This is a genomic window from Pirellulales bacterium (assembly GCA_035546535.1).
In the GTDB taxonomy this organism is placed as follows: Bacteria; Planctomycetota; Planctomycetia; order Pirellulales; family JACPPG01; genus JACPPG01.
In genome coordinates this window covers 1-47,439 of sequence record DASZWQ010000091.1, presented here as the reverse complement: position 1 = coordinate 47,439, position 47,439 = coordinate 1, and the positions used below count along the sequence as shown (strand labels likewise).

Here is a 47,439-nt window from a genome sequence, read left to right as displayed (position 1 = left end):
CTGTGGCTTACTGCGCCCAATTCGTTACCAACGCGCTGTTACGACCATTTCATGCCCAATTCGGTCGCGATTTGCACCCCTGCCTTTGCTCCGGCGACTTTGCTTTGCTCGTTCAACCTTGCCCAGATTCCCGGATGCACTTTTCGGTAGAGACAGGCGTGTCCTTGAATCTGGTCGTCCCGAATCAGTCTTGCCCAGGTTGCCGGATTCACTTTTCGGGAGGGACATGTACTGGAGCAACTATGCATTCAAAATAGCCGCCAGTATCTCGAGGAACCAGCCGGTTTTGCTCCGCTGCACTCGTGTCAAGGACTACGCGTTCTAGTGTTCTGAACTTCCGCAAAACATTTACGACACCCTTTGATATTTGCGTCGCTGTAATCGAGAGGGTTCGCAAACGTGGCATCGACGACAGTTGTTGAATTCCGGACGTTGTAACGTCTGTGTTATCGAGAAATAACTCTTCAAGTGCATTCAACATGGCAATAGTTGCCAGGCCAGCATCAGTTACATTCGTGCCAAAGATACTGAGCACCTTAATCCTCGGGTGTCTCGAAATCTCCGCAACTCCGTCATCGGTGATCTGATTAGCTCCAAGATAAAGCGCCGTAAGCGAGTTTAAGGCCAGCAGGTGAATTAGGTCGGCATCGCTAATCCCGAGATTATTCAGGCACAAGGAACGCAATTGTGTGAAATGCTTGACGTTCGCGAGTGATTCACAAGTTACTCGGGAGCCGCCCACGCTAATTGATGTTAGTTGCGTAGCGGGTTTGAGAACATGCCAAATCTCGCCGTCAACGTGCGATTCGTCAATTGAAATGTCTTGGACAGACCGAAGCCAAGTGGCTCCTTCAAACGATGATGATGTGGCGTGCGTTCGGCTGGCATCCAGCATTCTTAGTCCGCTGAGCCGCGCAAGGGATCGGATGCCGTCTGCACCGACTGGGTTTCCACTAATAACGAGAAATTGCAGCCAGCTCATATAACCTATATGCGCCAACGACCGGTCGGATACGTCTGATCCAGCAATCAAAAGCGAACGCAGCCAAGAAAAATTCGTCAGCGAATCCACAAAACGATCATCCAAAGCCACCCCATTGAGCGCTATTTCGGAAGGCTGTACCAGCGCCTGTCGGGCAGTGATATTTGGTAGCTGCAACAAATGCTGAATGATCCTGCGCTCGCAAGGGTCACCGTAGCTGTATCTTCCTCCCACCTCGACGATTGTCGAGAGTAATCTCGATCGCCTGCGTATTTCGGAACGTCCAAACATAGGGCTGTTCTAAATGTTCTGTGTTTCAAATGAACCCAGGACACTCTGTTGCGATAATGGCCGAATATGCTCGAGCAAGCACGCCATTTCCCGCTCGCAAGGCAGCATCACGCGTTCGTACAAGCATTTCGCACGCAAGATTTTTATTCGGAAACATACGCTGGATATTCATCCATGTCTTCCAGGCCCTTGCATCTGGCCCCATCGGCCCAATTGGAACGATTGGCGTCGCCTGCTGAGGTTGGGGCCGGCGATCGCAACCGCCGAGCGGATGCCAAAAGTAGTGGCAGTAATCGTCCCAACTCGGACATCCAAACCCGAGTACGTCAAGTCCACTTGGGTCGATCCCATTGACTGGATTGCCACCAACATATCTGTATAGGTTCCACTCATCGGTTTCGATCGGATCCTGACTCAGCCATCGCGCCAGATTCGGATTATAATATCGTTGCCGCACGTAGAGCAAACTCGAGTCCGTATAGTACCCCACCCCGCCTAGAAATTGGTACTGCTGGGTGAGTAGTTGCTTACCCGAGGTGACGTTCCCGTAAGCCCCGTAACTATAGTTTGCCAACGCGGCCCCCCCGACGGCGGTTACGAGCTGCGCCGAACCCAGCCGGTCAAGATGATAGTAGTAGCTGTTAGCGGGCGTCGTCTGTCGCAGGCTGACAAGGTTACCAAACGTTGTTGGCACACCCGTGTAGACGACCTGCAGCGCGTTGCTGCCATCAGTTTCTTCCAGCGGGCTCTGCACATCCCAGAGGAATTTCGTGGTCGTTCCCGCCTGCACCTTCGTTGCGCGCAGGCCGTCTGCATTATAGGTGCAGGTGACGAGACTGCCACTGCCGAGGTCGTAACGGCTCAGCCGGTTTTCGTTGTCCCACACGTGGGTCACGGCGGCAGTGGCGGTTTTCGCTCCTTTTTGATTCCCGGCCCCATCAAAGAGATAGGTCGTAACAACCCCGGTATTGTTTGCGTTCCGCAGTTGATTGGCGACGTCGTAGCTGTACGTCGTTACCAGGGCACCGGTGCGCAGCTGCGTCCGATTCCCGGCAGCGTCGTAGACGTGGGTCGTAGGACTTGCGCCCTGCGGATTCTCGCGAAGCAGTTGATAGACCGGGTCGTACGTCCAAGTCGTTGTCATCAACGCACTGTTCACCTCATTCGTCGAGGTTCCGGCCACCGCGTTTCCCACAGCGTCGTACCTGTAGCTATTGACGACAATGGTCGTAATGCTTGTGCCGAGTGCTGCCAGACGCGTAATTCGATTCGTCGCATCGTATGACGTACTGGTGCTCACCCCGTTGGCTTGCACCATCCGTGTGACACGACTCGCCGCATCATAGGACCACGTCGTTCGATCTCCTTCCGGGTTCAGCAAGCGAGTCAATCGATTCGCCGTGTCGTAGCTGTAGCTGAATCGCCCTCCGAACGGCTCGGTCATAACGCTGCGGCGCGAAGCCGCATCGTAGGAATAGGTGATGCGTTTGCCGGCCGGGTTGGTCACTACTGAGAGGCGATCGAGCTTGTCATAGCTGTACGTCGTATTGCCGGTGCTATCGCGTAATTGCGTGCGATTGCCGACGCCGTCATAGGCCATCGTTACCGGGGGATCCGCCGAATAACGGCGCCCTGTGGGGCGACTCGCGGCGTCGTAAGAATAGGTCGTACGGACAAGACGAGGATCAAGGCGAGATTTCGTGCGCCCAACAGCATCATAAGTGTAGGACGTGCGCCGCAGCAGCGGATCGATCTTCATCGTTAGACGACCAGCCTTATCATAGACCATCGTCGTGCGCTTCCCTCGGGCGTCGATCAGGCCCACCCATCGCGACGCGGCGTCAAAAACATTGGTCGTACGGTTGCGATTGGCATCGATGGTCGACTTGATCCGCTCATCGGCGTCATAGACGAATGTCGTCCGATGGCCATTTGCGTCGATCAGGCCGATTCTGTCTCCATCCTTGTTGTAGACAAAAGTCGTCGTATTTCCCAACGCGTCCTGTTGGGTCGCCGGAAGCTGCAGGGCGTTAACCGTGAACGTCGCTCGATGATTGAGCGGATCGATGATTGCGCTAAGATTGCCCGCCAGGTCATAAGTCGTGGAAGTGCGATTTCCGAGTGGATCGATGAGCGCACTGAGACGGTTCTCTTTGTCGAAGCGATTGCTGACCGTATTCCCAAGTGGATTGGTTACCGATATTTGATTCCCAACCGCGTCATAACCATAGGTCGTCCGTTGACCGAGCGGCTCGATGGCGACGACGAGCCGCTCCGCACTGTCGTAGGTGATTGTGGCGATTCTGCCCAAGGCGTCGATGTTTCTGCGAACATTCCCCGCCGCGTCGTAGGCATACGAAGTGCGATTGCCCAGTGGATCGATGAGAGCGATCAGGCAGCCATTATTGTCATACCGCCGCGAACTAGTCTCGTTGAGCGGATCGGTGGACGACGTCAATCGACCGTTTAAGTCATAGGTATAGCTGCTGCGATTCCCCAGCGGATCAATGCGTGCGGTAACACGGTTCATCAGGAAAAAACGGGGACAGGTCCAGTTTTCGGATCCGCGCGGTTTTCGGCGTGCCCGCATCCTTGCCACTTTTCCCCGAAATCGCAAATAACTGGGCCTGCCCACTCCCGTCCCCTCTGGGCCTGTCCCGGCTCCCCTCCTCGTTTCCTGCAGCTTCACATCGCTCTTAATCGGGGCGAGAGGATTTGAACCTCCGACCCCCTGCTCCCAAAGCAGGTGCGCTAGCCAGACTGCGCCACGCCCCGAATTTTTTGATATTTCGTGGCCCGGCCGGGTCGCACGAATCGCGACGCCGTTCGCGGCCACTGGCAAAATCGTACCTGACAACGGCCGTTCCGGCAAACGCGGTCTTTGCACGCTGCGATAATTGTCAAAGCTGCAAGTCTGTGTCGTTTGCTTCTATAGCCGGCCTCTTTGAGGCCGGGGCTTTCTGGTGTCACCTCCGGGGTCGCAGACCCCGGCTACAGAATAGAGCGAGTCCGCCGGCCCGGATCACTGGTCAGTCACGTCCCGCAACCCTTCGCATCGCGCGCCAGCGTTGCCGCCAGGTGCGCGCTGCTTTATTCTTAGCTTGGGCTCTTCGAGCCATGAACTGAACGACACTTTTTCGCCCGGCTTCGACCGGCAGGAGAATGAATGACTTTCGCTCGACCGACGCGGCAACAGCTCGCGTCCTGGCACGTGTTCGCTCTCTCGTTCGTCGCGAGGTTCGCGACTCTCAAAAGTGCTGCTGGATCGAAGGTCCGCGGCAATTCATTCAAGCGGCCGATGCCGCTTTCGACTGCGAAGCGGTCATTTGTTCGCCCATCCTGCTGAAGAGCCCCGCGGCCGGCGTGATGATGTACGAGCTGGTGCGCCGGTCGGCAGCCTGCGAAGCGTGCTAGCGTACCCCGCTCGTCGGTTTCCCCCATGACTAACCGACCAGTTTCCGTCGTCTTTAGATGCACGCGCCCCACACGCGCCGCGAACGATCTGGGCGCGGCGGGCAATTTCGGTTAATTACCTGCCTCGCGCGCCGGGCCTTGGCGCCGGCGAACAAACGCCCTTTCTGAAAGCAATCCCTATGGCGAAGTCGAAGCGCAAGACAGTGGCTCAGACCGTGGTCGATACGGCCGGCGTCGGACTGCCGCCGCCGGTGCGCAAGGCGGTCGGCAGCCGCTGGGGCGCGCGGCTCGTCGTCGTGCTGGTGCTGGCCTTGCTGGGGACGGGCATCGCCACGATCGACTGGGATGGTTGGCGGCCGCGTTTGAAGTTCGACAAACAGCGCCTGGAAGAAGTGGAAAAGGAAGTGCGCGACGAAGTGAAATTGGTTGCCGAGAAAATCGGCGACAAACCCAAAGAGCCGGAGCCGCCCCGCCCGCTGGAACGCCTGCAACAAGGGGTGAAAAAGATCGGCGCGCGAATCACGAAAGAGCAGTCGAAATAAGATTTCCTCGACCGGGCCGCGGGTGATGTCGCACTTACTCCTTGTTGCGATCGTCGCCTTCGCCGGAGTTCTACTCCTGGCATTCGGGTGGCACGAGGTGTTCCGCACTTTCCAAGGGCGTCCGTCCGCGGACGACCGCCGCAGGTGGCTGTTCTGCGTGCTGTTGGCCCTGATCGTGGCCGCAGCGCCCCTCTTTCCGGTAGTGATCGTCGCGGGCATGGAACGCTACGCACGCGTGCCGTTCGTCCCGTGGGTCCTTCCGCTCAAGCGGTAGCGCGGATCGCGCTTCGCAACCTCTGGCGAATCTCCACTCGAATGTGCTAACGACCGCCCGTTGCGTCAGAGCATGCCACTAAGAATAATGGCGCCCATTAACCGGGCACTCGTGGGGAATTCTCGCAGCAATGGTCGAACCGAACGTTTACCTCACCGCGCAGCAGCACATCCAGGACGAGCAACGACGTCATTACCCCCACGCCAGCGGCGAGTTTTCCTGGATGCTCTCGGGCATCACGCTGGCCACTAAGATCGTGGCGGCGCAGATTCGTCGGGCTGGACTGGTCGACGTCGTCGGTAGCGCCGGCACCTCGAACGTGCAGGGCGAGGTCGTGCAAAAGCTCGACTTGCTGGCCAATCAGGCGCTGCTCACGTGCCTGGGCAATCGTGGCAACGTCGGCGTTTTGGCCTCGGAGGAGAACGAAGACCCGGTCGTCGTGCTGCCCGACCCTCAGTACGGCAAGTACGTGGTGATCTTCGATCCGCTCGACGGTTCGAGCAATATCGACGTGAACGTCAGCGTCGGCACGATCTTTTCGATTTTTCGCCGCGAGCCGGATCCCGCCGGCCAGCGCGATCCACAGGCTGACGTGTTGCAGCCGGGCACGCGGCAAATTGCCGCCGGCTACGTGGTGTACGGCGCCTCGACGATGCTGGTCTACAGCACCGGTCACGGCGTACACGGGTTCACGCTTGATCCGTCGTACGGCGCCTACGTTCTGACGCACCCCAACATGACGATGCCGGAGAGCGGTCCCTACTATTCGGTGAACGACGCCAACCTCGCCAGCTTTCCGCCGGCTTATATCAGGTTTCTCTCCAAGCTGCGTGAAGGCGTCAACGGTCGCGCGTATTCGTCGCGCTATGTCGGTTCGCTGGTCGCCGATTTCCATCGCACGCTGCTCAAGGGGGGCATTTTTCTCTATCCGCCCACGAAGCGTCATCCGGGCGGGAAGCTACGGCTGATGTACGAGGCGAACCCGATCGCCTTTCTCGCCGAACAAGCCGGCGGCCTGGCCACCAACGGCACGGAGCGAATTCTGACAATCGAACCGAAGAGCCTGCACCAGCGCACGACGCTGGTCGTGGGCAGCCGGCAGGAAGTGATGCTCCTGGGCGAGATGCTCGGGAACGGGTAGGAACTTGCTTTACCTCGTGGAGATGTTGCGAGAGTATCCTCACAAAAACCGGGGTGACGCAAGGAGCGAGTTGTGGGGCAGCCGAAAGATAAAACAGCCAAGATGTTCTATCGTGCCGGAAAGCACCGGCTTTAAGACGCATGGGCTCTTCAGACGCTGGGGCGCGACCGGGGCGCCCTATATTTGGCCGGTTACGCGGTCGAATGCATGTTCAAATCGCTGCTGCTCGCCTCATTACCCGTTGAAAAACGGGCAACGATCCTCAGTGAACTCCGGGGAGGGAAGGCACATGACTACGGCTGGTTGAAGCAAGTATATAATATCGAATGCAAAGCATCGATTCCCGCGAATATCCAAAGGAGCTTTCGCGCCCTTAACTCCTGGACGACGGAAATGCGTTACGATGTGAGTCGACCAAAGCCGCGCGAAGTTCATGCGTTTATGTCGGCTGTTGCCGCCATCACGGATTGGTTAGACGGGAGGATTTCATGAGCATCAAGAGCCTGACTAAAACTAAGCCGGATGACACGGAAGAAGCCGTGCTGAAGGCCTTGCAGCAGTATGTTCTAGAGCACCCCGATGCCGAGGTCGTCACCTACCGACAGAACCCCGTATCGATTCGAATCAGGGTCATCGATCCCGTGTTTGCCAATCTAGACCGAGTTGGCCGACAGGAGATACTCGAAAAGGTGATCGAGAAACTACCTGACGATGTGCAGGAAGATATTACGCAGGTATTGTTGCTGACCCCGGAGGAAGCAGAAAAATCTTTTGCGAACTTTGAGTTCGACAATCCAATTCCATCGCAGCTTTAACGGAATCGGCATTCCTTCAGCTGCGGAAATCGCCGTGGCAGGCGTCGCAGGTCTTGTTCATCTGGCTCGTGGCGCTCTGTGCCCGTGACAGGTCCCCCTGCTTGGCCGCGGCCAGAATTTCCTGGCATTGCTGCTCAAGCGTGTCGACATACGCGCGATACGACGAATCGTCGGCGTATTCGTACCCCTCGGCCTTGATGACGCGCGCCAGCACGAGCAGCAGCTCCGCTTCGTGAATAATGGCGTCGCGATTTTTCGTGAAATCCCCTTTGCCGGCCGTCCAAGGGCCCAGCCGCTCGCGCAGCGAGCGCTCCATGCGCTTCATCAGCGGCGGGCGATTGGCCACGTCGGGCCAGGTGAAATCGCTGTTGGCGTTGCGCGCCTCGGGCGAATTGCCGCGAATCAAATCGGCCAGGTCCTGACTGCGTAGCTTGGCCTCGTTGTAGGAATTGTCGGTGCCGACTTTGCAGTTGAAGCCCGCCCGGCCGAACAGATCTCGCAAGTTCGGCGCATCCTTCTGCCAGCGCACCTGCCCGTCGTATTGACCGATGACGCCGAAGAGCACCGCCAGCAGCGTGAGCTCCTCGCGCGCGACCTTGTACGCGCCCCCTTTGAAACCGGTGGGCGTTTGCACCGCGGTCGCCAGCGGTTGCGTCTGGGCCTTGACCTCATCCTCGAGGGTCGAGGAAGAGATCACGCTCGACCACTTCTCGGCGGCCGCCGATCGTTCGCTGGTTGCGACCGAATCCGGCGAGCTCGTCGTGGGAGAGTCGGGCTTTGGCGCCGCCGCACCCGGCGCCGGGCCCGGTCCGAGCTTCTGCCGGGCGTCGGTGTAGAACGTTTCCAGGACAGCCCTATCCCAGGTGGGGGCGGGCGCTAGCTTCGCCGCGCGGCGCGTAGTTTTCGCGCGCGACGTTGTTTGGGCCGGCGCATACTCAATCATCGCAACCCATGCGACGATCGCCAGGCAAAGCATTTTGGGCAGCGTTCTCATGTTCCATCGATAAGGGGCGTTGGCGAATTGATCCCTTGATTATCGGCTGACGCATGGTGTGCAACAAGCGATAGCCCGGAGCGTGGCTGCAAAACCTGTAGCGGGAGTCGGTGACTCCGGAAACCGTGTATGAATGCCCCGGCCTCACAAAGGCCGGCTATAGAAGAGATTCGGTGTCGTACTGTCGGCCCCGCGCGCGAGTATAATTTGAAGTATGGGTCAGCCGCCGAGTTCTAATCGACGTGAATTCCTGCAAGGCCGTGCCGCGGCCGACGCGATCGGCGCGGCCATCGATCGATTCGTTCCCACCGGCGCAACCAGCCGCCCGGACGACGATGCAAACCATGCCGAGCAAGGCGAGCATTACCTGGTGCAGTTATCGCGGCCCGCGATGGCCTGCACGTTTGCCGTGTTTCTCAACGCCGGGCAATACGAACAAGGCTCAGAAGCCGCGCTTACCGCGCTCGACCGGATCGAAGAACTCGAAGGGCAGCTCACGGTCTATCGCGACACCAGCGACGTGATGCGGATCAACCGCGCGGCGGCCCTTGCCGACGTCGAGCTCGAGCCGGGGCTCTTTGATCTGCTGTCACTCGCCGCGAGAATTTCGCAGGCGACCGGCGGCGCGTTCGACATGACCGCGGGGCCACTGGTGAAGGTATGGGGCTTCTACAAGCGCGCGGGCGGCATTCCCCGTGAAGACGATTTGCGCGCCGCGCTAGCCAACGTCGGCAGCCACCATGTAACGCTCGACGCAGACCAACGCACGATTCGCCTCGAACGACCCGGCGTGGAGCTGAATCTCGGCGCGATCGGCAAGGGGTACGCCCTGGATCGGGCGGCCGAAGTGCTGATCGGCGAGGGCGTATACGACTTCTTACTGCACGGTGGGCAAAGCAGCGTGCTTGCACGCGGGTCGCACGCCGGCCGTCGTGATGGCTGGATCGTCGGGTTGGCCGATCCGGTGCGGCCCGAACGTCGCCTTGCAGAAATCCGCCTGCGCGATCGGGCCCTGGCGACCTCGGGCGCCAGCCACCAATTCTTTCGCAGCCAGGGAAAGCGGTACGGGCACATTCTCGATCCGCGCACCGGGTGGCCGGCCGAAGGGGTCTTCTCTTCGACCGTCGTGGCTCCTTCGGCGGCCGAAGCCGACGCCCTGTCAACGGCCTTCTACGCGATGGGCGTCACGGCGGCGGAAGAATACTGCAGCCAGCATCCTGAGATCGGCATGGTGTTGCTGCATCCCGGTCGGGGTGCAAGCTCGGTGGAAGTGGCCGTCGCGGGGCTGGGCGAGGACCAGTTTCGACAGATCACGTAATGGAAGTATTCGCCAACAAGCGGCGGCCAACACCCCGCCTTTGTAGTTTGTCCAATTTGCATATACTGGGGGGCGGGCCGCCCGCTACAATTCGACGTCCGGACGCGTACAGGCCGCCTCGCACGCACCACGGCCAGATTGTGCATGTTTGATATCCTCCAGCTCGAGCACGCCTCTTATCTGGGCATCATCGTGGTCCTGATCCTCACGGGGGCGGGTCTGCCAGTGCCCGAAGAAGTGCCGATCATCGCGGCGGGCGTCGCCTCTTTCTACGGCCAGATGAACCCTTGGCTGGCGCTCGCCTCGTGCTTTGTCGGCGCCCTGCTGGGCGATTGCGTCATGTACTCGATCGGCTACCACTTCGGCCACAACGTGTTGCGCGACCATCCGTGGTGTGCGCGATTCTTAAAGCCGGAGCGCGAGGCTCATATCGAGGAGATGATCAGCCAGCATGGATGGAAAGTCTTCCTCGCGGCGCGTTTCCTGGTGGGCCTGCGCTCGCCTGTTTATTTGACGGCCGGCATCCTGCGCGTGCCGTTCCGCCGATTCGTCCTGGTCGATTTGTTCTGCGCGGCGCTCGTGATCTGCACGTTTTTCGGGCTGAGCTACCTGTTCGCCGAACGAATCACGGGCTGGTTCCAACGGATCCGCAACGCCGAGGTCGCGATCACCGTGCTCGTCGCCGCGGCCGCGGTCGCGGTCGTGTTGTTTTTCTACGTGCGGCATCGCCGTCGCCTGGCTCGGATTCGCGTCCGGCGGCAATTGCGGTCGTTGCGCTTGGGAGCCGCCGAGGCGGTGTCCGAGCGAAAGAATGCCGGCTAGAGCCGTAGGCCCGGCGCCTGTAAGGCCCGTGGCAAGAGGAGTAGGCCTACCAATGACGCCCTCCGGCAAGCGATGCCTGCGTTGGCTCGACGCCGTGGTGGTGCTCCTCGCCTTGTTCTTTTCCGCGCCGTCTTCGCTCGCCGCCGAGCGCGAAATGCACCCCAGCCTGGCCGGCCAACTGCGCATGGTGCAGCTGCGCATCATGTCGGGCAGGATTACCGCCGGCGGGCCGGCGTCGGAACAAAGCCTGACGTCGAATTACATGGGGAATTCGCGGCGCGAGCAACTGACCATCGATCTTGGCGGTGGCCGGCCCAGCGTGAACTACGGACGTTTCGCGCCGGATGAACGCTTGAGTTACCAGATCGAGAATGGCAGCGAAGTTACGATCCAGCTCGTGCCCCGCTCGACAGGCGATCATGCAACGGTCGTGTTCCTCCAGCCCGCCGAGGGAGCATTACGGCTCAGGGTTGCTACCGGCGAACAGTCGCAGACTGTTTCTGCCCCTTCGCTGTGGCACCTGTTGATCATCGAGCCGGCGCTATGCCGCGAGCATTTGTTGCCTTTGTTGGAGATCATGCACCCGAACTGGCAACTGGCCCAGCAGGCGGTGGAGATCGAAAACGCGCTCTGCGCCGACCAGCCGGCCCGACCGGCGATCGATCATTCGAGCTGGGAAAAGAGCTTGCAACAGTTGACCAGCGACCGATTCGTCGAACGCGAGCGCGCCGAGCAGCAACTGCGGGGCTATGGCCCGGTCGTGTTGCCCTTCTTGCGCCGACAGGGTCGAAGCGAACTCGACCCGGAACAAGCCTTTCGCGTCCGCCGCGTCATCCGTAGTCTGGCCAAGGACGCCGACGAGGACAGGCCCGACCGGGTTCTCCCGTGGCTGACCGGGGATCCGCGCATCTGGTACGCACTGCTGGCGCGCGAAGACGAACACGTTCGCAGCGTAGCGGCCGGGCAGCTTGCGAAGTTGCTCGATGCGAAATTGGAGTTTGATCCCGCCGCCGAACCAGAGCTACGCCGGGCACAGAGAGAACGACTGCACGAACGATTCGGCGCGATCGTCGATCCGCCGCCGCCCGCGGAGAGTGACGCGGAAAGCGAGTAGCGGGGCCCGCTAGGCAGCAAAAAAGGGGACGCGAATGCGCCCCCTTTTTCATTGTGAAATCGCTTCCGTCCTGCGCCGCGTTAGTCCCACCACCAACTGCGATGCGGCACGCCCGTGGGCACCGAGCGTTCGCGTTCGCTGTTGAGGCGGCCGCGATTGTCGGACTGGATCTTGTCGCGCTTGACGACCGACCGCGGGTCGACGTGTACGCCACCGCTGACGGCCGCGATGATGTTCACCTTCTGCACGATGCGGTGATTGATCACGGTGTCCACGGCTTGCGGAACGTTCTCCACCGCCGTCGGCAGCTCGCTATTGTTCGTGAAGCTCGTGGGATGCCAGCCGACCTGCTCGGGCAACCCCTCGGTTCGCAGCAGCTCGGTGACTAGCGCCAGGTCGAAAATATTTCGCAGATCGGCGTACAGCGGGTACTTGGCCGCCAGCGACGCAAAATCCTTGGTGAAGTTCTGCGCGAACTGCTGATTGAGCGCGTCCGAGCGGCCCGTGTGCACCTGCTGGCCCGTCTGCGTCAGCAATTCATTTTCGCTGAGCACTTGCACGCCCTGGCCGCGAATTTCGAAGGCGTCGCGGGCGGCGCTGGCCACCAGCGCGTCGTACTTCAGCGTGAACCACCAGCGCAACACGTCCATCGGCGGCGCCGCCTGGCCGGGCTCGACGCGGACCATGCTCAGGTAACTGGGGACTTTCAGCGTGCCGGGCTCGAGGCCGATGCCGATCAGCTTCATGTGATAATCGGCCGCCAACAGGGCCTGGGCCACGTTGCTATGTGGGTCGATGCCTTCGAAAACCACATCTTGCCGGCCCAGCTGCTTGCGCAGCTCGTCGAGCCATTTGCCGCGCTGGCCGGGCTGCAACGCTTTGCCGCTCGATGCGTTGACGAAATTCTGCGCTTTGGCCAGGCCTTCGTCGGTCGGCACGATGGAACAGGCGAAATCACCGCCTTTGCGTCGCAGAAGCACGAGCAGATGGTCGAGACGCACCATGGGTTGGCCGTCTTCGACGCTTACCGGGCGCGACTCGGCGTCCAGCTTCCAATCGCTGGCCGGGCCGGCCACGACCAGGTCGCCCGACTCGGGGTAGGCGAGCACGTATTGGATGCGCTTCAATCCGCCCAGCACCAGCATTTCTTCGTCGAGCGGCTGCCCTGCGGCCAGCCGAATCTGAATCTCTCGCTCCAGACGCGGCAGCGAGATCTTGCGCAGCGGTGAGGGCTGGCGCACGTTGTCGCTCACCAGTTCGTGCATCGCGGCCAGGCGTTCTTCGGCCAGGAAGTCGGAATTCTCGATCTTCTTCATCCGCCGCATCACGCCCTCGGCGTCGACATACACCCCGTTTTGAAAGGGCTGGATCGAGCCGGGGCCGCCGTTGTCGTCCCACGTGTCGGGCTGAATCGTGGACGTGATCATGTTCATCAGCGGCCCGTATTGAGCGAAGGGGCTGCCGCCACGTCCTTCGACGTCGACAGGCATCGACGACAATTCGGAAAGCAGTCGGCTACGAACCCGGCCGTCGGTGACTTCCGCGGCGGTGTCGTAAGCAGCCGCGCGGGCGCCGGCGAGTGCTTGTGCCTTGGCGATCTCGGCGAAGGAGTTATCGCGATCGACGGGCGATTGATCGCGCGCGAGCTCGATGGCCGGCCCAAACTCGCCGGCAGCCAATTGCTCGCCCAGCAAGCCGCCTTGCGCGTCGGCGGCCGCTAATGTGGCGGGCGCGACCAGCAATGAGGCTGCGAGCAGTAAGGCCAGGCTACGAATCAAGAAGCCGCGTGCCTGGTGAAATGGGCGCAACCGAAGCGCTGCCGGCAGGGGCCGAGAAAGCATGACCGTGTCTCCAACCTCTGATTCAAAGTGTTGCGGACTATAAGTGTTAGAGTCAGCCGGCCAGTGACTTTCGTCAAGCAAATTCGGGAACATTACGATTTCGTAATGTTTCTGCGGACTCGGTCTCGGGGCCCGGCCGCTCAAGGGCCTGGCCGTGGCCAAGCCCGTTCCGGGCTCGCTCGGCGCGCAAAAAAGACCGCAGGTCTTGCGACCTGCGGTCGTTTGGATCACGTCGGGCTGATCAGCCCGCGTCAGGCGAAACTGGTCTTAGCCGCCACAGCCGCAGCTGGGGGCCGCATCGCAGCAGCTCGGCTCGCAGCACGACGGGGCACAGCAGACCGGCGCACAGCAGCGCGGACGGCAGCAGCGACGCAGCTTGTGGCAGAAATGGCGGAAACCGCAGCAGCGGCGCGGAGCACAGCACGACGGCTCGCAGCAGCTAGGAGCAGCGCAGCACGAGGGCTCGCAGCAGCTGGGGGCAGCGCAGCAGCTGGGTTCGCAGGCCGGAGCACAGCAGGTCGGCTCGCAACAGCTGGGAGCACAGCAACTGCCGCAGCCGTAGTAGCCGCAGCCGCCACCGCGACCCAACATACGATCGAGCATTTCGAACGCATTGGCGTTCGACGCCGGCGCCAGCGCGAAACACGCGGCCAACGCCAAGATGGGAAGGGCAAAACGAATCTTCATGGGGAGGGTTCCTTCACAAACACACAAGGTGGGGGAATTAGAGGCAACTTTCCTCTACTGCCCGGTCGTATCGACGGCACTTTATCGAAGGCGTTAGTTGGGCAAACGTCTTTCGGGTCATGACGGTGCTACGTGGCTTGCGGCTTGAGAGCGAATTGCCGGATATGATCGTTGCCACGATACCGCATCTCCCCAGGTGCGCGTTTCGTGCGACACATTCCCTACAACTGCTTCGCGAGAATCGTTTCAATCGCTCTGCCGAGCACTCCCCGCACAACGGGATCGGCGACCGTGCGCAGCGGAATTTTCGCGCAGAAAAACTGATCTGCGACGATTTCGAGATAGGTTTCCAAAGCGCGAGCCTCCTCCGGGCAGGCCGCACCCTGTGTCGCGATACGCCTGTCGCCAGCCGGCGAGATCCGGATGTCGACACCAAGCTGCTGGAGCCCGCACCATGTCCACGCGCATGACGCCGCCCGAGGGACTGCTTTACTCTTCGTTGGCCTTCGATGCTGACATGGCCCCGCTGGTCCATTTGTTCGTCGATGATCTGCCCGATCGTGCGAAATCGTTGCTCGATCGCCTGCAGGCTTCGGATTTCGAAGGATTGCGCCGGCTGGCCCACCAGATGAGCGGCGCCGCGGGCAGTTACGGTTTCGCGGAAATCACGACCGAGGCCGCGGCACTCGAAGCGATCATCACCCGCGGTGGCGCGGAAGACGAGATCGCGGCCGGAGTCAACGCCGTGATCGATCTATTGCGCCGCGCTCGCAGTGGCACCGGCGAGGATTCCGTCGTAGACAGCAGCTTCTAGTGCCAGCGCATTCGGCTCCGAGCATGCTCTTTCGCACAGCCAAATAAGCATGCCGATGCAACCAACGGTACGATCCCCGCGGCACGGGTTCCTTACTTCTTCGCGGCCGCCCGCGCTAGCGCCTGCAGATACGGCACCGGCTTGGCCCCCAGGGCATTGAGCACCGTGCCGCCGGCGGTAAAGGTGTGGGTGACCCAGTCGGGCTTGCCATACCGTTCCAGCGCCGTGCCCCCCTCGCCGCCGCCGATATAGACTTCGACGCCGGCTTCCTTCATGCGCTTCAGTTGCTCGATGAAACGGCGCGTCCCTTGCTCGAAGCGCGGATCCTCGAACATTCCAAAGACGCCGTTATGGAACGCGACGGCGGGCGCCGTGCGTCCGGGCTGATTGCGCACGCCGGCGATGAACTGCCCGACCTTCAGCTCAAACAGCTCGCTCGTGCCCGGCCCCACGTCGAACTGCTGCTCGCCCGGCCCGATCGTGGACGAGACGCGGCCGTCGGCCAGCACGAAGTCGATCGGCAGGACGAATTCGATTCCCTTGGCCTTTCCGGCCAGCAGCATGCGCCGCGCCTGTTCGATCCGCTCGGCAGGAATGAAATAAGGTTTGTCGGCGTGGGCGGGATCCTCGGCCACGCCTAGCGAGAAGTCGCGTCCTTCGGCCAGCGCCTCGGCCTTTTTCAATGCCATGGCCAGCGAGCCGGCCGTGAAGACCCAGCGGATCGTGCCACGGGCGATCATCGCCTCGAGATCGTCGAGCTTGTCGGCCTTCAGTCCGCTGAAGATCACCAGCTCCGTGGCCAGGCAGCGGCGCATCGGGCCGTCGAACTCGTGGGCAACATATTCTCCCAGCGCGACCCGATCCATCGCGGCCGGGACGATCGTGCTCGACGAATCGAGGCTGCCGGCCGACAGCGCTTCGTTCACGTACACGCGGGCGACGTTTTCGGCCAGCTGATTCGCAAAGCGCGCCAGCGACTCGGCAAGCTTCGGTACATCGTCGGCGGTCGCGTCCCACAACACGCGCTCGATCTTGTAGCGGCGCGTGTTATCGAGCACCAAAATGCTCCCCGGCTGCGCGGCGCGTATTGCCGCGGCGGCGGCCGGTGCGACCGCCTGCGAAGCTTCATCCCACCAATCGGTGATCAGTTCGACTTTCGCATCCAACAATTCGCCGATCCGCGCGGCCACCGCCTTGAGCGACCCCTCGGGTTTGCGGCCGATGTGACCAAAGATCACTTGCTTCCAGCCGCGCTCGCGGCCGTAGCGCAGGGTCGGCACCATCGAGCGGAGGCGGATATCCCCTTCGCCGATTTTCGGTCCCGGCTTGGCGTCGACGTCGCCGCGAATCAATACCGTGGTCCCGTTCGGCACGTCGGCCAGTGAGGAGAGCCGTGGGATCGCCTGCAAATAACTTTCCAACGGCTGTGCGGGCTGAAACTGATCGGGATCGACGAGCGCCTGGCACCAGGGAATCAACTGCGCGGGGGTCACGGACATCGCTGCTTCCTCGTTGTTTGGTCGCCGCGATAACAACGCGGCTGCGTGGGGGATCACAACATATCACAGCCCCGGCGGGCCGCGGGAGGGGGCGAACGGTGACGCGGCCGTAAGGTGACTTCGCCAAGCGCCCTCAGAAATGTCCCAAGAAACGACTGTCCGTAGCGAAACACCTACGGTGGCGATTGATCTCGCTTTCGTTCGAGGAGGATGCTCACGTGGCCCAACCAAAGCCGAGGCACTACTTCCGATTTTTCCGGTATTTTTCTTTTGCCGACAAAACGCCCGAACAGATCCTCGTCGAGACGCAATGGGGGACCGCGACCGTGCTCGTCGGAGTGGGGCTCTTCGCGCACAGCTGGCTGCCGATCTTTCCGGCCGCAGCGCTCTTGCTGGGCTTGCACGCCTACAGCGTCCGGCGGGCGGTGCTGGCCGATCCCGAAGCAGGCGGGAGCGAACCAGAGTCAAACCTGCACGGCAAGACCGCAAGCGCGCAAGAAAAAGCCGCCCCGCTGGGCGGCTTGTAAGGCCGAAGTCTTTCGCGAACTTGGGCGGACTACTCGGTGATGCGCCAGGCGTCGACGCCTTGATCGGTTGCAACCACGAGCGCGCCCTTTCCGTCGATCGTGGCCACGGTCAGGCCCGAGATCGCGGCGCCGGTGTGGAACTGGTCGATCAACTGACCGCTGGCACTCAGGATATGCACCGAGCCATCAGAGCCGGCCAGCACCCACTTGCCGCTATTGCCAAGCGCGCCCGCTGCGACCATCTCGAGCGCCGCGTTGGCGTGAGCGCCAACCGGTAGATCATAGTTCCACAGCAAATCACCGGTGGGCGAGAGGCCGACGGCGGCTTCCACGCCGATTTTCGTCGAGGCGATGGCACAGCATTCGGTTTGGCCGTCGCCGTCGAGATCGGCGAGCGCCACCCAGCGCAGGAAGCGACCGTTCAGCGAGATGGGCGAGCCGTCCTTGCCGTCGTCGTCGATCGGCACGATCATGCCGCGACCGTCGGCAGCCCATAGGCCGCGACGTCCGCCGTCACTGGGCCCGGTCACGGCCAGGCAAAAGACATTTTCCAGCGCCCGGTCAGCCCAGCGGCGCTGGCCTTCGAGCGTGACACTCTGCACGCCGACGGTACCCCAGTAGCCAACGCTTAGTTCCACCTGGCCATTGCCGTCCATATCGGCCAGGCGGAGATCGGAAATCCCCGCGTGCTCTCCTTCCGGAAAGCTGAGAATCTTTCGGAACTCGCCATCGAAAACGAACAGCTGCTGCTGGGCGCTCGCCGAGCCGGCGAAATAGCGCTGGCCCTGCGCATCGGTGGCCGTGCGTAAAAAGCTGACGGCGGCTTCCTCGGGAATGTCCAGTTGGAATTGTCCCGCCAGTTGTCCCTTGTCGTTCAGGGCAACGACCGTGCGCCAACCGTCGTTCACATAGATCCGCGCCTCGCCGCCGGGCTGTTCGACCGGCAACAGATTGCCGGGCTTGGTCGCCTCGTCCGAGTGCCACAGCAGTTGCAGTTTCAGCTGTTGCGGCTCGCTACGCTCCGCGATGTGCGCCTTGGGAATCTCGACCGTATCGGTCGCGCCGGCGTTCCCCGATTCGAGCGAGGTCTCGAACGCCTGCTGCCGAGCCTGGTGCTCGCGCAGCGCCTGTTGATACAGACTGTCGCCGGCGAGCAGCCGATCGATCTTCCGCGGCAACTCCACGGCCAGCTTCGGCTGGAAGCCGACGTCGATCGATTCCACCGTGCCGTCGGCAGCCAGGATGAACATCGTCGGCAGCCCCTGCACGTCAAACATCGTCCGGGCGTGTTGATCGACGTCGCGGGCGATCGGCATGTGGAGATTTGCCTTGTCGAACGCCGCCGTCAGATCATTGTTGCTGACACTCACTTCGTCGGTGCTGACCGTGAGGAAGGCAACACGGTCGTTGTCCTTGTAGCGGTCATAGACCTGCTGCAGGTTCGGCAAGCCCTTGAAGCACCAGCCGCACCAGGTGGCCCAGAAATCGATGACCACCACCTTGCCGGAGAGCGAGTCGCGCGTGACCGGCTTTCCTTCGAGATCCAAGAATTCGAAAGCCGCGATCTTTTGACCTAAAAGCTTCTGCATGGGCTCGGGCTGCACCTGGAAGCGTTTGACCAGCTTCGCATCCTCGGGCACTGCCAGTTCGAACGCTACGTCGGCGATGCGATCGTTGAAGCGGGCGCCCTTGAATTCACAAGACAGCGATACTTCGCTCACGTGCGCCTGTTCATGTTGCGAGATTTGCTTCTTCAACTCGTCGGTCGGATAGTCGAGGCGGCGCAAGATGTCTTTCTGATCGATCCAGAAGACCACGCTGCCATCGCCGCGCTTGACTTCCACGCGCTGGCATTCTTCGCCATCGAGCTCGCGCGCGGGGAGCAACGTCGGCTCCTCGGCGCCTTCCAGAATCGGCTTGAGCGGGTCGTCGAGCATCAACAGCGCCAACTGTATCGATTCGCCGGCCAGTCCCTGAGTGAGCACCCCGGACAGGATCTCGTCGGTGAACAGGTCTTCTCGTTTCAGCTCCGCCGGCGCCGGCACGTCGAGCACCTGCCCGGGCAGATCGGCGACGGTCGCGCGCAATTGCTTCCCGTCACAAACGACGATCGCCTGGTAACAGTGCATGCGCAGCTTGTTGGGACGCACGAACGTGACCGATTCGTCGGCGGTTTGCGTGGTGAGGTCAGCCCCTTGCTTGCGGTACGCGAGGCGCAACTGCCCGCTGTCCGCGTAGCTGTGCGCCTTGCGATAAGCCTCGACCATGCGATCGAGCAGTTGCCGCGCCGTGGGAGGCGGGGCAATCGGTTTGCTCGTCGCGCGATTGCAACCGCCTTGCGTGGCAAGCGCGGCACTCACCAAGGGGAGAGCCAATATCAACGTAAGCGAACGTGTCAGACGGAAAGGGCCATGTGCCATGATCGCTTCCTTGCGTGAAAGACGTCAGTGAGATCGTGAATCGGCAGTGTCCACGCCGATGGAACTTCGTCGCGCTTATGGTTCGGCGCTGGCCGTCGGTCGCTCTGCTTCGAGCCGGGGCACCGGGGCGTTTTTGGGACGCGGATTATGGGAAACTTTCGCAATTCGGTAAAGGCAAGTCTGCGCGCTCGCCGTCGCCGGTCCGGGGGTGTCCTGCGCAAGGTCGACGCGATACGATTGACCATCCTTCTGACCCAGTCACGTACCACCCCAGACACCACAAACCTCCCATATGACTGCCAGCATCCGCTATGGGACGGACGCATCCGTCGAATTGGCCCTGCCCGCCGATCGGTTGATTGCTTCCTGCGGCACAACCAAGCAGCCGGTGCTCGCGGACGTCCGCACGGCCACGGCGCAGGCGTTGGCCGACCCGATTGGTTTTCCGCCGCTAGCACAAGCCGTAGTGCCGGGCGATCGTGTGGTTCTGGCGCTTGATCACGACGTGCCACGTGGCCGCGAGATCGTGAGCGCCTTGTTCGATTGCCTGGTCGAGCGCGGAGTGCAACCGGCGGATATCCACCTGCTGACGACCGGCGCGGACCTGAGCGCCCGCAACATTCTGCCGGCTGCTTATCGCGATCAGGCCACGGTCTCGACGCACGATCCCGACGCGCGCGACGGCTTGAGTTATCTCGCCGTGGGGGCCGACGACGAGCCGATTTACCTCAATCGGTTGCTGTGCGATGCCGACGTGGTCGTGCCGATCGGCTGCCTGCGCTGCGAGCCGGCGATCGACTATCACGGCATGTTCGGCGGACTGTTTCCGACGTTTTCGGGCCGGCAAACGCAGGACAAGCTTTTCGCCCGCGGCATCGCGCACGCGGCTCGGGACGAAGCCCGTTGCCGCGAGAAGATTCAGGAAGTCGGCTGGCTCTTGGGCGTGCAATTTACCGTGCAGGTGGTGCCGGGGCCCGGTGGCGAAGTACTACAGGTCTTGGCCGGCATGCCAGGCGATGTCTTTCGACAAGGACAGTCGGCTTGCCAGCGGGCCTGGTCGTGCGCGGTGCCGCGCACCGCGCAGTTAGTGATCGCCGCGATCGACGGTCCGCCGTCGGAGCAGACCTGGGACAACGTGGCCCGGGCCTTGGCCACGGCCCAGCGCGTCGTCGCCGCGGGTGGCGCGATCGCGCTGTGTACGTCGCTCGACGAGTCCCCAGGACCCAACGTGCAACAGGTGGCCGAATTGAAGGATCTTCGCCTGGCGCTGCGGGTTTTCGGCAAGCGACGGGCGAGCGATTCGCTTCCGGCCGTTGCGCTTGTGCAGGCACTCTCCGAATCGCGAGTCTACTTGATGAGCCAGCTCGATGAGTCAACGGTCGAAGAGCTGGGTGTTACGCCTGTGGCCAGCCCCGCCGAGCTGACGAGGCTGGCAGACCGGCACGCCTCGTGCATTTTGATTTCGCACGCGCAATACGCGGTAGCCACGGTGGGAAGCGAGTAACGCCGGCATGAACGACTCACTTCGACCGCTGTTTGACCACGCGGGCGCCGCGTACGACGCTGGCAATGCGGCCGAGCCGCTCCACTTCGGCAATTGGCGGGCCGAGTACGACGCCCTCTCCGGCGCCGCGGGCCTGGTCGATTTCAGCCGCCGCACGCAAATCGAACTCTCGGGCGCCGACCGCCAGTCGTTCTTGCACAATCTATGCACCAATGAAGTGCGCCGGCTTGCGCCCGGCGCCGGCTGCGAGGCGTTTCTGTGCAACGCGCAGGGGCACACCTTGGCGCTGGTCAATATTTTTTGCGGTGCCGAAACGCTGGTGATCGAAACCGTGCCCGGCGAAGAGGGGAAACTGCTGGCTCACTTGGACCGCTATTTGATCCGCGAAAAAGTCGCGTTGCGCGGTCGTAGCGACGATTGGGCGGAGCTGTTGCTGGCCGGGCCTGCGGCGGCCGGGTTGTTGCAAGCGCGCTCGATCGCGCCGCCCGAGCGATTGTGGGATCACGTCGTGGCGCCGATCGCTGGCGTCGACACATCGATCCGCCGGGTCGACATCTCGCATCCCGGCGGGTTTTTGGTTTCCTGCGCTCGTTCGGCCGTGGCCGCGGTATGGAACGCTCTGCGCGAGGGCGGTGCCCGGCCCTGCGGCGCGCAGGCGCTGGAAATCGCCCGCCTCGAAGCCGGCACTCCCGAATATGGCCGCGACCTTACAGACGCCAATTTGCCGCAAGAGGTGGCGCGAGACGCCCGGGCGATCAGCTTTACCAAAGGATGCTACATCGGCCAGGAAACCGTGGCCCGGCTCGATGCGCTGGGCCACGTGAATCGGACGCTTTGCGGCGTGCGATTCAGCGGTGCAGAAATTCCTCCCGTCGGCACCGCGTTCCAAGACGAAGCAGGCAAGTCGCTGGGCCTGGTAACGTCGGCCGCCTTTTCACCGCGATGCGATGCGCCGCTCGCGCTCGCCTACGTGCGCCGCGGATCAAACACGCCGGGCACCCGTCTCATGTCGCCGCTGGGCGCGGCCGAGGTTGTCGCGCTGCCGATCGCGGCGCAGTAACGGGCGGCGAGACGTGGCTTGAAATCCCCTTGTGCTTCAGCCCACGCGTGGAGACGCAGCGATCGTGACGCCGCGGGAAACGGCCGCCAGCAACCGGCGTGCGCGGGACAGAATATCCCCTTCGGCGGGCACCTGACCTGCGACCTGCCATGCGCCGGCGTCGAGCTCGCGTGCCAGAGTTTCCGCGCGGCTCACGAGATTCTCGACGAAGGCCGCCGCCTCGGCCGCGTCGAGCGGGTGACTGTGCAGCTGCACCTGGCGCTCGGTGCGCACGCGCTCGATCGCGATCAGTTGGCCACGCTCGGCCTTGAACAGCTTACCGTCGAGGTACGCCCGGCGCAGTTGCCCGGCGGCGTTGAGGTGATACGCCGCGTCCTCGCCAAAATAGATGCTCGGGGCACCGTCACGACGGAATCCGATCACGACGCGTGCGGCCCCATCCGGGCGCGCAAGCTCAATCCGCTCGACGAGCGCCGTGGCCTCGGCCAGAAGATCCTCGCGCGGTTGTTCGTCGCGTGCCACGATATGCCGCTATCCGCGCTGGCGATTGCGGTAGCGGGCGCTGACGCGATCGAGCAGGGCGCGATCATCGTCGGACAGCCCATCGCGGCCGACCTCGTGCAATCGGGCCAGAACTTCGTCTACGCGACGGTCGTCCTCTTCCTCGGTGCGTTGCTGGCGGACGCGACGCGCCTCGCGCCGGCCATCGAGCCATTGCCGCAACAGGCCCGGGCTTTTTCGCGGGGTGCTCGTGAAATTGCGCTCCAGGCTCGTATAACCTTGCGAGAAATCGTAGCCGAAAACGCCCTCGTCGACCTCGCGATCCTGCAGGCGATCGGTCTCTTGTTTGGCGCTGAAGAACAGCAGAATGCCCAAGAGCAAGAGCGGCAACGTCGCGTAAGCATAATGCGAATGGACGAGCCAGGCCGCGATCCAGGTCGCGACGGCCGTCGCCTTGGCGACGCGCGCCACGACGATGACCGCCGTTCGGTAGCCCTTTCGTTGCCAGACGATGCTGCGCAACACGCGGCCGCCGTCGAGCGGATACGCGGGGAGCAAATTCACCAGCACCAATAGCCAGTTGATCCAGGCCGTGAGCTGCAAGGCAAAGATCACGCTCATGCCGTCCGCGGTTTGCGGGGCGACGAGCGGATTGGCAAGCAGTCGCACATCGACGCCCAAAAGCGCCAATGCCGGCAGCGTGGCCAGGCAGATGAACAGGTTCACGATCGGACCGGCCGCCGCGGTGACCAATTCTTCCTGCGGCTGATGCGAGAGGTTGATCGAAACCAATCCTCCCAGCGGCCACAGCACGATCTGTTCGGCACGTCCGCCCATGCGTCGGGCGGCGAAACAGTGTCCGAGCTCGTGCGCCAGCACGCTCACGAACAGGACGGCCAGGCTGACGGCCGCATCAACGATCAACTCGCCGCGTGGATCGTCCCAGCTCAACTGGAGCGCGATGACGACGAGCAAAAGAAAGAAGACGTGGACGCGCACCTGGATGCCGGCCCACCGCCCCAGCGAAAGATTCCATCCGAGCAGGTCTCGCATGGCGAACGAAATGCGCAGAATTATCGCCGCCGCGGGGCAGCCTTGGAGAACGCGACCACTGCCGTTATCTTATCACTGCTCACAACAGCGATCAATCAAATCGCGGCCAGGTCCGGTTGTAGTGAACAATCCAGAGATACTGCTGGAAACGCGCCGCTTTCGCGTGGTGCGGCGCACGCAACAGCTTCCCGACGGCCGGCTGTCGTCGCGCGAGGTGATCGAGCATCCCGGCGCCGTGGCCATTGTCCCGCTGGTGGACGAAACCCACGTCTGCCTGATTCGCAATTACCGGCTGGCCATCGGTCAATGGCTGCTGGAAATCCCGGCCGGGACACTTGAGCCCGGCGAAGATCCCAGCGAGACGGCGCGCCGCGAACTGGCCGAAGAAACCGGCTACACCGCCCGCTCCCTGACCCCCCTGTGCCAGCTGGTCTTCTCGCCGGGCATCTTGCGCGAACGGATGCACATCTTCGTGGCGAGCGGTTTATCGCCCGGGCCAACCAGGCTGGAGTTCGGCGAGCAGATCGCGACGCAGGTCATGCCGCTTACCGAGATTCTGGCCATGATCGAGCGCGGCGAAGTCGAAGACGCCAAGACCGTGGCGGCGTTGTTGCTCTTCGAGCGGACACGGCGTGCGTCGTAATGCACCGCCGACTGCGAAGATCGTTCGGCAGGTCGCGCATCACGCGCGGTCTTAGTGCGTGCCACCGATGAAATGTCGTGGCCTCAGAGTGCCCCTACTACGAACCGAAGCCCGCTGCGTTCAGGCCGCCCTGAATGTTGGACCACAGTCCGCCCGATTGAGCGCCGACCGCTCCGACGGCCGCGATCACGCTGGCGATGATCATGGCCAGCATAACGGCGTATTCGACGGATGTCGTCGCTTCGGAATCGCGCAGGAATCGACGGATGAAAGTCATGGCTGGCCCTCCCGGCGTCCAGCCGCGCAGTGTGAAGACGCACCCGCGAAAGAAGTGTGGTTGCGGCGTCTCCGAAAGGAACACTAGTGCGCGTTCCGGGGGTGGTCAAATTCGATTCGGGGAAAATCGCCAGCGATCACTCGGGGCGTCTAGCGCAACTTCGGCAGCGGTAATGACATGTCGCCAATGCCCGGCGGTGTTGCCGAGCGCAACGGGACCTTCCAGCGCACGAGGCGCGAGGCGTCGGGCCCCTCGGCCCGATCCCCCGCAAAACCCATTTCGCTGCGCACCAGCCCTTCGATTTCCATCCGTCGTTCGGTGGGCGGTCGCAACGTTCCGTCCGGTTGCCGGCAGCGTACCAGGGGAATCCTGGGAGCGAGAATCGAGCCTGCACCCTGCCAGGCGATGGCTTGAAACAGCTCCGCGGAGGGCTTGCCGCCGTCGACGATCAGAACCGCGCCGCCGACATCGAGATCGAAGACGCAAGCATTGGCCACCACCGTGAGTCGATCACCCGATGACAAGTCGCGCGGCGGTTGCCACTCGACGACGCCCGCGCCACCGCGAACCGTGCAATGTTCGAGCTTCACGCTGATCGCCTGGGCAACATCGCTCGACGCTTCAATCGCGACCAGGGCACTCGCGCCCAGAAAAAGCGTGTCGGCGAGCTCGATCGTGGCAACCGTGGGCGCCGCGCAGCGAACACAATCGCCGACGCCTGACAGCACGCACTCGCGCAGCGTCAGGCGCGGTGCCGCAACTTGGGCAGCCTCTGTGCCGTCGCTCGGGCGCCAGGTGATTGCCGCTGGCGGCCGGCCCGACTCGGCCACGACTTGCATCGAGCATCTGAGAAAGCTCGAAGTGCGGGCCGCCACGCCAAGCATCGCCGTTGTTGTCGCCGAGGGTTGCTCGATGACGAAATCGACGTCCTCGAAGCGCACATTCTCGGTGGTCAGCATGGCGCCGTTGGCAGGGAGCAGAATCTTGGCGCGCTCTCCCTCCCGCGATCGGACGACCTGGCCCGGCATGGGACGAACCTGTGACCATGGCACGGGACGCGCCGCCGAGAGCACGAATTCACGCGACACGGCCTGACGCGTCCCTGTCGGGCCCGAGGGGACGGGCTGCGTCACCGATGTGCGCACGACCGGAGCCGGCTCCGAGGGCGCAAGCTCGGGAACGGGTGTCACGTCACCCGTGTCGGCGAACGTCTTCGGCCGCGGCGCAACCCCGTCCCTTGCCCCGCTGGCTTTTTGATTGGGCGTGTTTTCTGGTCGTGGCGCCGTGGCAACTTGCGATGCCGGTCGTGGCTGAACCGGCGCATCCTCAACGAGCAGACTTGTCCACAGCGGCCAACTACCGATGGCCAGCGCCAGCATCACGCCCGCGACGGCCGTGGCCCAGGTCGGCAGGTTCGGTGAACGGCGGATGGTGCGAATGTGACGGATCAACCGCTCCGGAGGCGAAGCGCCCCGGGCCGCGTAACGCGCCACCCGCGCCTGGCCACGATCGCTCGGCGGGCCGAGCAAATCCAAGAGTGCCGCAAAGGATGGCGGACGCCGATCCGGCGCCGGTTCGGTCGCGCTGGCGATCGCTTCGACGAGCCTGCGCGGCGCATCGGGCGCGATCGGATGAATATCGCGAATTCGTGTCGAGCATGCCGCGCGGCGCCGGTCCGCGACCGTCGCACCCGAAAACGGTGCCCGCCCGGCGAGCAGGTGCCACCACAGCGCTCCGCAAGCAAAGATGTCGCTCGTAGCGGTGGGGGCGATGCCACCGGCGGCGCGTTCGGGCGAAAGATAATCGACAACCGCGGGCGACAGTTGCTCGCCGTCGCGGTTCTCGACGGCACGGTGCTCGACCGGGTGCAGGAGTGACGGCAGTCCGCCATCGAGCAGCAGCACCAGGCCCAGCGGATCGAGAACCAACTGCTCGATCGAAATGTCGCCGTGTATCAGGCCGGCTGCCTCACAAATCGTGAGAGTCGCGGCCATCTGCCGCGCGATCTCCAGCACCACGCCCGCGGGCATCCGTCCGCCGCGCACAAGCCAATCTTTGGCGGTTCGTCCCGACGTGTCGGCCGAGGCGATCCAAATTCGCTCGCCAGCGCGGCCGCAGCGTTCGATTCTCGCCAGGTGCGGTGACTGAATCGCGGCGTGCGTCTTGATCAAATCCTCGATGCGGGCCAGCACTCCCGTGGGGTTATCGACAGGTTCGAGCACGATGAGTCGCACGATGCGGCCGCTTAGCACATCGCGCGCGCGGTAACAGTGGCCCGCCGTGGTTCGCGGCAACGGAGCAACAAGCACGAACGGCCCCACGCGTAAGTCATCGCCAAGCCCGCAGTTGATTTGTTTTGCCTGGTAGGGGGTCAATACGCGCGTTTGCACGAGCGCGTCGACCCATACCGAATCGAAAAGCGCCAAGTCCTTGGCCAACCGCCGCGCAGGACGATACGCGGCGCGCAGCTGGCCCGGCGTAGCCAGCTTCAGGCGAGTGAGCAAATCGACGAGTTCTGCTGAGGGACTGGCGCGCACGCGAATACGGTCTCACGATAAACAAGTGCAGAGTGGCTCCTGCCTGCCGCGCTGATGGACGAGCCACCCGGGGCGCCCGTGGTTCTCACAGTGACGGGCAGCGAGTGCTATCAGAAACGCCTGAAAGCGACAATAGCAGCGGGCGCGAACGCGCGCTCGCTGGACGAGGCCCGTGCTAGCGCCGCCGCGGATTGCGATAGAGCACGCGTGATAGCAGCTCGAACGAGCCGGGTTCTCCGTGGCGCTCGTAGTGCCACTCGGGATGGGTCGGCACGAAGGCCTCGTCGAGCGGCCAGGGATCGAACGGCTCGTAGCCCAAGGCCGCGACGAGCTTCGAGCAATCCATCGATACGTTCCCGGCCCGCGGCGGAATCGGCCCGGCCTCGACGCGCAGGCAGCCCATGAGACACTCGGGCGGATATCCGCCGACGCGGTTGATAACTTGCGCGATATTGTAAAGCGTCATGGGTCGCGGACCGCCGGCGTGATAGAGCCCGGCCAGGTCATTCGCTAGCACCACCTCGCACAACTCGTTCAAGCAGTCGGTGTAGTGAGGCGTGCGAACTTCGTCGTAATAGAGCGTGGCCGGCCGCCCTTTTTTGAAGCGCGATTGAATCCAGTCGATGGCGCCGGCGTGTCCGTTGAAGCTGACGCCCATGGGCAACGAGATGCGCAGGATGCACGCCCCGGGCATGGCGGCCTGTAGGAGTTGCTCGGAGGCGACCATCGTCTGGCCGTAGACCGTTACCGGATCGGTCGGGTCATCCTCGATGTGTCCACCATCGCCCGCGCCAGAAAACACCAGGTCGATCGACAGGTGTACCAGCCGCACGCCGCGGTTCTCTATCACGTCGAGCAGATTGCGCACCCCTTCGACGTTGATGCGCCAGGCGAGGTCCGGATCGAGCTCGCAGGCCCGCAGCGCGCAGTTGCCGGCACAGTCGAGCACGCTCTGGAACTGGTATTCGTCGAAGAGTTTCGCGAGGGCCACCGGATCCTCGGCATTGCAGGGGAGGATGTGGTCCCCTTGCAGGCGCCAGTTATCGCGCTGGCGAATGCCGATGACCTGGCCCGGGTAGCGCGACTGGAAATACTCAAGCGCGTTGTAGCCCGCCACACCGGCGACGCCAGTGATCAAAAGCGGGAGAGGCGGCTCGGCGATGGGTTGGCTGCGGAGGAACATTGTTGAATCGGAAGTATTATTATTCTTGCTATCTAGCCGCCGGGCTTGCCCGGCGCTCCATGCGAATACAAACGCCAGCGCCGGGCAAGCCCGGCGGCTAAAAAGGGGGATAGCGCCACGCGGGAACGCCGGGCCGTCGTGGCCAACTTGCTATTCGCTCACGATCGGCGAGACCAGCGTGCCGATTCGCTCGATGCTGGCCGAGAGCGTGTCCCCGGGCTTCACGTATGTGCCGGTAGCGTTGCCCACGCCCGAGGGCGTGCCGGTGGAAATGATATCGCCTGGCTCGAGCGTCACAAAGCTCGCGATGAACTCGATCACGGCCGCCACCGGGAAAACCATCAAGCCGGTCGACGCGTTTTGCCGAATTTCCTCGTTCAGCTTCAGTTTCATGGCAAGCGATTGCGGGTCCGAGACGGCGTCGGCGCTCGTGATGCACGGGCCGCAAGGGCAGAAGCTGTCGTGCCACTTTCCGTGCAGCCAATCGAAGAAGACGTCCTTTTCGCGCTTCTTGCGGCCGGGGTTGGGGCGGAACTTGCGGTTGGAAATGTCATTGATCACCGTGTAGCCGGCGACCGAAGCCAACGCGTCCGATTCCTTCACGCCACGGGTTTTGCGACCGATCACCACGGCCAGTTCCAATTCCCAGTCAATCGCTCCGGGCGAGATCGCGGGGATCACGACCGGCTGCCCCGGGTTGGTGAGCGTCGTTGTCGGGGGCTTCATGAACACGTAGGGGAACGTCTCGGCCCGCTCGGCCGCGACGCCGCCCCCTTCGCGAATGTGTTCGGCGTAGTTACCGGCCAGCAGAAAAAGCTTGTTGGGACGCGGAATCGGCACGAGCAATTGTGTCTTGGCCGTGGGCAATTTGGCGGCGGCCGGTAGCGCCGCGCCGGCACGCTCGAGCCAGATGGCGATTTTTTTAGCGACTGCATTCCCTTCCCCCGCTGGCGGCAGGAAGGCCAAGAGGTCGTCACCTGCCGGCAACGAGACGGTTTCGTGCGTGGCGTCGGAGTAGGCCTTGGCCGCGGCCGCGACCGGTACGATTGCCTCCTCGCCGTAGAACGCAGCCGCGGGCCCCTTCGCATCCTGATAACGGCACAAACGCATGACGATAATCCCCTCGACCGCGACTTTTACTTCGCTCCCAAGACCGCCAGGGTGGGTGACCGGCCGCCGGTTGTCAAGGTGACGCCAGCCCCGCGCGAGCCGGAACCGTCTGTTACGATTGGGGGAATGAGGATTGAAACCGAGAGCACGACCCCTCCGCGATTCAGATACAGGCTCAGGCGGGCCCTGGCACTGCTTGTGTTTGTGCTTTGCCTTGCGCTCTCTGCGACTTGTTTGATTGGCGTTCCTGTCCAAGGCAACCACAGCGTTGGCGAACGTTCGTCGATTGGGAGCGTCACCGTCGTCACGGGAGTTTTTTTGATGAGTGTATTTTCGCTTTGGGCCGTCCTGGTGTGGGAGGACCGACGTGCTTGTATCCGCAATCAGATGCGTGAACAGTCATGATTTTTCGATGCCGGTTATTATTTGTCGTTGCTTTTGCAGGTGCGTTCCTGTCAGCGACGAACGTCCGCGCCGCCACGCCGCCCAACGTGGTGCTGATCATCTCGGACGATCACGCCTGGACCGATTACTCGTTCATGGGGCATCCGCACATCGCGACGCCGCATATCGATCGCTTGGCGCGCGAAAGCCTGACCTACACGCATGGCTATGTGCCGTGCAGCCTGTGTTGCCCTAGCCTGGCGTCGATGATCACGGGCCTGTATCCGCATCAGCACAAAATCACGAGCAACGATCCGCCGATCCCGGCCGGCATGCCCGCGGGCAAGTTCTACCAATCGCCCGAATTCGCGGCCGGGCGCGACGTAATGAACCACTTTCTGGAAGCAGTACCGACTTTGCCACGCCTGCTGGGCGAACAGGGCTATGTGAGCCTGCAGACGGGAAAGTGGTGGCAAGGCGATTTTCGGCGCGGCGGCTTCACCCACGGAATGACGCAAGGGCAACGGCACGGCGACCAGGGCCTCGAGATCGGCCGCAAGACGATGCAGCCGATCTTTGATTTCGTCGCCGGTGCACAGCAGTCCGGCAAGCCATTCATGGTGTGGTATGCGCCGATGATGCCGCATAGCCCCCACACGCCGCCGGAGCGGCTGCTGAAGAAGTATGCGCCGCTGGCCGATTCACCGCACGTCGCCGGCTATTGGGCGATGATCGAGTGGCTCGACGAGACGGTGGGCGAGCTACTCACGTTTCTCGACGAGCAGAGCCTGGCCGAGAATACGATCGTTGTCTACCTGGCCGACAACGGATGGATTCAAAGCCCAGGCGGCGATCGTTACGCCGAAAAATCAAAACAGTCGCCATACGACGGAGGCTTGCGCACGCCGATCCTGGTGCGCTGGCCCGCGAAGATCAAAGCCCGCACGTGCGAGACGCCCGTATTGTCGATCGACATCGTGCCGACAATCCTGGCAGCGCTCGGCCGGCAACCGACGAAGCAGATGCAAGGAGTGAATCTGCTCGATGAGCGGGCCGTGCGGAATCGTCAGGCAATTTATGGCGAATGCTTCACGCACAACGCGGTCGACCTCGATAAGCCGGCGGCAAATCTCCGCTGGTGCTGGGCGATCTCGGGCGGTTGGAAATTGATCGTGCCCGATGCGAAGAACGAGCCAGAAGCGGGCGTGGAGCTCTATGACCTGGCAGCCGACGCGCACGAGCTGCGCAACCTGGCCGGCGAGCAGAAGGAGAAAGTGGCCCGATTGCGGGAACAGCTCGATGCGTGGTGGAAACCAAAGAATTGAATACAGGGGTGCCATGCCCACGCTCGCGTGGGCATGTGGATCGCAGTCGGGGGCGAGGATGTCGTTCCATCGCAAGCGATGTCGGCGCATCGACGAACCGGGGCACGCTCATGCCCTCACATTTTCCTGCTTCCAACGACGCGATTTTCTATCGAAGCCCCGGTCCCGGCGTTGGATGATCGAGGCGATCCAATTGAGCCGCGAAAAGCACGGCTTTCATCTATGGGCGTACGTGATCATGCCCGAACATGTACATGTCCTGCTTTGGCCGACTCGCGACGATTGCTCGATCAGCCGAATCCTGACAACCCTGAAGCAATCTGTATCGAAACGAGCATTACTCTTTGTGCGAGAAAAGGACCCACGCTTCCTGCGGCAGATGGAAGACCGGCAACCCAACGGAATAGTACAACATCGGTTCTGGCAGCGCGGCGACGGCTATGACCGGAATCTCACCGAGCCCAGAACTGTCTGGACCGAGATCGATTACATCCATTCAAATCCCGTGCGGCGTGGACTCTGCGAACGGGCAACGGATTGGCCGTGGTCGAGTGCCGCGGAGTACGACGCTCCGGGTAAAGGCGTGCTCTCGATCGACCGTTCGTCGATTCCGCAGAGGCCCGATGAGTAAGCACGCATGCCCACGACGAGCGTGGGCATGGCACCCATCAACCTGACAATCGTGACAACTTTTGTGGGAGTCGCCTACTTCTTCGCCACGGCCGCTTGGGCTGCCGCTAGCCGCGCGATCGGCACGCGGAACGGCGAGCAACTGACGTAGTCCAGGCCGATCTGGTGGCAGAAGTGTACGCTGGCCGGGTCGCCGCCGTGTTCGCCGCAGATGCCGATCTTCAGGTTCGCACGCGAAGCGCGTCCCTTCTCGACGGCAATCTTCATCAGCTCGCCCACGCCTGCCTGATCGATGGTCTGGAACGGGTCGTTGGGAACGATGTCGTGCTCGCGGTAGTAGTTGATGTAGCCGGCGTAGTCGTCGCGGCTCATGCCGAGCGTGGTCTGCGTCAGGTCGTTGGTGCCGAAGCTGAAGAACTCGGCCCGCTTGGCGATCTGATCGGCCACGACCGTGGCGCGTGGCACTTCGATCATCGTGCCGACCAGGTATTCGACCTCGATTTTCTTTTCGGCAAAGACCTTCGCGGCCGTGTCGCGGACGATCGCTTCTTGATCCTTTAGTTCGGCCTCGAAACCGACGAGCGGGATCATCACCTCGGGCAGCACCGCGATGCCGGCCTTCTTCACATCGCAAGCGGCTTCGAAAATCGCCCGGGCTTGCATCCGCGTGATCTCGGGATAAACGATGCCCAAGCGGCAGCCGCGATGGCCGAGCATCGGGTTGAACTCGTGTAATTCGGCGACGCGGCGGGCGATGGTCTCGGCCGGCACGTTGATCTTCTTGCCGAGTTCCTGTTGCTCAGGACCCGAGTGCGGCAGGAATTCGTGCAGCGGAGGATCCAACAGGCGGATCGTCACCGGGCGGCCGTTCATGGCGCGGAACAGACCGTCGAAATCCTTGCGCTGATAGGGCAACAGCTTGGCCAGCGCCTTTTCGCGATCCGGCAGCGTGTCGGCCAGGATCATCTCGCGGAAGTCGTCGATGTGATCGAAGAACATGTGCTCGGTGCGGCACAGGCCGATTCCTTCGGCCCCGAAGGCGATCGCCTCGAGCGCCTGCTTCGGTTCGTCGGCGTTGGTGCGAACCTTGAGCTTGCGGTTCTCGTCGACCCAGGTCATGAGTTGCGCGTACCGCTTGTACGTTTCCGATTCCTCGGGCTTGAGCGTCTTGTTGATCAAGACTTGCAGGATTTCGCTGGGGCGCTCCTGCACCTTGCCCTTGAAGACTTCGCCGGTGAAACCGTCGATCGAGATCACGTCCCCTTCGCGGAGCACGGTATCGCCGACGGTGACCGTGGCCTTGTGATAGTCGATGTCGAGGTCGCCGCAGCCGACGATGCAGGCCTTGCCCATCTGCCGGCTGACGAGCGCCGCGTGCGAGCTGGCGCCGCCGAAAGCGGTGAGAATGCCCTTGGCGATCTTCATGCCGCGCAAATCTTCGGGGCTGGTCTCGCGGCGGACGAGAATCAGCTCGACCTTGTTGTCTTTGAGCCATTGCGCCTCGGCGTCCGAGGCGTGGAAGACGATCTTGCCCGACGCGGCGCCGGGACCGGCGTTGATCCCCTTGGCCAGCAGCCGGCCTTCGCCGAGAGCCGCTTTCTTGCTGGCCGGATCGTAGATCGGCTGCAAGAGCTGATTGAGATCGTCAGCCGGAATGCGCTTGGCTTGCAAGGCGTCTTGCCTGGTGATCAGGCCCTCGTTCACCAGGTCGACCGCGATCCGCACGGCGGCGAAACCGGTGCGCTTGGCGTTGCGGGTTTGCAACATCCACACGCGGTTGCGCTGGACGGTGAACTCGATGTCCTGAACTTCCTTGTAGTGCTTCTCGAGCTTCTGGCCGATCTCGGTCAGTTCCTTGAAGGCGTTCGGCATGTCCTTCGAAAGCGTCTCTTCGATGCGTTTCGGCGTGCGAATGCCGGCCACCACGTCTTCACCCTGGGCGTTGATCAGGTAATCGCCGTTGAGGCCCGGCAAGCCGAGGGCCACGTCGCGGGTCATGGCGACGCCGGTGGCGCAATCGTCGCCCAGGTTGCCGAAGACCATCGCCTGTACGTTGACGGCGGTGCCCCATTCGTGCGGGATTCCGTAAGTGCGGCGGTAGACGACCGCGCGATCGTTCATCCAGCTGCCGAACACGGCGCCGATGGCACCCCACACCTGCTCCATCGGCTCGTTGGGGAAATCCTTGCCCGTTCCCTTCTTGATTGCTTGCTTGAACTCGGCCACCAGCTCCTTGAGCTGCGTCGCGGTGAGCTCATTATCGTTCTTGACCCCGGCGGCCTTCTTCTTGGCGTCGAGAATCACTTCGAACGGATCGTGGTCCTTCTTGTCCTTGGGCTTCATGTCCAAGACGACGTCACCGTACATCTGCACGAAGCGGCGGTAGCTGTCCCAGGCAAAACGCTCGTTGCCCGACTGCTTCGCCAGGGCTTCGACGGTTTGATCGTTCAGCCCGATATTGAGCACGGTATCCATCATGCCGGGCATCGATTCGCGTGCGCCGGAGCGGCAGGAAACCAGGAGTGGATTCGTGGTCGAGCCGAACTTGGCCCCCATCTCCTCTTCGACCTTGGCCATAGCGGCCGAGACCAGCTCGCGCAGCTCGGGCGGATATTTGCGGTCGTGGGCGTAGTAGTAGGTGCAGACATTGGTGCCGATCGTGAATCCGGCCGGGACCGGCAGGCCGATCTTGGTCATTTCGGCCAGGTTGGCTCCCTTGCCGCCGAGCAGGTCCTTCTGCCTGGCGTCGCCATCGGTGCCGTTTTTTCCGAACGAATAGACGTATTTCTCTTTTTCAGCCATGATTGGCATCCTTCGCGCTTGGGGCGAGAGCCTGCGGAGAGGGCGGTCGCCGTCCCTATTGATGACTAGCTAGCAATGGGCCTATCACGCCACGAAAGCACTACGATCCGAGGCTTCCGTCGCTCGCCCCTCGTCCAATGGCTGCCGAAGACTCCAAAAAGAGCGGGCTGCCGGGCGTGCCAGTCAGGGGCGAACCGGTCGAGGTGGGGGGCCGTTACAATCAACCGCGAAGTCTATCAGTGCTGGCGCGGACCGTCAAGAAACGCCCCACCATGGGTTGCCTCGCCTCGGCCTAGCAGCCTGTTGAAGAATTCAACGGGCTGCGACATCGCAGGGATGCGATGGCAAAATATCGACGTAAGTCGTTATTTTGCGAGTCGTGCGAAGCTTTGCTTCGCACCTGGCGAGGTTGAAAAAAGCCACGAGGGCTTTTTTCAACAGGCTGCTAGGTGAGGGACGTTTTGTCAATTGCCTTGCGCCCTCGTGCGTTTTGATCAAGTGGCGCTCGCAAGCCTCTTCCGCGCGCACGCCGCTGGCACGGCGACAATCGCAAAAGCCTTGCCAGACGCCGCCCGACCCTGTGCTAGCACCATTCGCGGTTCGTGCTGCGACTCATCGCGCGAAGCCCCTACAACCGATAAAGCTACTCATCCGGGGCACATCGTCACGGAGGGAAATCTTGCTTTTGCCTTCAAGTTCATCTGGCACGTAACGGGCAAATTTCGGACATTGCCCCGACATCGATCAAACCCGAACATGATGCGTGCCCTGGCGGAGGAGAGCTTCGAATGGTGGGGGTTGCAGCACACGCGGACACAAGTCGCGCGATTCTGGCTCGTTTACTGCGCGTGGTCGAGGCGACCGCGGCCGAGCACGAGCCGTTCTCGCACATCTATTTCGAGAACCTGTTCCCCGAAGATACGTACGCCGAGATGATGGCCAATATGCCGTCGCCCGAACGGTATAATGCGATCAACACTTACAAGCATTCGCGCGAGGACGGGGTCAGCACGCGCGACGTGCTGCCGTTGGAAGTCGAAAACCTGAGCACCATGCCGCCGGCCCAGCGTCAGGTGTGGCGCGACGTGGCCAATGCCCTGGCCGCCCCGGAGCTGAAGGCCGCCGTGTTCCGCAAGCTGGCGCCGGATTTGGCGCTGCGTTTCGATATCCCGGAATCGCAAGTCGAGAAAATCGTCACGTTCTGCAAGCCGTCGCTGATGCGCGACCTGGAAGGGTACGAGATTCCGCCGCATCCCGATGGCCGGGCCAAGGTGGTGACGATGCAGCTTTACCTGCCGGCCGATCGCTCGCAACTAGGGCTCGGCACGGCGCTTTACAAACGGCGCCTCACGTCGCTACGAGGCCTGTTCTCCTGGCATGGCCGCTTCCAGAAGGTGAAGCAATTTCCCTTCGCGCCCAACAGCGGCTACGCCTTCGTCGTATCGAATTCACTGCGCCGCAAGAGCTGGCACGGCCGCGAAAAGCTGCCGCCCGGCGCCGGCGTGCGGAATTCGATTCTCAACCTGTATTTCGCGAACAACGAACGTAAGTACTAAATCGGCTGGTGGTCTTACGTGGTTCGTAGGGTGCCCTGTGGCACCGTGCGTTTTCGCTGCGAAGCAGAGGGTGCCCACTAAGCAGCCCATGGCTTTGCCGCTAAACCGTGCTTGCCGTGCGGCATCCGCTAATAGTCGTACCAGATGCCGATGCCGAACTGCTGCACGAAGTCGTTATAGAACTGGTACTCTTCGTTCTTGCCGTTGAAGTACTGAAAGCCGAAGCGCAGTCGCGTGCCGGTATTGCCGTTGAGCCATTGCCAGCCGGTCTGCACCGTGACGTTGCCGCCGAAGGCGACCTCCTGCCGCAGGTGGCCATTGATCGCGAAAAACGGCGAGCCGCGAAATCCCGGGCTGTAGACCGGGCTGTATTCGGCGCCGAACTGAAACTGCCACGGCTGGGTCACGCCGTTGGTGTAGAAGGCCCAGTCCATTTCGCCGTACAAGCGCACGTTGGGCGTGGCGTAGTAGCTCAGGCCGAACACAAGCGCATTGCGGCTGTATTCCAGGCGGACAAAGTCGGGATTCTTCAGCAGGAATTCGTCGCCGATGTGCGAGCTAAGATGGTAGACGGCGAATTTCATCTGGAAGTTGCCGACCCCGTAGGTTAGCGGTAAACCGACGCGAAAGTCGGTCGCACGCATGTCCCAGTCGTGGTTCAGGCGCAGCTCAGGAAAGGCCGCTCCCTCGACGTCGAGCTGCCATCCCTCGGGCCGAAAACTGTTGGGTGAACCGTAGCGCAGCAAGCCCACGCGTCCGCCGGCCACCGGATCCCAGAGCCAGCCCAGGCCTTTCTGATAGTTGAAGACGCTGGCCATGCGCGCCTCTTTGACACCGGCGAGATACGAATGCCAGATCAAGCCTTGGGGCAGCAGTTGCCAGCTCCACGGCGCGTCATAGGCCAGGGCCTCGGCCAACGGATAGTTGATCGCCGTGGTTTGCGGCGGAGGCGCGTCGGCGATCACGGTCCCTTCGGGAATCGGCTCGGCTTGAATGACGGCAACCGGGGCGCTCATGGCAGCGGGCGGCGCCACGGCAGCTCGGGCCGTCGTTAAAAAGCCGTCCGCGCAGATCACTAGCGCGGCGCATGACGCGACAAAGCCCGTGATTCGGCGAACGCCCGAAGCCATTGCCCACTCCGATTTCGATTCTTGCGCAGCCCGAAGCGCACGCCAAGGCGACCGCCAGGCAAGCGGCGTCGATTCGAGCAGGAAAGGGGTCTGGCAGAAGAAGGCGTAGTGTAACGGCGAGGCGCGAATCGCCCCAGACCTCTTTTGACCGCCGGTATGTCCCACTGGCAGGTGGCTTTAGCCGGCGTGTGTCCCTCTCCTGGCGGCCTGGGGACCGGCCACTATAATTCAAACATCCCCACGGATGTTGCCCGTCACCTCGGCCGCCCGCAGCTAGCTTGATGATCGCCACCCGGCTCCCTTCGTTGATTGACCAGTTGCGCGACGTGGTCGGTGTCGATGGCGTGCTATCAGCGCACAGCGACCTGGTAGTTTACGAGTGCGATGGCTTCGTCATCGAGAAGAACTGCCCGGACGTGGCCGTGTTTCCGCGCACCACGGCGCAGGTGCAGGCGATCGTACGGCTGTGCAACGAATACGGCGTGTCGTTCCTGCCGCGCGGGGCCGGCACGAGCCTGGCCGGCGGTTGCCTGCCGGTCGGTGGCGGCGTGATGATCGTACTCACGCGCATGAAAGAGATCCTCGAGATCAATCTGCGCGATCGATATGCCGTCGTGCAGCCGGGCGTCGTGAACGTCTGGCTGACGCAGGCGCTGAAAGGGACGGGCTTTCATTACGCTCCCGATCCGTCGAGCCAGGGTGCCTGCACGATCGGCGGCAATGTGGCCACGAATTCCGGCGGACCGCACACCCTGAAATACGGCGTTACCGTCAACCACGTGCTGGGAGTGGAAGCCGTGCTGGCCGACGGTTCGATCGTCGCGTTCGGCGGTCCAACCGAGGATGCCCCCGGCCTCGACCTGACGGGCTTGATCGTCGGCAGCGAAGGGACGCTGGCCATCGTCACCAAGGCCTGGGTTCGCCTCACGCGCGACCCGCAAGGCTGGCGCACGATGCTGGGCATTTTCGAATCGGTTAACGACGCCACGAACGCCATCAGCGACATCATCGGCGCTGGTATCGTGCCCGCGGCACTTGAGATGATGGACCAGGGCATTCTGGTTGCGGTGGAAGAAGCCTTCCGTTTTGGCTTTCCGCTCGATGCCCAGGCGATCCTGTTGATCGAAGTCGACGGCCTCGAAGCGGGTCTGGACGAGCAGCGCGACCGCATCACGGAGTTGTGCAAGCAGAATCACGCCCGCGAGGTGCGCTTCGCGGCTTCGGCGGCCGAACGGCAACTGTTGTGGAAATGCCGGAAGCAAGCTTTTGGCGCGGTGGGCCGCCTGAGCCCTAGCTACTGCACGCAGGATGGTGTCGTTCCGCGCACCAAGCTGCCGTATATCCTGGAGCGGATCATCGACATCGGCCGGCGCCATGACGTGCGGATCGTGAACGTCTTTCACGCTGGCGACGGCAATATTCATCCGATCCTGCTTTTCGACGAACGGGACTCCGAGCAAGTGCGCCGGGTATTGGCGGCGAGCGGCGAGATTCTCGACGAGTGCATCGCCTGCGGCGGTAGCGTGACGGGCGAGCACGGCATCGGAGTCGAGAAAATTGAGTTCATGCACAAGCTGTTCTCGGCCAACGATCTGGACGTGATGGCCCGCGCACGGACCGCCTTCAACCCGACGTTGCGACTGAGCCCGGCCAAGATGCTTCCGACCGCCGGCGCGTGCGGTTTGGAACAGCGCCACCCCGGCCGCCGCGCCGCGATGTAACCGAAAACGCCCACGATCACGAAAGAACCGTACTTGGCCGTCGTCGCCGATAACCTGCCGCTAACCGAAACGCTTGTTCCTGTCACGCAGGAGGAACTGGCCGCGGTCGTGGCGCGCGCAAGCGCTAGCGCCACGCCGATTTATCCGATGGGCGGCGGCACGGCCCTCGTTTTTGGCATGCCGGCACGCAAGCCGGGCTTCGGGCTGGCGACCACCGGCCTGGCTCGGGTGATTGATTATCCCGCGCGCGACATGACGATCACGGTCGAAGCGGGCATCACGATCGAAGCTCTATCCAAGGAACTTGCGGCGCACGGCCAGCGTTTGCCGATCGACGTGCCGCAGCCGAGCCAGGCCACGCTGGGCGGTGTGGTGGCCACGGCCGCCAGCGGTCCGCGCCGCTTCGGACACGGCGCGATCCGCGACTTCGTTATTGGCATTAGCGCCGTCGACGGGCGCGGTGTAGCGTTCAAGGCAGGCGGTCGTGTTGTGAAGAACGTTGCCGGCTATGACTTTTGCAAGTTACTGACCGGCTCGCGCGGCGCGCTGGCGGTGATCACGCAAGTGACGCTCAAGCTGCGCCCCGTCGCCGAAGCGACTGCCTTCGTCGTTTGCGACATCGCGGAATTCGATCAGGCCGAGCCGCTGTTGGCCGGTTTAGGCGCTTCGCGCACGACGCCGATGGCCGTCGAACTGCTGGCGGGGCCCGCTTGGGAGCATGATCCGGCACTGGGGCATGTTTCGAGTCCTATTCGCGCCCGGCTGGCCGTCGGTTTCGAAGGCACGGCGGCCGAAGTCAAGTGGCAGACCGAGCAATTGCTGCGCGAATGGAAAGAGCACGGAGCGCGGGGGCCGCGCGTTGTCGAGGGCGCGGCAACTGAGGGACTGTGGTCGCGGCTTGCGGAATTCCCGGCGGCCGGCAATCCGGCGCTGGTCGTCAAGGCGACCATGCGATCGAGCGCCGTGGCGACTTTCATGCAAACAGCGGCCGCGCTGGCGGCGAATTGCTCGCTGCAGGCTCACGCCGCCAGCGGCATCGTTTACGTACAGTTTCCCGAGTTCACGGCCGCCGACGCACTGAATGTCCTGGTGCGCGGCCTGCAACCGGCGGCGGTTAAAGCCGACGGCCACGCCACGGTCTATTCTTGTGCTGCCGGAATTGAGTTGACGCACCAGGCCGTGTGGGGTCCGATTGGTGCTGACGCCGCACTTATGACCGCCCTCAAGAAACAATTCGACCCGCAGGACCTGCTCAACCCAGGCCTGTCGATCTTCGTATGCTGACCGAACCAAGCGACCGTCCCGCCGCTGAACCAGCCACCGCGCCGCCGCAGACTGAGCCTGTGGCGCACTCTCATGCGCCGGCCTTGACGCAGCCGGCGCGACCCGGCGAAGCGATCGACTACGGACTGTTCCTGGATTGCGTCCATTGTGGGCTCTGTACGTCCGCTTGTCCGACGTACTTGGAACTGGGGAACGAAAACGACAGTCCGCGCGGACGTATCTACTTGATGCGCTCGGTCACTGACGGCCGGCTGCCGCTTTCGAGCGAAGTGCGCCGGCATCTGGAACTGTGCCTCGATTGCCGGGCGTGCGAAACGGCGTGCCCCTCAGGCGTGCAATACGGCAAGTTGATCGAGCCGTTCCGCGTGGCGATGGAGGAACAATCCGACGGCCCGCGCAAAAGCGCCGATTGGTTCCACCGATACATCCTGTTCGGGCTGTTCACGAAACCGGACCTCATGCGCAAGATGTTGATCCCTGCGCGCATCGCGCAGCGCCTGGGGCTGGTCTCGCTGGCCGAGAGTCTGCGTCTGACGCGGCTCTTGCCGCCGCGGCTACGGCGGCTGGTCGAGATGTTGCCGCCGCCGCAGAATCCGGGGCCGGCGCTGCCATCCCTATTGCCCGCGATCGGCAAGCGGCGGGCGCGGGTCGCGCTCTTTACGGGTTGCGTGGCGGACGTGATGTTCCGTCCCACGCATTGGGCCACGGCGCGGGTACTGCAGCAGAACGGATGCGACGTGCTGGTACCTCAGAACCAGGTATGCTGCGGCGCCATTCATTTTCACGCCGGATCGAGCGAGCCGGCCCGCGAACTTGCCGACGTGAACCTGGCCGCGTTCGATCCCAGCAGCGTCGACGCGATCCTGGTCAACGTCGCCGGGTGCGGAGCGATGCTCAAGGATTACGGTCACCATTGGCACGACGCACGGCAGCCGAAGCGCGCCGAGTTCGCCGCCAAGATCAAGGATGTCAGCGAGTTCCTCGACTCGTTGGGGCTAGTTCCGCCCGAGGGGCAAATGCCCTTCGTGGCCACGTATCATGACGCCTGCCACCTGGGGCACGCCCAAAAAGTGCGCGAGGCGCCGCGCCGTTTGCTGTCACAGATTCCCGGCCTCAAGCTGGTCGACCTGCCCGAGACCGAAGTCTGTTGCGGGGCGGCCGGAACATACAACCTGACCGAGCCCGAGATGTCGGCCCGGCTCAGCCGCCGCAAACTCGACAACATCTTGAAGACGGGCAGCCGCGTCGTGCTGACGGGCAATGCCGGCTGTCTGCTGCAGATCATGCGCGAAGCGCGCAGCCGCGGCGAACGCCTGCTCGTCGCGCACCCGATGGACCTGCTCGATCTGAGCTACCAGAAGAAGCAGCCGCGGTTGTAAGCGGTTCAAGCGTCGCGGGCGATGTCTTCGCCGAAGTGCGCGATTTCGAGCGCCAACAACTCGCGCAGCAATTCGCCGGGTGCCTGCGGCCGACGCATCGGCTCCTTCGCCAGAAGCGAATGCACCAGCCGGGCCACGGGGGCCGGCGTGTGCGGCGCGAGTTCACGCAGCGGAGTTGGTTCGCCGGCACGATGAGCTTCGACCAGCGTCCGGGCCTCTTGGGCCGGAAACGGCACGCGGCCGGTGAGCATTTCGTACATCAGGGCGCCCAGACTATAGAGATCGCTGCGCGCGTCGATCGAACCGACGCCGAGCAACATCTCGGGAGCCATGTACCAGGGAGTGCCGACGAGTTCCACGGCCGGCGTCGCACCTTCGTCCGCCGGCCGGCGAGCCAGCCCCAGGTCGATCAGCGTCGCATGCCCGGCGGACGAGATCATGAGATTGGCCGGCTTAACGTCCGCATGCACCCAGCCCGCGCGCTGGAGTGCGTCGAGCGCCTGGGCCACCTGCCGCGCGATCCACAGCGTGAATGACGTGGATAACGACGTGCTCGATGCCTCGCGCAGCAGCGACTCGAGCGTGCGCCCTTCCAACCAGGGCATGACCAGGTAATGGGGCGGGCGCAGTGACTGGGCGTCGAGAATCGACACCACGTGGGGGCTCGTCACCGCGCTTCCCACGCGCGCCTCGCGGCGCAATTGAGCGACCGCGCTCATGTCCCTGGCGTATTCGCGTTTGAGCCGTTTGACGGCATAGGTAGCGGTCGCGTCATCGCCACGGTTGGCGGGCCGGGCGCGAAAGATCTCGCTGAACTCGCCGGCTCCGATCTGCTCAATCAGTTCCCACGACCCGAGGCGCTCGCGGCGCGCGGCTTCGGCGGCCCGCGCGTCTGGTGGCGCTTTCGGCGCGCGCGACATGCGCGGCTCAGCGGTGTGCAGGCCTTTTGGCATCGGGTGGTGCAAGAAAAGCGGCGGCGGTCGACGAAACCGGCAGGGCAGGAAAAATCGCGGAAGGGAAGCGAACGCCCGCTAGCGTGCGAGCAAATCGCCTGTTTCATTCATCGACCGCGGACACCCAGGAATTTCGCACACGCGGGCGATGTGCCGACGACGTCGACTTTAACGACGCCACCAGCGTTCGCGCGCTTGGCGAAAAACAAACATAGGAGCCACCAAAATCCCCCTCCCTGCCAGGGAGGGGCTAGGGGAGGGTAACGCGTCCTGCGCTAAGTTGCGTTAGTCGCGAAGCGCGCATTTGCAGCAAGTCCGAGCCCTCACCCTACTCGCTCCCGGAGGGAGAGGGTTTTTCGAGAGCCGCGTGCTACTTCTTTGCGCCGCGGCGCAGGCCTTCGTCCACCAGGGCTCCGATCAACAGTGCCGCGCCGATCACGGTGTATTCCAATTCCGAGGGGACGCCCCACATTTTCGTAAAGTTGGGCAGGATCCAGAGAATGGCGGTCCCCATGATGACGCCCAGCACGCTCCCTTCGCCGCCGCGCAGGCTGCAGCCCCCCAGCACCGCCCCGGCGATGGCGTACAGTTCGAAGAAGCTGCCCGTCTCGGTCGGTTGCACCGAGTTCTGCTCCATCAGAAACAGAATGCTGAAAAGCGCTGCCAAGGTCGAGCACAGCACGTACGCCAGGATGCGATATCGATCCACGGCGATGCCCGAGTAGCGGGCGGCCTGCTCGTTGCTGCCCACGGCGAACATGTACCGGCCATAGACGCTCCTGTGCAAGAACACCGTGGCCAGCGCGGCGAAGCCGAGAAAGATCACGAGCGACATCGGCAAGCCGAGAATGTCGCGGCTGTCGGATAGCCAATACTTGAGCGACTCGTAGCCGGTTCCAAGCCCCTTGACCTGGTCGCGCGACAGCCAGCGCGCGGCGCCGCGGTAGATAAAAAGTCCGCATAGCGTGACGACGAACGCCTGGACGCGGAGCTTGGTCACGAGCAGACCGTTGGCCAGCCCGATCGCGGCGCCCAAGGCCAGCACCGCGACGATGGCCAGTAGTGGGTTCACATGGTAATCGACCAAGAGCATGGCCATCACCGTGGCGCACAGGCCGATCGTGGAACCGATCGAGAGATCGATTCCGCCGGTGATGATCAGGATGCTCGCTCCCAGGCTGATGATGCCGTACAGGCCGATGCGCCGTCCGAGATTCACGTGGTTGTAAGCGCTGCGCGCGCCGGGGTCGGCCAGCAACAGCAGCAGGTAGATCGCCAACAGGAAAAGTGCCAGACCCAACCATTTTTTCATGCGCCGCGATCTCCGCCCGTCGCCAGGTTCATCACCGCTTGTTCCGATAGTTCGTGCCGCGCAAGCTCGCCGGACAGCTCGCCGTCGTGCATCACCAGCACGCGATCGCTCATGCCGAGGATCTCTTCCAGGTCGCTCGAGATCATCAGGATGCCTACGCCCGAAGCCGTCAGTTCGTCCATCAGGGCGTAAATCTCGCGCTTGGCGCCTACATCGACCCCGCGCGTCGGCTCGTCGAGGATCAATAGTTTCGGCTGCCGGGCCAGCCACTTGGCGAGCACGACTTTCTGCTGGTTGCCGCCGCTGAGCATGCCGACCTGCTTGTCGATCGAAGCCGTTCGCACCGCGAGTTGCCGGCACATGCGGTCGGCCAACTGCTGCTCTTCACGGCGGCGAATGATGCCCAAGCGGCTCAGGAACTCGAGCGACGCCAGGCTGATATTGCGACGCACCGATTGTTCGAGCAAAAGGCCCTGGATGCGTCGATCCTCGGGCACCAGGTACAGTCCGGCCGCGATGGCATCCTGCGGACTGCGCACGTCGACCGGGCGACCGGCGATCGTGATTTCGCCCGCCACAGGGCGGCGTATGCCGAAGAGCGTCTCGGCCAGTTCCGTGCGTCCCGCGCCGACGAGGCCGGCCATGCCGACGATTTCGCCCGCCGCCACGCGAAAATCGACGGTCCGTTTTTGGGTAGCTGAAACTCTCCATCCGGCGACGGATAGAGCCGCCGGTTTCTCGAGCGTCGCGCTGGGGGCGCCGCCGCTGACCGCGGCCCGATGGCTGCGGACGAAAAACTGCTTCAATTCGCGGCCGATCATCAGCCGCACGAGCGCGGCGTGATTGATCTCGCCGCGCGCCCGTTCGCCGGCATTGCGCCCATCGCGCAGCACCGTCACGCGATCGGCGATGCGCTGCACCTCGGGCAAGCGGTGCGAGATATAGAGAATGCCGACACCGGCGCGGCGCAAATCATCGATCACCGCGAACAAGCGTTCGGTGTCCTGGGCCGACAGGCTCGACGTCGGCTCGTCCATGATCAGCACGCGCGACGACAGGCTCAGCGAGCGGCCGATCTCGACCAACTGCTGCTGGCCGATCGAAAGCCGGCTCACCGGCTCGCGCGGGCTAACCGAGAGGCCCATGCGACGCGTGATCTTTTCCGCGTCGGCGTACACGCGGCGGTCGAGCAGGCCGAGCGGCCCTGCGTAGCGCGGCTCGCGCCCCAGGAAGATATTGCCGGCCACGTCCAGGCTCGTGGCCAGGTTCAGTTCCTGGTGGATAAGCATGACGCCGGCGGCTTGCGCTTCTTGCACGCTCCCTAAGCGTACGGCCCGGCCGTCGATCTGAATTTCTCCGGCGTCGGGCGCGTAGACACCGCCGAGGATCTTCATCAAGGTCGACTTGCCCGCGCCGTTCTCGCCGACCACGCACAAAACCTCGCCCGCAGCGAGCGTGAGCTGCACGTCGTCGAGCGCCTGCACGCCCGGAAAGGCCTTGCTGATATGCCGCGCAGTCAGCAGCGGTGCGGCCGACGAGCCGGCGGGCGAGGCATCTGGGACAGGCGAGTGTGCGGGCATAAGCCCACCATGATAGCAAGCAGGAATCGCCTAGCAGCCTGTTGAAGAACTCAACGGGCTGCGACATCGCAGGGATGCGATGGCAAAATATCGACGTAAGTCTTTATTTTGCGAGTCGTGCGAAGCTTTGCTTCGCACTTGGCGAGGTTGAAAAAAGCCACGAGGGCTTTTTTCAACAGGCTGCTAGGGGGCGGGGATAGCCCTCCGTACTTGGGAAAGCATGCTTATTCGCCGCTGGCGAAAAAGCATGGCACTCGGGCATTGCACCGGACGGACATCGGCCGGGCCGCGGGGGCGGTGCTATCAGCAGCCTTAACGAGTCGTCAGCACTTTGGCGTTGGCGCGATCCGGCAAGGCGCTGACAATCCGCCTCCCGTTCCGTGGGCGACGAATTCTCACCCCTCGCGGATCGGAGAACGCCGGTCGGGCGGCGCTCGCGGCACTTCTGACAAATCCTATCCAGGCGGTTTCGGTCCGCACCCGATCCAACCTTGCGCATCAGGCTGCGCGTCGGTGCGTCTCACCAGCGGGCAAACCTACAGGGAAGTTGGCGATGGCGGAATTCTTCGACAAGCTTGTTGATCGGTTCTTCGGACGCACACCTTCGCGACGGAAACCGGCGCGCCGTCCGAATCGGCGCAAGCTCCGCTTCGAGACGTTCGAAGATCGCTGCATGCTCAGCGGCACCTCGGGTTCGATCGACGCCATCCAGGTCAACCAGGGATCGCAGACCGACGTCTTCGCGATCGGCAACGACCACCAGGTGTACCTGGAAACCTCCAATGGCCTGGGCGGATGGAATGCCTGGACGTTGACTCAGGCGGGAACGGTAAAGGAAATCGCCGTCGCGCACGATGGTTCGGGCAATCTGCACGTCTTTGCCATTCGTGATGACAACCAGGTTTGGCAAGAGCAGCAGGTCAACGGCGCTTGGACGGCCTGGACGTTGACGCAAGCAGGGTTCGCGCAGGATATCGCCACGCAGCCGACCGTGGCGCCAGGCGGCGCTCTCACGGTGTTCATCATCGGTTCCGACAACCAGGTGTACGACGAATCGGTCACCGGCGGCGGCTGGAGCAACTGGACGCTAACCCGCGCCGGCACCGCCAAACAAATCAGCGTGATGATGGACGCCAGCGGCGAGACGCACGTCTTCGCCATCGGCATGGACAACCAGGTGTGGACCGAGCACGCGATCCCCGGCGGCGGTTGGAGCGTGTGGACGTTGACCCAGACAGGCGCCGTCCAGGAAATCTCGACCCCCACCGCGACGACGGCCACGGCGGCCGTGAAGGTCTTTGCCGTCGGTGCCGACGGCCAGATCTATGTCGAGACCGCCGCCAACAACTGGAAGGGTTGGACGTTGACCCAGCCCGGCACCACCAAGGGCATCAGCGCGATCAACAACAGCAGCGGCACGACCATTGTTTTTTCGGTCGCCGCCGATTCGCAGGTCTATAAAGAAGTTTCGGTCAATCCTTGGTCCGCCTGGCAGCTCACGGCCGCGGGCAATCTATTGGGAGCGGGCGTCACCGTTACGCCCGCGCCCCCGATGACCAATGGCGGCACGACGCCGATCTATACCCCGGGCGGGCCGCCGATCCTGCTGACCCCCTTCGCGAGTCTTGCTACCGGCATCGGCGACTTCGCCAACTCGACGCTGAAAGTGACCGATACGTCGGCATATATCAACGACCGCCTGGGTATCGAGTCTTCGGGATCGCTCGTGGTGTCCGGTTCGTCGCTCATCTTCAATGGCACGACCGTCGGCACGTTCACGGCAGGCAAAACGATGAACGTCACGTTCAACGGCAACGCTACGCAGGCGGCGGTCCTGGCCGTGCTGCAGCACGTCACGATCGCCAGCATCGTGCCTACGCCGATGATTGCCAACCGGCCCGTCACCTTTGCGCTCAAATCCGGCTCGCTGGGGTACGTGAGCACCATGACGCAGACCGCGGAGCTGATGGGCCCGCCGCCGCTGGCCGTGGGTAGCCCGGCCACGAATTACCATTTAGGC

At 62.8% G+C, this 47,439-nt stretch carries 40 protein-coding genes and 1 tRNA gene; 22 read left to right on the top strand and 19 right to left on the bottom strand.

Annotated features, from left to right (window positions below; genetic code table 11):
* Window positions 1-208: 208 nt before the first annotated feature.
* The 3 genes from VHD36_11965 to VHD36_11955 all read right to left on the bottom strand — a co-directional run bounded on the left by VHD36_11965 (window position 209) and on the right by VHD36_11955 (window position 4,048).
* The gene (locus VHD36_11965; GenBank protein HVU88027.1) at window positions 209-1,162 is read right to left on the bottom strand and encodes a hypothetical protein; all 954 of its coding nucleotides are present in this window, start codon (window positions 1,160-1,162) and stop codon (window positions 209-211) included.
* 136 nt (window positions 1,163-1,298) lie between these two features.
* The gene (locus tag VHD36_11960; protein HVU88026.1) at window positions 1,299-3,803 is read right to left on the bottom strand and encodes an RHS repeat-associated core domain-containing protein; all 2,505 of its coding nucleotides are present in this window, start codon (window positions 3,801-3,803) and stop codon (window positions 1,299-1,301) included.
* A gap of 170 nt (window positions 3,804-3,973) precedes the next feature.
* Window positions 3,974-4,048 (bottom strand) — tRNA-Pro (locus VHD36_11955).
* A 387-nt stretch (window positions 4,049-4,435) separates the two neighbouring features.
* Here VHD36_11955 and VHD36_11950 point away from each other — a divergent pair.
* The 6 genes from VHD36_11950 to VHD36_11925 all read left to right on the top strand — a co-directional run bounded on the left by VHD36_11950 (window position 4,436) and on the right by VHD36_11925 (window position 7,459).
* The gene (locus VHD36_11950; protein ID HVU88025.1) at window positions 4,436-4,687 is read left to right on the top strand and encodes a hypothetical protein; all 252 of its coding nucleotides are present in this window, start codon (window positions 4,436-4,438) and stop codon (window positions 4,685-4,687) included.
* A 179-nt stretch (window positions 4,688-4,866) separates the two neighbouring features.
* Window positions 4,867-5,229, top strand: a complete 363-nt coding sequence (locus VHD36_11945; protein HVU88024.1) for a hypothetical protein — start codon at window positions 4,867-4,869, stop codon at window positions 5,227-5,229.
* A 25-nt stretch (window positions 5,230-5,254) separates the two neighbouring features.
* Window positions 5,255-5,503: a hypothetical protein gene (locus tag VHD36_11940; GenBank protein HVU88023.1), complete on the top strand. Its 249-nt coding sequence runs from the start codon at window positions 5,255-5,257 to the stop codon at window positions 5,501-5,503.
* A gap of 130 nt (window positions 5,504-5,633) precedes the next feature.
* Window positions 5,634-6,644: a class 1 fructose-bisphosphatase gene (fbp, locus tag VHD36_11935; GenBank protein ID HVU88022.1), complete on the top strand. Its 1,011-nt coding sequence runs from the start codon at window positions 5,634-5,636 to the stop codon at window positions 6,642-6,644.
* Between the two features lie 207 nt (window positions 6,645-6,851).
* The gene (locus tag VHD36_11930; GenBank protein ID HVU88021.1) at window positions 6,852-7,136 is read left to right on the top strand and encodes a hypothetical protein; all 285 of its coding nucleotides are present in this window, start codon (window positions 6,852-6,854) and stop codon (window positions 7,134-7,136) included.
* Window positions 7,133-7,459, top strand: coding sequence for a hypothetical protein (locus VHD36_11925; GenBank protein ID HVU88020.1), 327 nt, complete (start codon window positions 7,133-7,135; stop codon window positions 7,457-7,459). The genes VHD36_11930 and VHD36_11925 overlap by 4 nt, the downstream gene beginning before the upstream one ends.
* A 16-nt stretch (window positions 7,460-7,475) precedes the next feature.
* On the opposite strand, the gene VHD36_11920 is transcribed toward VHD36_11925, so the two are convergent.
* Complete coding sequence (locus VHD36_11920) at window positions 7,476-8,453, bottom strand: cytochrome c (protein ID HVU88019.1); 978 nt, start codon at window positions 8,451-8,453, stop codon at window positions 7,476-7,478.
* Window positions 8,454-8,667: 214 nt separating this feature from the next.
* Here VHD36_11920 and VHD36_11915 point away from each other — a divergent pair, with 214 nt between their 5' ends.
* The 3 genes from VHD36_11915 (at window position 8,668) to VHD36_11905 (ending at window position 11,707) form a co-directional block, all read left to right on the top strand.
* The gene (locus tag VHD36_11915; protein HVU88018.1) at window positions 8,668-9,771 is read left to right on the top strand and encodes an FAD:protein FMN transferase; all 1,104 of its coding nucleotides are present in this window, start codon (window positions 8,668-8,670) and stop codon (window positions 9,769-9,771) included.
* 144 nt (window positions 9,772-9,915) lie between these two features.
* Window positions 9,916-10,593, top strand: coding sequence for a DedA family protein (locus VHD36_11910; protein ID HVU88017.1), 678 nt, complete (start codon window positions 9,916-9,918; stop codon window positions 10,591-10,593).
* Between the two features lie 52 nt (window positions 10,594-10,645).
* Complete coding sequence (locus VHD36_11905) at window positions 10,646-11,707, top strand: hypothetical protein (GenBank protein HVU88016.1); 1,062 nt, start codon at window positions 10,646-10,648, stop codon at window positions 11,705-11,707.
* Between the two features lie 80 nt (window positions 11,708-11,787).
* Here VHD36_11905 and VHD36_11900 read toward each other — a convergent pair whose 3' ends face one another.
* The gene (locus VHD36_11900; GenBank protein HVU88015.1) at window positions 11,788-13,548 is read right to left on the bottom strand and encodes a DUF1598 domain-containing protein; all 1,761 of its coding nucleotides are present in this window, start codon (window positions 13,546-13,548) and stop codon (window positions 11,788-11,790) included.
* 376 nt (window positions 13,549-13,924) lie between these two features.
* On the opposite strand from VHD36_11900, the gene VHD36_11895 reads away from it, so the two are divergent.
* Complete coding sequence (locus VHD36_11895) at window positions 13,925-14,110, top strand: hypothetical protein (GenBank protein HVU88014.1); 186 nt, start codon at window positions 13,925-13,927, stop codon at window positions 14,108-14,110.
* Between the two features lie 346 nt (window positions 14,111-14,456).
* Here the strand turns inward: VHD36_11895 and VHD36_11890 are convergent, their stop codons facing one another.
* Window positions 14,457-14,588 (bottom strand): hypothetical protein, encoded by a 132-nt coding sequence (locus VHD36_11890; GenBank protein HVU88013.1) that lies wholly within the window; start codon window positions 14,586-14,588, stop codon window positions 14,457-14,459.
* A 101-nt stretch (window positions 14,589-14,689) separates the two neighbouring features.
* Between VHD36_11890 and VHD36_11885 the strand changes: the two genes are divergently transcribed.
* Window positions 14,690-15,049 carry an Hpt domain-containing protein gene (locus VHD36_11885; protein HVU88012.1) on the top strand — a complete coding sequence of 120 codons (360 nt, stop codon included), beginning with the start codon at window positions 14,690-14,692 and terminating at the stop codon, window positions 15,047-15,049.
* A 92-nt stretch (window positions 15,050-15,141) separates the two neighbouring features.
* On the opposite strand, the gene pgk is transcribed toward VHD36_11885, so the two are convergent.
* Window positions 15,142-16,548 carry a phosphoglycerate kinase gene (gene pgk / locus VHD36_11880; protein ID HVU88011.1) on the bottom strand — a complete coding sequence of 469 codons (1,407 nt, stop codon included), beginning with the start codon at window positions 16,546-16,548 and terminating at the stop codon, window positions 15,142-15,144.
* 218 nt (window positions 16,549-16,766) lie between these two features.
* On the opposite strand from pgk, the gene VHD36_11875 reads away from it, so the two are divergent.
* Window positions 16,767-17,075 carry a hypothetical protein gene (locus VHD36_11875; protein HVU88010.1) on the top strand — a complete coding sequence of 103 codons (309 nt, stop codon included), beginning with the start codon at window positions 16,767-16,769 and terminating at the stop codon, window positions 17,073-17,075.
* 29 nt (window positions 17,076-17,104) lie between these two features.
* On the opposite strand, the gene VHD36_11870 is transcribed toward VHD36_11875, so the two are convergent.
* Window positions 17,105-19,495 (bottom strand): redoxin domain-containing protein, encoded by a 2,391-nt coding sequence (locus VHD36_11870; GenBank protein ID HVU88009.1) that lies wholly within the window; start codon window positions 19,493-19,495, stop codon window positions 17,105-17,107.
* A gap of 292 nt (window positions 19,496-19,787) precedes the next feature.
* On the opposite strand from VHD36_11870, the gene VHD36_11865 reads away from it, so the two are divergent.
* Together VHD36_11865 and VHD36_11860 are read left to right on the top strand one after the other, a co-directional pair.
* Window positions 19,788-20,999, top strand: a complete 1,212-nt coding sequence (locus VHD36_11865; GenBank protein HVU88008.1) for a lactate racemase domain-containing protein — start codon at window positions 19,788-19,790, stop codon at window positions 20,997-20,999.
* A 7-nt stretch (window positions 21,000-21,006) separates the two neighbouring features.
* Window positions 21,007-22,059, top strand: coding sequence for a glycine cleavage T C-terminal barrel domain-containing protein (locus VHD36_11860; GenBank protein HVU88007.1), 1,053 nt, complete (start codon window positions 21,007-21,009; stop codon window positions 22,057-22,059).
* A 36-nt stretch (window positions 22,060-22,095) separates the two neighbouring features.
* Here VHD36_11860 and VHD36_11855 read toward each other — a convergent pair whose 3' ends face one another.
* Together VHD36_11855 and VHD36_11850 are read right to left on the bottom strand one after the other, a co-directional pair.
* Entirely contained in the window at window positions 22,096-22,581 is a 486-nt protein-coding gene (locus tag VHD36_11855; protein ID HVU88006.1) for a hypothetical protein, read from the bottom strand.
* A gap of 9 nt (window positions 22,582-22,590) precedes the next feature.
* The gene (locus VHD36_11850; protein HVU88005.1) at window positions 22,591-23,613 is read right to left on the bottom strand and encodes a site-2 protease family protein; all 1,023 of its coding nucleotides are present in this window, start codon (window positions 23,611-23,613) and stop codon (window positions 22,591-22,593) included.
* A 121-nt stretch (window positions 23,614-23,734) separates the two neighbouring features.
* On the opposite strand from VHD36_11850, the gene VHD36_11845 reads away from it, so the two are divergent.
* On the top strand, window positions 23,735-24,256 hold the full coding sequence (locus tag VHD36_11845) for an NUDIX hydrolase (protein HVU88004.1): 522 nt from the start codon (window positions 23,735-23,737) through the stop codon (window positions 24,254-24,256).
* A gap of 97 nt (window positions 24,257-24,353) precedes the next feature.
* Here the strand turns inward: VHD36_11845 and VHD36_11840 are convergent, their stop codons facing one another.
* From VHD36_11840 to VHD36_11825, 4 genes are all read right to left on the bottom strand, one after another.
* Window positions 24,354-24,533 carry a Flp family type IVb pilin gene (locus tag VHD36_11840; GenBank protein ID HVU88003.1) on the bottom strand — a complete coding sequence of 60 codons (180 nt, stop codon included), beginning with the start codon at window positions 24,531-24,533 and terminating at the stop codon, window positions 24,354-24,356.
* Window positions 24,534-24,682: 149 nt separating this feature from the next.
* The gene (locus VHD36_11835) at window positions 24,683-27,070 is read right to left on the bottom strand and encodes a protein kinase (GenBank protein HVU88002.1); all 2,388 of its coding nucleotides are present in this window, start codon (window positions 27,068-27,070) and stop codon (window positions 24,683-24,685) included.
* Window positions 27,071-27,245: 175 nt separating this feature from the next.
* The gene (locus VHD36_11830) at window positions 27,246-28,253 is read right to left on the bottom strand and encodes an SDR family oxidoreductase (GenBank protein HVU88001.1); all 1,008 of its coding nucleotides are present in this window, start codon (window positions 28,251-28,253) and stop codon (window positions 27,246-27,248) included.
* A gap of 150 nt (window positions 28,254-28,403) precedes the next feature.
* On the bottom strand, window positions 28,404-29,363 hold the full coding sequence (locus VHD36_11825) for a fumarylacetoacetate hydrolase family protein (protein HVU88000.1): 960 nt from the start codon (window positions 29,361-29,363) through the stop codon (window positions 28,404-28,406).
* A 401-nt stretch (window positions 29,364-29,764) separates the two neighbouring features.
* Between VHD36_11825 and VHD36_11820 the strand changes: the two genes are divergently transcribed.
* Entirely contained in the window at window positions 29,765-31,072 is a 1,308-nt protein-coding gene (locus tag VHD36_11820) for a sulfatase (GenBank protein HVU87999.1), read from the top strand.
* Window positions 30,963-31,703: a transposase gene (locus tag VHD36_11815; protein HVU87998.1), complete on the top strand. Its 741-nt coding sequence runs from the start codon at window positions 30,963-30,965 to the stop codon at window positions 31,701-31,703. The genes VHD36_11820 and VHD36_11815 overlap by 110 nt, the downstream gene beginning before the upstream one ends.
* 74 nt (window positions 31,704-31,777) lie before the next feature.
* Here the strand turns inward: VHD36_11815 and ppdK are convergent, their stop codons facing one another.
* Entirely contained in the window at window positions 31,778-34,504 is a 2,727-nt protein-coding gene (gene ppdK, locus VHD36_11810) for a pyruvate, phosphate dikinase (protein ID HVU87997.1), read from the bottom strand.
* 788 nt (window positions 34,505-35,292) lie between these two features.
* Between ppdK and VHD36_11805 the strand changes: the two genes are divergently transcribed.
* A complete protein-coding gene (locus VHD36_11805) occupies window positions 35,293-36,060 on the top strand; it encodes a hypothetical protein (protein ID HVU87996.1) in 768 nt (255 codons plus the stop codon).
* Between the two features lie 128 nt (window positions 36,061-36,188).
* Here VHD36_11805 and VHD36_11800 read toward each other — a convergent pair whose 3' ends face one another.
* Complete coding sequence (locus VHD36_11800; protein HVU87995.1) at window positions 36,189-37,190, bottom strand: DUF1207 domain-containing protein; 1,002 nt, start codon at window positions 37,188-37,190, stop codon at window positions 36,189-36,191.
* A gap of 281 nt (window positions 37,191-37,471) precedes the next feature.
* On the opposite strand from VHD36_11800, the gene VHD36_11795 reads away from it, so the two are divergent.
* From VHD36_11795 to VHD36_11785, 3 genes are read left to right on the top strand one after another with little or no spacing between them, the layout of a single operon-like run.
* Window positions 37,472-38,911: an FAD-linked oxidase C-terminal domain-containing protein gene (locus VHD36_11795; protein ID HVU87994.1), complete on the top strand. Its 1,440-nt coding sequence runs from the start codon at window positions 37,472-37,474 to the stop codon at window positions 38,909-38,911.
* Window positions 38,912-38,944: 33 nt separating this feature from the next.
* Window positions 38,945-40,195, top strand: coding sequence for an FAD-binding oxidoreductase (locus tag VHD36_11790; GenBank protein ID HVU87993.1), 1,251 nt, complete (start codon window positions 38,945-38,947; stop codon window positions 40,193-40,195).
* Window positions 40,189-41,574: a (Fe-S)-binding protein gene (locus VHD36_11785; protein HVU87992.1), complete on the top strand. Its 1,386-nt coding sequence runs from the start codon at window positions 40,189-40,191 to the stop codon at window positions 41,572-41,574. The genes VHD36_11790 and VHD36_11785 overlap by 7 nt, the downstream gene beginning before the upstream one ends.
* A gap of 5 nt (window positions 41,575-41,579) precedes the next feature.
* Here the strand turns inward: VHD36_11785 and VHD36_11780 are convergent, their stop codons facing one another.
* The 3 genes from VHD36_11780 to VHD36_11770 form a co-directional block, all read right to left on the bottom strand.
* A complete protein-coding gene (locus tag VHD36_11780) occupies window positions 41,580-42,494 on the bottom strand; it encodes a serine/threonine-protein kinase (protein HVU87991.1) in 915 nt (304 codons plus the stop codon).
* A gap of 403 nt (window positions 42,495-42,897) precedes the next feature.
* Window positions 42,898-43,839: an ABC transporter permease gene (locus VHD36_11775; GenBank protein ID HVU87990.1), complete on the bottom strand. Its 942-nt coding sequence runs from the start codon at window positions 43,837-43,839 to the stop codon at window positions 42,898-42,900.
* Window positions 43,836-45,419 (bottom strand): sugar ABC transporter ATP-binding protein, encoded by a 1,584-nt coding sequence (locus VHD36_11770; GenBank protein HVU87989.1) that lies wholly within the window; start codon window positions 45,417-45,419, stop codon window positions 43,836-43,838. The genes VHD36_11775 and VHD36_11770 overlap by 4 nt, the downstream gene beginning before the upstream one ends.
* A gap of 553 nt (window positions 45,420-45,972) precedes the next feature.
* On the opposite strand from VHD36_11770, the gene VHD36_11765 reads away from it, so the two are divergent.
* Window positions 45,973-47,439: hypothetical protein (locus VHD36_11765; GenBank protein HVU87988.1), on the top strand; the 1,467-nt coding region annotated here is incomplete at its 3' end.

What these genes read in the sequence shown, in the direction of transcription:
- VHD36_11960 (HVU88026.1), bottom strand. Translation starts at nt 3,803, where the DNA reads ATGAACCGTGTTACCGCACGCATTGATCCGCTGGGGAATCGCAGCAGC.
- VHD36_11950 (HVU88025.1), top strand. Translation starts at nt 4,436, where the DNA reads ATGAATGACTTTCGCTCGACCGACGCGGCAACAGCTCGCGTCCTGGCA.
- VHD36_11945 (HVU88024.1), top strand. Translation starts at nt 4,867, where the DNA reads ATGGCGAAGTCGAAGCGCAAGACAGTGGCTCAGACCGTGGTCGATACG.
- VHD36_11940 (HVU88023.1), top strand. Translation starts at nt 5,255, where the DNA reads ATGTCGCACTTACTCCTTGTTGCGATCGTCGCCTTCGCCGGAGTTCTA.
- fbp (HVU88022.1), top strand. Translation starts at nt 5,634, where the DNA reads ATGGTCGAACCGAACGTTTACCTCACCGCGCAGCAGCACATCCAGGAC.
- VHD36_11930 (HVU88021.1), top strand. Translation starts at nt 6,852, where the DNA reads ATGTTCAAATCGCTGCTGCTCGCCTCATTACCCGTTGAAAAACGGGCA.
- VHD36_11925 (HVU88020.1), top strand. Translation starts at nt 7,133, where the DNA reads ATGAGCATCAAGAGCCTGACTAAAACTAAGCCGGATGACACGGAAGAA.
- VHD36_11920 (HVU88019.1), bottom strand. Translation starts at nt 8,453, where the DNA reads ATGAGAACGCTGCCCAAAATGCTTTGCCTGGCGATCGTCGCATGGGTT.
- VHD36_11915 (HVU88018.1), top strand. Translation starts at nt 8,668, where the DNA reads ATGGGTCAGCCGCCGAGTTCTAATCGACGTGAATTCCTGCAAGGCCGT.
- VHD36_11910 (HVU88017.1), top strand. Translation starts at nt 9,916, where the DNA reads ATGTTTGATATCCTCCAGCTCGAGCACGCCTCTTATCTGGGCATCATC.
- VHD36_11905 (HVU88016.1), top strand. Translation starts at nt 10,646, where the DNA reads ATGACGCCCTCCGGCAAGCGATGCCTGCGTTGGCTCGACGCCGTGGTG.
- VHD36_11900 (HVU88015.1), bottom strand. Translation starts at nt 13,548, where the DNA reads ATGCTTTCTCGGCCCCTGCCGGCAGCGCTTCGGTTGCGCCCATTTCAC.
- VHD36_11885 (HVU88012.1), top strand. Translation starts at nt 14,690, where the DNA reads ATGTCCACGCGCATGACGCCGCCCGAGGGACTGCTTTACTCTTCGTTG.
- pgk (HVU88011.1), bottom strand. Translation starts at nt 16,548, where the DNA reads ATGTCCGTGACCCCCGCGCAGTTGATTCCCTGGTGCCAGGCGCTCGTC.
- VHD36_11870 (HVU88009.1), bottom strand. Translation starts at nt 19,495, where the DNA reads ATGGCACATGGCCCTTTCCGTCTGACACGTTCGCTTACGTTGATATTG.
- VHD36_11865 (HVU88008.1), top strand. Translation starts at nt 19,788, where the DNA reads ATGACTGCCAGCATCCGCTATGGGACGGACGCATCCGTCGAATTGGCC.
- VHD36_11860 (HVU88007.1), top strand. Translation starts at nt 21,007, where the DNA reads ATGAACGACTCACTTCGACCGCTGTTTGACCACGCGGGCGCCGCGTAC.
- VHD36_11850 (HVU88005.1), bottom strand. Translation starts at nt 23,613, where the DNA reads ATGCGAGACCTGCTCGGATGGAATCTTTCGCTGGGGCGGTGGGCCGGC.
- VHD36_11840 (HVU88003.1), bottom strand. Translation starts at nt 24,533, where the DNA reads ATGACTTTCATCCGTCGATTCCTGCGCGATTCCGAAGCGACGACATCC.
- VHD36_11830 (HVU88001.1), bottom strand. Translation starts at nt 28,253, where the DNA reads ATGTTCCTCCGCAGCCAACCCATCGCCGAGCCGCCTCTCCCGCTTTTG.
- VHD36_11825 (HVU88000.1), bottom strand. Translation starts at nt 29,363, where the DNA reads ATGCGTTTGTGCCGTTATCAGGATGCGAAGGGGCCCGCGGCTGCGTTC.
- VHD36_11820 (HVU87999.1), top strand. Translation starts at nt 29,765, where the DNA reads ATGATTTTTCGATGCCGGTTATTATTTGTCGTTGCTTTTGCAGGTGCG.
- VHD36_11815 (HVU87998.1), top strand. Translation starts at nt 30,963, where the DNA reads ATGACCTGGCAGCCGACGCGCACGAGCTGCGCAACCTGGCCGGCGAGC.
- ppdK (HVU87997.1), bottom strand. Translation starts at nt 34,504, where the DNA reads ATGGCTGAAAAAGAGAAATACGTCTATTCGTTCGGAAAAAACGGCACC.
- VHD36_11805 (HVU87996.1), top strand. Translation starts at nt 35,293, where the DNA reads ATGGTGGGGGTTGCAGCACACGCGGACACAAGTCGCGCGATTCTGGCT.
- VHD36_11800 (HVU87995.1), bottom strand. Translation starts at nt 37,190, where the DNA reads ATGGCTTCGGGCGTTCGCCGAATCACGGGCTTTGTCGCGTCATGCGCC.
- VHD36_11795 (HVU87994.1), top strand. Translation starts at nt 37,472, where the DNA reads ATGATCGCCACCCGGCTCCCTTCGTTGATTGACCAGTTGCGCGACGTG.
- VHD36_11785 (HVU87992.1), top strand. Translation starts at nt 40,189, where the DNA reads ATGCTGACCGAACCAAGCGACCGTCCCGCCGCTGAACCAGCCACCGCG.
- VHD36_11780 (HVU87991.1), bottom strand. Translation starts at nt 42,494, where the DNA reads ATGTCGCGCGCGCCGAAAGCGCCACCAGACGCGCGGGCCGCCGAAGCC.
- VHD36_11775 (HVU87990.1), bottom strand. Translation starts at nt 43,839, where the DNA reads ATGAAAAAATGGTTGGGTCTGGCACTTTTCCTGTTGGCGATCTACCTG.
- VHD36_11770 (HVU87989.1), bottom strand. Translation starts at nt 45,419, where the DNA reads ATGCCCGCACACTCGCCTGTCCCAGATGCCTCGCCCGCCGGCTCGTCG.